The sequence below is a fragment of the Croceicoccus estronivorus genome, from assembly GCF_001625325.1.
Lineage (GTDB): Bacteria > Pseudomonadota > Alphaproteobacteria > Sphingomonadales > Sphingomonadaceae > Caenibius > Caenibius estronivorus.
Window position 1 is genome coordinate 1 of the sequence record NZ_JRQQ01000006.1, and the last position, 57,671, is coordinate 57,671.

The 57,671-nt window shown below is 60.6% G+C and carries 49 protein-coding genes (1 of these 49 running past the window's edge); 26 read left to right on the forward strand and 23 right to left on the reverse strand.

Going from position 1 to position 57,671, the window contains the following annotated elements; translation table 11 throughout:
- Positions 1-133 precede the first annotated feature (133 nt).
- Positions 134-1,039 (forward strand): LysR family transcriptional regulator, encoded by a 906-nt coding sequence (locus MB02_RS09890; protein WP_067537264.1) that lies wholly within the window; start codon positions 134-136, stop codon positions 1,037-1,039.
- Positions 1,040-1,061: 22 nt separating this feature from the next.
- Here MB02_RS09890 and MB02_RS09895 read toward each other — a convergent pair whose 3' ends face one another.
- From MB02_RS09895 to MB02_RS09905, 3 genes are all read right to left on the reverse strand, one after another.
- Positions 1,062-1,298, reverse strand: coding sequence for a ferredoxin (locus MB02_RS09895; RefSeq protein WP_067536472.1), 237 nt, complete (start codon positions 1,296-1,298; stop codon positions 1,062-1,064).
- On the reverse strand, positions 1,298-2,659 hold the full coding sequence (locus MB02_RS09900) for a cytochrome P450 (protein ID WP_067537267.1): 1,362 nt from the start codon (positions 2,657-2,659) through the stop codon (positions 1,298-1,300). Before MB02_RS09900 ends, MB02_RS09895 begins: the two co-directional genes overlap by 1 nt.
- Before the next feature lie 328 nt (positions 2,660-2,987).
- Positions 2,988-3,587 (reverse strand): TetR/AcrR family transcriptional regulator, encoded by a 600-nt coding sequence (locus tag MB02_RS09905; RefSeq protein ID WP_206598587.1) that lies wholly within the window; start codon positions 3,585-3,587, stop codon positions 2,988-2,990.
- Positions 3,588-3,877: 290 nt separating this feature from the next.
- Here MB02_RS09905 and MB02_RS09910 point away from each other — a divergent pair, with 290 nt between their 5' ends.
- Together MB02_RS09910 and sigJ are read left to right on the forward strand one after the other, a co-directional pair.
- Positions 3,878-4,330, forward strand: a complete 453-nt coding sequence (locus MB02_RS09910) for a carboxymuconolactone decarboxylase family protein (protein WP_067536478.1) — start codon at positions 3,878-3,880, stop codon at positions 4,328-4,330.
- Entirely contained in the window at positions 4,330-5,181 is an 852-nt protein-coding gene (gene sigJ, locus MB02_RS09915; RefSeq protein WP_067536482.1) for an RNA polymerase sigma factor SigJ, read from the forward strand. The genes MB02_RS09910 and sigJ overlap by 1 nt, the downstream gene beginning before the upstream one ends.
- A gap of 67 nt (positions 5,182-5,248) precedes the next feature.
- Here the strand turns inward: sigJ and MB02_RS09920 are convergent, their stop codons facing one another.
- Positions 5,249-6,226 (reverse strand): NAD(P)H-dependent flavin oxidoreductase, encoded by a 978-nt coding sequence (locus MB02_RS09920; RefSeq protein WP_206598588.1) that lies wholly within the window; start codon positions 6,224-6,226, stop codon positions 5,249-5,251.
- Between the two features lie 222 nt (positions 6,227-6,448).
- On the opposite strand from MB02_RS09920, the gene MB02_RS09925 reads away from it, so the two are divergent.
- The 7 genes from MB02_RS09925 to MB02_RS09955 all read left to right on the forward strand — a co-directional run bounded on the left by MB02_RS09925 (position 6,449) and on the right by MB02_RS09955 (position 14,975).
- On the forward strand, positions 6,449-7,465 hold the full coding sequence (locus MB02_RS09925) for an NADP-dependent oxidoreductase (RefSeq protein WP_067536489.1): 1,017 nt from the start codon (positions 6,449-6,451) through the stop codon (positions 7,463-7,465).
- 11 nt (positions 7,466-7,476) lie between these two features.
- Positions 7,477-8,685: a CoA transferase gene (locus MB02_RS09930; RefSeq protein WP_067536492.1), complete on the forward strand. Its 1,209-nt coding sequence runs from the start codon at positions 7,477-7,479 to the stop codon at positions 8,683-8,685.
- Positions 8,682-9,503 carry an FAS1-like dehydratase domain-containing protein gene (locus MB02_RS09935; protein WP_067536495.1) on the forward strand — a complete coding sequence of 274 codons (822 nt, stop codon included), beginning with the start codon at positions 8,682-8,684 and terminating at the stop codon, positions 9,501-9,503. The genes MB02_RS09930 and MB02_RS09935 overlap by 4 nt, the downstream gene beginning before the upstream one ends.
- 124 nt (positions 9,504-9,627) lie before the next feature.
- Positions 9,628-10,779, forward strand: coding sequence for an acyl-CoA dehydrogenase family protein (locus MB02_RS09940; RefSeq protein WP_067536499.1), 1,152 nt, complete (start codon positions 9,628-9,630; stop codon positions 10,777-10,779).
- A gap of 16 nt (positions 10,780-10,795) precedes the next feature.
- Entirely contained in the window at positions 10,796-12,007 is a 1,212-nt protein-coding gene (locus MB02_RS09945; RefSeq protein ID WP_067536502.1) for an acetyl-CoA C-acetyltransferase, read from the forward strand.
- Positions 12,008-12,028: 21 nt separating this feature from the next.
- Entirely contained in the window at positions 12,029-13,267 is a 1,239-nt protein-coding gene (locus MB02_RS09950) for a CaiB/BaiF CoA transferase family protein (RefSeq protein WP_067536505.1), read from the forward strand.
- Between the two features lie 34 nt (positions 13,268-13,301).
- A complete protein-coding gene (locus MB02_RS09955) occupies positions 13,302-14,975 on the forward strand; it encodes an acyl-CoA dehydrogenase family protein (RefSeq protein WP_067536509.1) in 1,674 nt (557 codons plus the stop codon).
- Between the two features lie 4 nt (positions 14,976-14,979).
- Here the strand turns inward: MB02_RS09955 and MB02_RS09960 are convergent, their stop codons facing one another.
- Positions 14,980-16,515 carry a carboxylesterase/lipase family protein gene (locus MB02_RS09960; RefSeq protein ID WP_082826103.1) on the reverse strand — a complete coding sequence of 512 codons (1,536 nt, stop codon included), beginning with the start codon at positions 16,513-16,515 and terminating at the stop codon, positions 14,980-14,982.
- Between the two features lie 137 nt (positions 16,516-16,652).
- Between MB02_RS09960 and MB02_RS09965 the strand changes: the two genes are divergently transcribed.
- The 5 genes from MB02_RS09965 (at position 16,653) to MB02_RS09985 (ending at position 20,458) form a co-directional block, all read left to right on the forward strand.
- Entirely contained in the window at positions 16,653-17,447 is a 795-nt protein-coding gene (locus MB02_RS09965) for an enoyl-CoA hydratase/isomerase family protein (protein ID WP_067536512.1), read from the forward strand.
- 13 nt (positions 17,448-17,460) lie between these two features.
- Positions 17,461-18,105: a flavin reductase family protein gene (locus tag MB02_RS09970; protein ID WP_067537273.1), complete on the forward strand. Its 645-nt coding sequence runs from the start codon at positions 17,461-17,463 to the stop codon at positions 18,103-18,105.
- Between the two features lie 6 nt (positions 18,106-18,111).
- Entirely contained in the window at positions 18,112-18,909 is a 798-nt protein-coding gene (locus tag MB02_RS09975) for an enoyl-CoA hydratase-related protein (protein ID WP_067536516.1), read from the forward strand.
- A gap of 119 nt (positions 18,910-19,028) precedes the next feature.
- On the forward strand, positions 19,029-20,270 hold the full coding sequence (locus tag MB02_RS09980) for a cytochrome P450 (protein WP_067536519.1): 1,242 nt from the start codon (positions 19,029-19,031) through the stop codon (positions 20,268-20,270).
- Positions 20,267-20,458, forward strand: a complete 192-nt coding sequence (locus MB02_RS09985) for a ferredoxin (protein ID WP_067536522.1) — start codon at positions 20,267-20,269, stop codon at positions 20,456-20,458. The genes MB02_RS09980 and MB02_RS09985 overlap by 4 nt, the downstream gene beginning before the upstream one ends.
- 37 nt (positions 20,459-20,495) lie before the next feature.
- On the opposite strand, the gene MB02_RS09990 is transcribed toward MB02_RS09985, so the two are convergent.
- The 4 genes from MB02_RS09990 to MB02_RS10005 all read right to left on the reverse strand — a co-directional run bounded on the left by MB02_RS09990 (position 20,496) and on the right by MB02_RS10005 (position 26,348).
- On the reverse strand, positions 20,496-21,470 hold the full coding sequence (locus MB02_RS09990) for an NADPH:quinone oxidoreductase family protein (protein WP_067536526.1): 975 nt from the start codon (positions 21,468-21,470) through the stop codon (positions 20,496-20,498).
- Between the two features lie 22 nt (positions 21,471-21,492).
- Entirely contained in the window at positions 21,493-22,494 is a 1,002-nt protein-coding gene (locus MB02_RS09995; RefSeq protein WP_067536529.1) for an LLM class flavin-dependent oxidoreductase, read from the reverse strand.
- A 25-nt stretch (positions 22,495-22,519) separates the two neighbouring features.
- The gene (locus MB02_RS10000) at positions 22,520-24,913 is read right to left on the reverse strand and encodes a CaiB/BaiF CoA-transferase family protein (RefSeq protein ID WP_067536533.1); all 2,394 of its coding nucleotides are present in this window, start codon (positions 24,911-24,913) and stop codon (positions 22,520-22,522) included.
- Positions 24,914-25,019: 106 nt separating this feature from the next.
- The gene (locus MB02_RS10005) at positions 25,020-26,348 is read right to left on the reverse strand and encodes an MFS transporter (RefSeq protein ID WP_067536536.1); all 1,329 of its coding nucleotides are present in this window, start codon (positions 26,346-26,348) and stop codon (positions 25,020-25,022) included.
- Between the two features lie 156 nt (positions 26,349-26,504).
- Here MB02_RS10005 and MB02_RS10010 point away from each other — a divergent pair, with 156 nt between their 5' ends.
- Positions 26,505-27,206, forward strand: a complete 702-nt coding sequence (locus tag MB02_RS10010) for a TetR/AcrR family transcriptional regulator (protein ID WP_082826129.1) — start codon at positions 26,505-26,507, stop codon at positions 27,204-27,206.
- Between the two features lie 31 nt (positions 27,207-27,237).
- On the opposite strand, the gene MB02_RS10015 is transcribed toward MB02_RS10010, so the two are convergent.
- Positions 27,238-28,104, reverse strand: a complete 867-nt coding sequence (locus tag MB02_RS10015; protein WP_067537276.1) for an enoyl-CoA hydratase — start codon at positions 28,102-28,104, stop codon at positions 27,238-27,240.
- Between the two features lie 193 nt (positions 28,105-28,297).
- On the opposite strand from MB02_RS10015, the gene MB02_RS10020 reads away from it, so the two are divergent.
- The 4 genes from MB02_RS10020 (at position 28,298) to MB02_RS10035 (ending at position 32,217) form a co-directional block, all read left to right on the forward strand.
- Positions 28,298-29,482, forward strand: coding sequence for an acyl-CoA dehydrogenase family protein (locus MB02_RS10020; protein WP_082826104.1), 1,185 nt, complete (start codon positions 28,298-28,300; stop codon positions 29,480-29,482).
- Between the two features lie 16 nt (positions 29,483-29,498).
- Positions 29,499-30,611, forward strand: coding sequence for an acyl-CoA dehydrogenase family protein (locus MB02_RS10025; RefSeq protein ID WP_067536545.1), 1,113 nt, complete (start codon positions 29,499-29,501; stop codon positions 30,609-30,611).
- 18 nt (positions 30,612-30,629) lie between these two features.
- Positions 30,630-31,412, forward strand: a complete 783-nt coding sequence (locus tag MB02_RS10030) for an SDR family NAD(P)-dependent oxidoreductase (RefSeq protein WP_067536548.1) — start codon at positions 30,630-30,632, stop codon at positions 31,410-31,412.
- A 94-nt stretch (positions 31,413-31,506) separates the two neighbouring features.
- A complete protein-coding gene (locus MB02_RS10035; RefSeq protein WP_067536552.1) occupies positions 31,507-32,217 on the forward strand; it encodes a TetR/AcrR family transcriptional regulator in 711 nt (236 codons plus the stop codon).
- Positions 32,218-32,240: 23 nt separating this feature from the next.
- Here the strand turns inward: MB02_RS10035 and MB02_RS10040 are convergent, their stop codons facing one another.
- From MB02_RS10040 to MB02_RS10050, 3 genes are read right to left on the reverse strand one after another with little or no spacing between them, the layout of a single operon-like run.
- Positions 32,241-33,722: an aldehyde dehydrogenase family protein gene (locus MB02_RS10040; protein WP_235829481.1), complete on the reverse strand. Its 1,482-nt coding sequence runs from the start codon at positions 33,720-33,722 to the stop codon at positions 32,241-32,243.
- A 25-nt stretch (positions 33,723-33,747) separates the two neighbouring features.
- Positions 33,748-35,091: a spinster family MFS transporter gene (locus MB02_RS10045; protein WP_235829482.1), complete on the reverse strand. Its 1,344-nt coding sequence runs from the start codon at positions 35,089-35,091 to the stop codon at positions 33,748-33,750.
- A complete protein-coding gene (locus tag MB02_RS10050) occupies positions 35,088-37,145 on the reverse strand; it encodes a PQQ-dependent dehydrogenase, methanol/ethanol family (protein ID WP_067536555.1) in 2,058 nt (685 codons plus the stop codon). Before MB02_RS10050 ends, MB02_RS10045 begins: the two co-directional genes overlap by 4 nt.
- A gap of 148 nt (positions 37,146-37,293) precedes the next feature.
- Here MB02_RS10050 and MB02_RS10055 point away from each other — a divergent pair, with 148 nt between their 5' ends.
- A complete protein-coding gene (locus MB02_RS10055) occupies positions 37,294-37,956 on the forward strand; it encodes a nuclear transport factor 2 family protein (RefSeq protein ID WP_235829483.1) in 663 nt (220 codons plus the stop codon).
- Here MB02_RS10055 and MB02_RS10060 read toward each other — a convergent pair.
- The 9 genes from MB02_RS10060 to MB02_RS10100 are packed head-to-tail and all read right to left on the reverse strand — an operon-like array spanning position 37,920 to position 49,376.
- Positions 37,920-39,008 (reverse strand): SMP-30/gluconolactonase/LRE family protein, encoded by a 1,089-nt coding sequence (locus MB02_RS10060; RefSeq protein WP_067536559.1) that lies wholly within the window; start codon positions 39,006-39,008, stop codon positions 37,920-37,922. The two genes, MB02_RS10055 and MB02_RS10060, sit on opposite strands and share 37 nt — an antisense overlap.
- Positions 39,009-39,014: 6 nt before the next feature.
- Complete coding sequence (locus MB02_RS10065; protein WP_067536562.1) at positions 39,015-39,428, reverse strand: Zn-ribbon domain-containing OB-fold protein; 414 nt, start codon at positions 39,426-39,428, stop codon at positions 39,015-39,017.
- An 11-nt stretch (positions 39,429-39,439) separates the two neighbouring features.
- The gene (locus MB02_RS10070; protein ID WP_067536565.1) at positions 39,440-40,585 is read right to left on the reverse strand and encodes a thiolase family protein; all 1,146 of its coding nucleotides are present in this window, start codon (positions 40,583-40,585) and stop codon (positions 39,440-39,442) included.
- Positions 40,585-42,660 carry a 3-hydroxyacyl-CoA dehydrogenase NAD-binding domain-containing protein gene (locus MB02_RS10075; protein WP_067536568.1) on the reverse strand — a complete coding sequence of 692 codons (2,076 nt, stop codon included), beginning with the start codon at positions 42,658-42,660 and terminating at the stop codon, positions 40,585-40,587. Before MB02_RS10075 ends, MB02_RS10070 begins: the two co-directional genes overlap by 1 nt.
- The gene (locus MB02_RS10080) at positions 42,647-44,752 is read right to left on the reverse strand and encodes a PQQ-dependent dehydrogenase, methanol/ethanol family (protein ID WP_235829484.1); all 2,106 of its coding nucleotides are present in this window, start codon (positions 44,750-44,752) and stop codon (positions 42,647-42,649) included. Before MB02_RS10080 ends, MB02_RS10075 begins: the two co-directional genes overlap by 14 nt.
- Positions 44,753-44,754: 2 nt before the next feature.
- Positions 44,755-46,290: an AMP-binding protein gene (locus MB02_RS10085; protein ID WP_067536572.1), complete on the reverse strand. Its 1,536-nt coding sequence runs from the start codon at positions 46,288-46,290 to the stop codon at positions 44,755-44,757.
- A gap of 25 nt (positions 46,291-46,315) precedes the next feature.
- Entirely contained in the window at positions 46,316-47,545 is a 1,230-nt protein-coding gene (locus MB02_RS10090) for an acyl-CoA dehydrogenase family protein (RefSeq protein ID WP_067536575.1), read from the reverse strand.
- A 21-nt stretch (positions 47,546-47,566) separates the two neighbouring features.
- Positions 47,567-48,304 carry an SDR family NAD(P)-dependent oxidoreductase gene (locus MB02_RS10095; RefSeq protein WP_067536578.1) on the reverse strand — a complete coding sequence of 246 codons (738 nt, stop codon included), beginning with the start codon at positions 48,302-48,304 and terminating at the stop codon, positions 47,567-47,569.
- Between the two features lies 1 nt (position 48,305).
- Positions 48,306-49,376, reverse strand: coding sequence for a phosphotransferase family protein (locus MB02_RS10100; protein ID WP_067536581.1), 1,071 nt, complete (start codon positions 49,374-49,376; stop codon positions 48,306-48,308).
- A 161-nt stretch (positions 49,377-49,537) separates the two neighbouring features.
- Here MB02_RS10100 and cofH point away from each other — a divergent pair, with 161 nt between their 5' ends.
- The 5 genes from cofH to MB02_RS10125 are packed head-to-tail and all read left to right on the forward strand — an operon-like array spanning position 49,538 to position 57,001.
- Entirely contained in the window at positions 49,538-51,910 is a 2,373-nt protein-coding gene (gene cofH / locus MB02_RS10105; protein WP_067537291.1) for a 5-amino-6-(D-ribitylamino)uracil--L-tyrosine 4-hydroxyphenyl transferase CofH, read from the forward strand.
- Between the two features lie 20 nt (positions 51,911-51,930).
- Positions 51,931-52,614 carry an NADPH-dependent F420 reductase gene (npdG, locus tag MB02_RS10110; protein ID WP_067536585.1) on the forward strand — a complete coding sequence of 228 codons (684 nt, stop codon included), beginning with the start codon at positions 51,931-51,933 and terminating at the stop codon, positions 52,612-52,614.
- Positions 52,615-52,616: 2 nt separating this feature from the next.
- Positions 52,617-53,789 carry an acetyl-CoA C-acetyltransferase gene (locus tag MB02_RS10115; protein WP_067536588.1) on the forward strand — a complete coding sequence of 391 codons (1,173 nt, stop codon included), beginning with the start codon at positions 52,617-52,619 and terminating at the stop codon, positions 53,787-53,789.
- Positions 53,790-53,805: 16 nt separating this feature from the next.
- Positions 53,806-54,645 (forward strand): HpcH/HpaI aldolase/citrate lyase family protein, encoded by an 840-nt coding sequence (locus tag MB02_RS10120; RefSeq protein ID WP_067537294.1) that lies wholly within the window; start codon positions 53,806-53,808, stop codon positions 54,643-54,645.
- Between the two features lie 37 nt (positions 54,646-54,682).
- On the forward strand, positions 54,683-57,001 hold the full coding sequence (locus MB02_RS10125) for an arylsulfatase (RefSeq protein WP_067536592.1): 2,319 nt from the start codon (positions 54,683-54,685) through the stop codon (positions 56,999-57,001).
- A 182-nt stretch (positions 57,002-57,183) separates the two neighbouring features.
- On the opposite strand, the gene MB02_RS10130 is transcribed toward MB02_RS10125, so the two are convergent.
- Positions 57,184-57,671, reverse strand: partial view of a TonB-dependent receptor domain-containing protein gene (locus MB02_RS10130; protein ID WP_067537296.1) — the 3' portion only. 2,437 nt of this gene lie beyond the right edge of the window; 488 of the gene's 2,925 nt are visible here — the last part of the coding sequence; its start codon lies beyond the right edge, outside the window; its stop codon occupies positions 57,184-57,186.

The following is a 57,671-nucleotide window of genomic DNA, read 5'->3' on the forward strand; positions in this document are numbered from 1 at the left end:
CCTCAAAAGCTACCGCTGCGCGCGTCTTCATTCAGGCAACTCCTTTTGTCTCTGACAAACCTATACGGATTGCACCTGATGGTGATAAATATGCGTATCTGAAATTTATTATGACTTGTGAGCAATAATCATGATCAGCGCCTGGGACGGGATCGAGGAATTCGTCATCGTGAGCCAAGCGGGCAGCTTTACAGCTGCCGCTGAGAAATTCGGCGCATCGGTGACGCATATGAGCCGGGCAATCGCCCGGCTGGAGGCCAGGCTTCAGGTCCAGTTGCTGCACCGTACGACCCGGTCGTTGCGGCTGACGGATACCGGACGCCTCTTCTTCGACCATTGCAGCCGCATCGTTGAGGAACGCGAGGAGGCAATCGCAGCGATCAGCGTGCAAGGCGAACCGCGCGGCCACCTGCGACTGACCTGTTCGTACGCTCTGGGTGAAAAGTTCGTCGCGCCGCTGGTCCGCGATTTTGCGCTTGCCTATCCTGCACTGTCAGTCACCGTCGACCTCGACAACGACGTCGTCGACATCATCAGGGGGGGATACGATCTTGCGATACGAACCGGCCACCTTGAGGATTCCCGCCTGATCGGCACGCGGATAGCCTTGCGCGCCCTTATCACCGCAGCCGCGCCTGCCTATCTGCATCGCCGGGGAAAACCCGCCGATCTGGCGGATCTGAGAGCCCATGACTGCCTGCTGGGCTCTTCCGGGCAATGGCAATTTGCCGATGGCGTGAAGTTCAGGCCGAAAGGCCGTTGGCAATGCAATAGCGGATCTGCCGTTCTGGATGCCGCAATCGCCGGGATGGGCATTTGCCAGTTGCCCGCCTTCTATCTTGGCAGGCAACTGGAAAAAGGGACGCTTGAAACCGTGCTGGATGACCTGAAACCGGCAGACGAACCGATCTGGGCAGTGTACCCGCAGCGACGCCACCTTTCCCCGAAGGTAAGCCTGCTGGTCGCACATCTGCGAACCCAATTGCAGCCCATGCTCGACAGGGATGACAGTCCACGCCGCTCGACCGCAACGGCATGACGAACGGCCAGCCCCACTCCCCTCACTCTTCGGCTTTCACGATACGGATGACCTTGTTGGGGCAATATTTCGCGGCCGCCAGCAGGTTGGCATGCAGTTCCGGGCCCGGTTGCGGGTCCAGCAGTTTTACCTTGGCATAGCCAAGCCTGTTTTCCGCCACCGCGAAGATTTCCGGGGCGTCCCCCGCGCACACGCCGTGCCCCTGGCACAAATCGAAGTCCAGCTCGATCCGGAATTTCCCTTCAATCTCCTGCCCCATCAGCGGCCCCTCCGCCGGAAGCGCAAGCGACAGGGGTCGCTGGGACGGAGGATCAGCGAAGGCATGATGTCACGGTAATATTCGGCCGGTTCGCTCAGTTCGAATTCGAACTTGCGCAGCAGGTAAGCAAAGATGGTTTTGACCTGCAGCAGCGCAAACGCATTGCCGACACACTTATGCCGCCCTCCCCCGAATGGCAGATAGGCAAAGGGGCCGTCCGGAAACGTGCGCTTCGGATTGAAACTCAGCGGATCGTCGAAGATTTCGGGCTGGCGATGCGCAACATAGGGGCTGACCATGACATTGTCCCCTGCCTCGATCACATAGTCCTTGTAGTGGAAGTCTTTCATGACACGGCGGCTAAGCGTGACCAGCGGCGCGTGCAGACGCAGCACCTCCTCCAGAAATGCATCGAGCAATGGCATCTCGCGCAAGGACTGAAAGCTGACCTGCTCGCTATCGCCAAGAAGCTGGTCCAGTTCCACCACGATCTCCGCCATCAGATCAGGATGGCGCGCAAGTTCCACCAGCATCCAGCTCGACGTATTGCCCGACGTATGGTGCCCGGCGAACATGAACCAGATGACCATGCCGGCAATTTCATGATCGGTGAGCCGGGTGCCATCGGAATATGTCGCATCGAGATAATGCTGGAACATGTCGTGGAATTCCTCTCCACGTGCGAGCGCGGCCTTGCGTTGAACCACGCGCTCCCCGATCAGCTCGCCCAGCCGCGCACGTGCAATATCCCGCCGCATCGCCATTTCGCTGTGCTGGTTCGGATCCGCCAGTCCCGCCGGATCGACTGACATTTCAAGATCGTGATAGAGACCGCGGAACTCATCGCTCATTGATGCACGAAAATCGGCCCCCATGAGACAGTGGGTGGAAGTCTTGAGAGTCAGTTCCGTGAACTTCTCATAGAAGTCGTCTTCCCCCTCGTCCGGCCAGTCTGCGATCCATTGCCGCACCTCTTGCGCAATAATCGGCGCATAATGGACCATCCGGTCATGCCTCAGGCCGACCGCCTGAATCTTGAGCTGCTGCCGCTCGATCGCAGGCGGGGCGCCATACTGGATGCCCTGCCCGAATACCGGGACCATGAACTGATAGGCCTGCGCCGCGCTGAGCTGCGAATCCGGCGCACGATAGACTGCTTCGTGCGCATCTTCCCCCACCAGCAGCGTGGTCTTGAGCCCGGCAAGATCGAATGAAGACACTTCGCCGCATTCTGCATGGCAGCGCATAAGGAAGGGCGCGGGATTGAGGCAGAATTCCTCGAAATGCCCGGTGTCGGGCTTCGCCCCGCTGACCATAGGCGGCGAAATCATGCCGGTCTCCCGAACCAGGCTATCTTCCATGTCATTCTCTCCCAAATCGTAGCCGGCAACGCAGCTCTCAGTTTCAGGCCTGCTGACCAGCCGCCCGTCAGAACGGGTCATTCCAGAAAAAGATTTCACTTGAAATGTTTTATCAGGAGCCTTCGATCCTGTCAAAGACGCACTGGTGCACGATGACGGTCGATCCCGGCGGCACGACAAAAGCAGGGAGGGTTGAGAGCATGGTCACAGCGCGAGCCGCCGCACGCGTATCAGGCACACACCGATTCTTTCGGGTAACCAGGACGAGGCCGGCTGACCGCGCATTTCATCCCTAGGGCGGGACGGACGTACGCAATGCGGGCCGATTTCAGCCGCGCTGGTCCAACATCGCCACCAGCGCCTGTTTACAATGATCGAGATGATGGCCGAGCCGCACCGCATCCCGCTCCAGCAGTTTGTTGATGGTCATCCCCGTCAGGAGGCAATGCGCGAAAATCAGGGCTTCCAGCAGACTTTCGCTAGGCACGCCGCTGTCGCCGAATATCCGCATCATCATGTCGATATGGTCGCCACTGGGCCACTGCAACACCGTCTGACCGACCTCGGTCGAATCCATATCCCGCCCCGCCATGATGATCTCCACCGTGGCGAGGTAGACATCCTCCTGATAATGGTCCCACATCCGGTCCACCAGCACCGAGGCACGATCGGCTATGCTGCCTTGCCCCTGATCCACATCTGCCAACCGCGCGAGAAATCGCTCGTGCGACAATACGACGACCGCATCGAGAACCTGATCTTTCGAACCGAAATGATGCTGCGCCGCGCCCCAGGTCACACCTGAAGCTGCGGCAATCCGCTTTGCACTGGCAGCAGCAAGTCCCCCCTCCCGGATCAACGAAACCGTAGCTGCAACGATACGTTCGCGTGTCCGGCGCGATTTGCTTGCCTGATGCCCTTCAGTCACGTTCACAGTCCGCCCGTTTCTCTTCCACCCTCATTCCCGGCACGCCTGGCCGGAAATGTGAAGGGTTGCATCGCCTATGTCATACCTCCGCACCGGCAGTCTAATCACAACGTGCCAGTGCCAGGCATAAACAGGCAGAGAAACGCTCGGTGTGAGCAGTCCGTGCGGTCTGACCAGAGCGCTCGACCGGGCAGCATGAACCACCTTTCACGGAAAAATTCACTGGGCATGTCACATTGTTCGGCGCTGTCTCGTCATGTCTGCGTCACCAAGATGAAAGGATAACCGCCATGACGCCCCGCGCCGATATTTACACCGTCGCCCCGGACATTTTCGGAGCCTGGTACGCATTTTCAAATAGTGTCGCGCAATGCGGCCTGGAAAAGCCGTTGCTCGAACTGATCAAGATCCACGCATCGCAGATCAATGGCTGCGCCAACTGTCTCAACATGCATACGGCCGAGGCGCGCAAGGAAGGTGAGACCGAGCAGCGGATTCATTTGCTGGCCGCATGGCATGAGGCGCCATGCTATACCGACCGGGAACGTGCCGCACTGGCGTGGACCGAACATCTGACCGAGATTGCCACCAGACGCGCGCCTGACACCGTTTACGAAGCTCTCGACGCCCAGTTCAGCAAGGAGGAACAGTTGAAGCTGACGCTGGCAATCAACGTCATCAACAGTTGGAACCGGCTCGCAGTGGGGTTCAACCTCTATGCGCCGGAACGGGGTTGGCATTGATGGACGGTGCAGCCGCCACGTTCGATGCACACCGCCCCGATCTGCTGCGCATTGCCTATCGCATGCTCGGCACGATGAGCGATGCTGAAGACGTGGTACAGGAAGCCTTCCTCCGTTGGGCGGAGAAAGACCGGGCGGTAGTACAGGTTCCTGCCGCCTTTCTCCGCCGGATTGTAACACGCCTGTGCCTCGATCACCTGAAGTCGGCCCGCGTACGACGAGAAGTCTATAGCGGCCCCTGGCTGCCGGAACCGGTAGTGGAAGAAGAGCCGACGGAAGACGTGACTCTGCCCCTGCTACTGGCGCTCGAACGCTTGTCGCCGCTCGAACGGGCGGCGTTTATCCTCCACGATGTCTTTGGGGAAAGCTTCGAGGACATCTCCGTTTCGCTTGGCCGCGACGTTGCGGCCTGCCGCCAGCTCGCCAGCCGGGCGCGATCGAACGTCCGCATGGACCGGCCTCGCTATCCCATCGACCGCCAGCACGGCATGCAGATCGCCGCAGCCTTCTTCGAAGCATCGCGCGGCGAAGGGGTCGCACATCTCGGGGCACTGCTGGCAGAGGACGTCCGTTTCCATTCCGATGGCGGGGGCAGACGGCCCGCCGCCGCCCGGGTGCTGGAAGGCGCCAGCGAGGTTCTACGCGCGCATGCGGCGATCGCGCGGCTGCGCCACGGGCCTTCCGAGCTGGTGCGATATGCCTTCATCAACGGACTGCCCGGCTTCGTCACCCGCGAAGCGGACGGAATGTTGCAGACGACGGCACTGTTGATCGAAGATGGCCTGATCCGCGCTGTTTATGTCATGCGCAATCCGGACAAGCTCGGCCACCTGAGCGCGTCGATCCACTAGGCAATCCGGAATTCTCGCTCCTTTTTTTGCCAGATGAGGCCATCGTGAGTGAGAGTTACCCGCTGCATTACACGACTATGCGTCCGATACGCTTTGCCGCCATTTCCGCTTCGGCCACGATACGCGCGACCAGATCCCGGCAAGTCGGTATGTCATGCACCAGGGCCTGACTTTGGCCAGCGGTCCAGATGCCGCCATCCATATTGCCTGCCGCCAGAACTTCGGACCGCCCTCTCGCGCCACTCATCAACTCGCGTACATCGTCGAAGGTCTTGTGCGGGTCCGTTTGAATCGCTGCCACCTGTTCAGAAACGGCATTTCGGGCGACACGCGCCGTGTTGTTGAGCGTGCGCCCGACCAGCACCGTATCGCGTTCCGTGTTTTCAACGATCTTGTGCTTTACGTTTTCATGAATGGCGGCTTCCTGCGTGGCGCAAAACCGGGTGCCCATGTTGACGCCATCTGCCCCCAGCGCCAATGCCGCGACCAGGCCTCGCCCATCCGCCATGCCGCCACTGGCAATCACCGGCACATCGACTGCATCGACCGTGGCTGGCAACAATACCACCAGCCCGACATCGTCTTCTCCCGGATGCCCAGCGCATTCGAAACCGTCGATGGATATCACATCGACACCCTTCCTGACGGCGGACACGGCATGTCGCACGCTGGTGCATTTGTGAATCACGCGAACCCCCGCTTCTTTCAAGCGCGGCAAATGATCGGTCGGAGCACGGCCTGCGGTTTCAACGATCGTAACCCCACCGGCTATGATGGCCTCGCGATATTCATCGTAGGGAATGGGGTTTATCGACGGCAACAGCGTGAGATTCACCCCGAATGGCCGGTCCGTCAGGGAACGGACCTTCTTGATCTCCGCCAGCAAAGCATCGCCATCGCTGAACATATGCGCAGTTATGAAACCGAGCGCACCGGCATTGGCGACGGCAGCAACCAGTTCGCCATAGCCCACCCCGGTCATGCCACCCATCAGGATCGGTGCATCGATTCCGAACATCTCGGTAATTCGCGTCTTCAACATCACTTTCCTTCCCGGCCCCGGTCGCTGCGATTTGACGTTTGGGCTTTGGCCAACACTTGTGGCGCGACACAAATGCCCAAGGCATTCCGCCCCAGTCATTCGCCGACCGCATAGCTTGCTGTTACAACTTCCTGCAATAATTTTGCTCTCGAATGCAGAATTAACTGGCCTCAGGGCCATGCTTGAATTAGGCATCCGGGCAACACCAAGCCTATCGGGAATGAGATGCGTTCGAAGGAAATCCAGCTTGCCTCGCGTCCGGTCGCCATGCCGGAGCCGGAACATTTTCGGATCGTGGAAACCGAAGTGCCTGCCCCCGCCGAAGGCGAAGTCATGGTGCGCAACCTGTTCATGGCCGTCGATCCGGCCATGCGCGGGCGCATGTATGATTCGAAAAGCTATGTGCCGCCATTCGAACTCGATGCACCGATGGAAGGCCCGGCAGTCGGAGAGGTCGTGGAATCACGCGACACGCGCTTTGCACCCGGCGATCTCGTCTTTCACCGGCTCGGCTGGCGCGAAGCGTTCACGGCTCCGGCCGAACGGCTCGAACAACGGGAAAAAGGGATTCTGCCCCCTCAGGCGCATCTGACCTTTGCAGGCGTGACAGGGCTAACCGCCTATGCGGGCATGCTACATGTCGGCGGCCTGAAGCCAGGCGATGTCGTGTTCGTTTCCGCGGCGTCGGGCGGGGTCGGTTCGCTTGCCGCACAGATCGCCAAGATCAAGGGGCACAAGGTCATCGGCGCAGCGGGTGGTCCGGAGAAGGCCGCCTTCCTGCTTGAGAAGCTCGGCCTCGACGCTGCCATCGACTACAAGGCGGAAGCCAATCTGACGAAGGCGCTGGCGCGCGAATTGAAAGGCATTGGAGAGAAGGGCATCGACCTCTATTTCGACAATGTCGGAGGCGAACACCTGCATGCTGCCCTGGCGGTGGCCAACGATTTCGCCCGGTTCCCCATTTGCGGCATGATCTCGCAATACAATCTGGGGGGCAATGCCCCGATGGCCCCGCGCAATCTCATGCTGATGATGGGCAAGCGGATCAGGATGCAAGGTTATATCGCCAACGACCACAAGGATCTGTGGCAACATTGCATGGCTGATATGGCGGCATGGCATCGCGCTGGCCTGCTCCATTCGGCAGAGACCATTCATGATGGCATCGACAATGCGCTCAAAGCGTTCTTCGGGCTGTTCACTGGCGAAAACCTGGGCCGCACACTGGTCAAGCTGGGCTGAGGAAACCTGCGATGTACCGTTTGCTGGAAGGCTATCGCGTGGTTGAAGGGGCCGCATTCATTGCGGGGCCGTCTTGCGGATTGCATCTGGCGCAGATGGGGGCCGAAGTCATCCGTTTCGACGCAATCGGCGGCGGCCCGGACAGCCGCCGCTGGCCGCTCGCCCCGAATGGGTCCAGCCTCTATTGGGAAGGGCTGAACAAGGGCAAGAAATCTGTTGCCATCGACTTGCGCAACCCGGAGGGGCGCGAACTGGCCGTTGCCCTGGCCACTGCACCGGGCGAACGTGCGGGCCTGTTTCTCACCAATTATCCGGTCCACGGCTTCCTCAGCCACGATGCGTTGGCTGCGAAACGGCCCGATATCATTACCACCCGGATCATGGGCTGGTCGGATGGTGCGCCTGCGGTCGATTACACCGTGAATGCCGCAGTCGGCATCCCCATGATGACTGGCCCTGCCGACGATGACAGGCCCGTCAATCATGTTTTGCCGGCCTGGGATCTGATGGGAGGCGCCTACGCCGCATTTGCCATGGCTGCCGCGCTGCTCAAACGCCAGCAGACGGGCGAAGGGGCCGATATTCGAATTCCGCTGTCCGATCTGGCTGCCACCAGCCTGTCGCACATCGGCAATGTCGCAGAAGTCCTGACGCAGGGTGACCGACCCCGCATGGGGAACGATCTTTATGGCGCGTTCGGCCGCGATTTTGTCTGTGCCGACGGGGTTCGATTGATTGTCGTGGCGATCACCGCAAACCAATGGCGCTCGCTGGTCAAGGTCCTGGATGTTGGCGAGGCGATTGCCGTGCTTGAAACGAAACTGGGCGTCGAATTCGCGAAGGACGAGGGGCTGCGCTTCGTTCATCGCGAACTATTGATACCCATTTTTTCGAATGCTTTTGCACGGCGGAATGCGGCAGAGTTACAAGCCTCATTCGACGCCGCCGGAGTAACCTGGGGGCGTTACCAGTCATTGCACGAAGCAGTGACCAGGGACCCCCGGCTATTCACGGAAAATCCGCAGATGCAGGCCATCCAGCATCCCAGCGGCCTCACATATCCTGCGGCAGGCCCTCCGGCCACGCTGGCCGGTGCGCTGCGCGACGACGTTCGCCCCGCACCCAGGCTGGGTCAGCACACCGATGAAGTTCTGGCCGATATCCTCAGGCTGGATGCAGGCCAGATCGGCGAATTGCACGACAGGGGGATCGTGGCATGACTCTTTCCCAATCCGACATCGATCACTGGCGCGAGTGGGTTGGAAACACCGAAACGGTTACCGAACGGATAGAGCCGGTCCTGCTGGATCGCTACGCCGCGGCACTGGGTGAAGACCGCACGGCAGCCCACCTCCCTTCTCTCGCCCACTGGGCATTCTTCATTCAGGCTGTGCCGCCATCGCAGATCGGACCCGATGGCCATCCCAGACGTGGCGGCTTCCTGCCGCCCGTCACACTGGAACGGCGAATGTTCGCGGCCAGCGATATCGTATTCCACCATGCCCTGCACGAAGGATCGGATGCGACACGCCATGCACAAGTCGCCTCCCTGACCCACAAGGCCGGTAAGAGCGGCGACCTGATTCTGGTGGAAGTCTCTCACCGCATCGAACAGGGCGGGCAAACCTGCATCGAAGAACGCCAGACCATCGTTTACCGCGATGGGGGCAAGACGGCGGCGGTCGAAGACACGGCGCTACCTGCGGCGGAAAACTGTGAAATCTGGCAACCGGGGGCGGTCGACCTGTTCCGCTTTTCTTCCGTGACGTTCAACAGTCACCGAATCCACTATGATCTGCCCTATGCAACAGGCGAAGAACACTATCCGGGACTGGTCGTCCACGGCCCCTTCACTGCGGCAAAACTGTTCGGGCTGGCACAGCGCCTCCACGGGCCAATTTCGCGGTTTTCATTTCGTGCGCTGGCGCCATTGTTCGCGGGTCAGCCAATCGTGATCGGCCCGGGCGACGAACCAGGGCAAGTCATCGCCCGACGCTGCGACGGCGTAGCTGCGATGGTTGCAAATCTCGAAACCTAAACGCCCAATTTTGCGTTAGAGTGCAATTTTCTTGACGGTGCCGTATCGGGACCGTATTCGATCGAACGCAATCGAAATCCGGCCACTGCGCCTTGCTGACATAACATTATGAGGGTGCCCACCGATGGATACCGAAACATTCGATCTCTTTCGCGATACCGTTCGCCGCCTGGTCGACGAACGGCTGATCCCGGCAGAAGATGAGGTCGAAGAAACCGATAACATTCCAGCCCGTATTGCCGATCAGATCCGTGAAATGGGGTTGTTCGGCTTGTCCGTGCCGGAAGAGTTCGGCGGGCTCGGCTGTACCATGAGCGAGGAAGCGGCGATCATCCGCGAGCTGTGCCGCGCCGCAATCGTTTACCGTTCGCTGATCGGAACCACCGTCGGCATCGGCAGCCAGGGTATCGTCATGGACGGCACCGATGAACAGAAAGCGGAATGGCTGCCGAAATTCGCAACCGGCGAAGCGATCGCCAGTTTCGCACTGACGGAGCCCGAGGCGGGATCAGATGCCGGATCGTTGCGCACGACGGCCATTCGCGAAGGCGATTCCTATCGGATCAACGGCACCAAGCGGTACATCACGAATGCGCCGCGTGCGTCGGTCTTCACGCTCATGGCGCGAACCGAGCCCGACGTGAAAGGGTCGGCTGGCATCTCGGCCTTCATTCTTCCCGCCGATACGCCGGGCATCACGCTCGGCAAACCTGACAAGAAAATGGGTCAGAAAGGCGCGGTGACCTGCGATGTCATCCTTGACGACGTCGTCCTGCCCGCTTCGGCGATCATCGGCGGTGTCCCCGGCCGGGGCTTCAAGACGGCGATGAAAGTGCTGGACCGCGGACGCATCCATATCGCAGCGGTAGCGCTGGGCATGGCCGATCGCCTGCTTGGCATGTCGCTGGAATACGCAATGGAGCGCAAGCAGTTCGGCCAGCGTATTGCCGATTTCCAGCTCGTCCAGGCCATGCTGGCGGACAGCAAGGTGGACCTGCTGACGATCGAAGCACTGATGCGTTCGGTCGCGGCACGTTTTGACGCGGGCGAGAAAGTCAGCTTGGAATGCTCGGCCCTGAAGTATCACGCCTCTGAAGCGGTCGGCCGTATCGCGGACCGGGCCGTACAGATTTTCGGCGGTGCGGGATACATGGCCGAATACAAGGTCGAACGTTTCTATCGCGATGTCCGCCTGCTGCGGATTTACGAAGGCACATCGCAGATCCAGCAAACCATTATCGCCAAGAACATGATCCGTGCGGCAGAGGCCGCCTGAAGGAGCACATCGAACAATGCGCCGCGCCGCTATCGTTTCCCCCCTTCGCACTGCCGTCGGCAAATACCTGGGCAGCCTTTCCAGCATCCCGGCCGGTGAACTGGGCGCCATCATCGTCCGCGCCCTGATGGAACGCACTGCCATCGATCCGGAGCGGATAGACGACGTCGTATTCAGCCAAGGCTACGGCAACGGCGAAGCCCCGGCTATCGGCCGGTGGGCTGCGATGGCGGCAGGCCTTCCCGTTTCAGTGCCCGGCTATCAGCTCGACCGACGTTGCGGTTCCGGCCTGCAAGCCGTTATCGATGCCGCGATGATGGTACAGACCGGCGCAGCGGACGTGGTGATCGCAGGCGGCTGCGAAAGCATGAGCCAGGTCGAACACTATACGATCAAGGGACGCACCGGCGTGCGCGGCGGGTCCATCGAACTGCATGACCGGCTGGCTCGCGGCCGTGTCATGTCGCAGCCGATCGAACGCTTTGGCGTTATCACCGGCATGATCGAAACCGCCAACAACGTCGCCAGTGATTACGGTATTACCCGCGAGGAATGCGACGCCTACGCCGCGCGCAGCCATCAACGGGCGGCTGCCGCATGGGCGGATGGCAAGTTCGCTGACGAACTGGTGCCGGTATCCATTCCGCAAAGGCGCGGCGATCCCGTAATCTTCGCGCGCGATGAAGGGATACGTGAAGACGCGACCCCGGAATCGCTGGCAACGCTCCGTGTTATCGAAAAGGATGGCGTGGTCACTGCCGGGAATGCCAGCCAGCAGAACGACGCCGCCGCCGCCTGCCTCGTGGTCGCGGAAGACAAGCTTGAAGAACTGGGCCTGACGCCTATCGGCTGGTTCCATTCCTGGGCAGCAGCGGGCTGCGAACCCTCTCGCATGGGTATCGGCCCCGTTCCGGCGGTCGAGCGGCTGTTTGCCCGCACTGGCATAGGCTGGGACGACATCGACCTTGTCGAACTGAACGAAGCCTTTGCCCCGCAGGTTCTGGGCGTATTGCGCGGCTGGGGATGGAGTGCGGATGATTCCCGCATGGACATGCTGAACGTAAACGGTTCCGGAATTTCGCTGGGGCACCCGATTGGCGCGACCGGCGGCCGGATTCTCGCGACCATGATGAACGAGCTCCAGCGCCGCGAAGGGCGCTATGCGCTGGAAACGATGTGCATCGGCGGGGGCCAGGGGCTCGCCGCTATCATCGAACGCGCCAACTGATCGCAGACAGGGGAAAGAACAATGAGCGCGAGCCCGCTGGACGGTATCAAGGTTCTGGACCTCTCGCGGGTTCTCGCCGGGCCTTGGTCGACGCAGATTCTCGCCGATCTCGGCGCGGACGTCATCAAGATCGAAGCTCCTGGAAAAGGCGACGATACACGTGCCTGGGGCCCACCGTTCCTGAAAGATTCCGATGGCGAGGAAGAACTGAGCGAAAGCGGGTATTATCTCTGCTGCAATCGCAACAAGCGGTCGATCGCGGTCGATCTGCGCCAGCCGGAAGGTGCGGAACTGATCCGCAAGCTGGCCGCTGAGGCGGACATCCTGGTCGAAAACTTCAAGGTTGGCGGCTTGGCGAAATTCGGCCTCGATTACGAAAGTCTCGCCCGCATCAATTCAAGGCTGATCTATTGTTCGATCACCGGCTTTGGGCAGACGGGCCCGTACACCGACCGTGGCGGCTACGACTTCGTGGCGCAGGGCATGGGCGGTTTCATGAGCATCACCGGGGAAGCCAGCGGGCAACCTCTGCGGGCCGGGGTCGCAATGGCCGATCTCTCCACCGGGATGTATGCGACTGTCTCCATCCTGGCGGCCTTGCGGCACGCGGAACGGACAGGCGAAGGCCAATGGATCGACGTGTCCTTGCTGGACACCCAGATCGCCATGCTGGCCAATCAGTCGATGAACTGGCTGGTTGGCGGCACTGTGCCCGGACGCCTGGGCAACCGGCATCCGACGGTTGTGCCATACAAGACGTTCGACGTTGCGGACGGGATCATGATCATCGCCGTCGGCAACGACGGTCAGTTTCGCCTGCTCTGCGCGGAATTGGAAATGAATGAACTGGCCGACGATCCGCGGTTCGCCACTTCTCGTGCCCGGATGGTCAATCGCGACGATCTCGAAGGCATCGTGCAGGACAAGGTCCGGAACCTGAAGCGCGACGAATTGATTGAACGTCTGGTCGCACGCGGCGTGCCATGCGGGCCGGTGAACAATCTTCAGGAAATCTTCGAGGATCCCTTCGTCGAAGCCCGCGGCGCAGTCCATTATTTCGAGCGGGAGGATGGCGTTCGGGTCCCGACCGTCGCCTTCCCGCCCAAGCTTTCAAAGACACCGGCAAAGTACACTTATCGCCCGCCTACGGTCGGCGAACATAGCCGCGAAGCGTTGGCCGACTGGCTCGCGCTGGATGACACACAACTCGACGCGCTCGAATCCGGCGGTGCGATTGCACAGCACCGCAAGCAGGATTGAAGCAACGGTACGCCAGATAAAGAGACAGGGAACCATGGCAGAACGGCCTCTCATCCTCGAAGACCTTACCGCGCTTCTCAATCAGGCGGCGCTGGAAGCGGATGGCTTCGTCCGCGCGGTAACTCCCAGAGTCAAAGCGCTCGTTGCTGGGGAAGATGGCCGCACCGATCGTGCGCTGGCGGATGAGCATCAGCATGAGGTCCACGGCCTTGGCTGGTACGCTACTTATGCCGCGACATTCCTGGAAGTGGCGCGATGGGCTTCGGCGCTGGAGAGCAGCGGCGAATTCCGCGATGTAGAGCGCCTGCTCGCCCAGCTGCTGTTCGGTGAATACGCCGCCCAGTTGCAAGGCGGCATACCCATGAACCAGGGCGAAGTGATCCGGCCCACCGACCTTTCCCCGGATGCAGGCGATCTCGCCTTGCTTAACGGCCCGGCGCTTTCCGTTCTGCGCCAGCATGGTGCCAGCCAGGCGGTGAAGACAGCCATAGCGGCGCACCTTACGGATCAGCGCGGCCAGGCCACGCTTGAAAATGCCGGGCTGGATGAAACATCGCAATTGATCCGCGATCAGTTCTTCGCTTTCGCGCGCGAGAAGATCGCTCCCCATGCCCATGAATGGCATCTCAAAGACGAGCTCATTCCCCTTCCCCTGGTTGAGGAGTTGGGCGAAATGGGCGTGTTCGGCCTGACGATACCGGAAGGTTTCGGCGGGCTCGGCATGGGCAAGACGGCAATGTGCGTCGTTTCGGAAGAACTGTCGCGCGGCTGGATCGGGGTCGGCTCACTCGCCACGCGCTCCGAAATCGCGGCCGAACTGATCCTGTGCGGCGGCACTGACGAACAAAAGGCGCACTGGTTGCCGCAGATTGCCAGCGCCGGGATACTGCCCACTGCGGTATTTACCGAACCGGATACCGGGTCCGACCTCGGCTCCTTGCGTACCCGCGCGACGCTCGACGGCGATCACTATCTGGTCAACGGCAACAAGACCTGGATCACTCATGCCGCGCGCGCCGATGTCATGACCCTGCTGGTCCGCACCGATCCGGCCAGCAAAAACTACAGTGGCCTGTCGATGCTGCTGGCGCCAAAGCTGCGAGGCACTGTCGACGCCCCCTTCCCGACACCGGGGATGAGCGGCGGCGAGATCGAAGTGATCGGCTATCGCGGAATGAAGGAATACGAAATCGGCTTCGACGATTTCCGCGTGGAGAAAGACAACCTGCTCGGCGGCGTCGAAGGGCGCGGTTTCAAGCAGTTGATGGCCACTTTCGAAAGTGCCCGCATCCAGACAGCCGCACGCGCCATCGGTGTGGCGCAGGCCGCATTGGACGTCGGGCTCGGCTATGCTTTGGATCGCAAGCAATTCGGACGCGCTATCATTGCCTTCCCCCGCGTCGCCAACAAGCTGGCAATGATGGCAGCGGAAATCATGGCCGCACGGCAACTGACCTATTACGCGGCGCGGCAGAAGGACGAGGACAAACGCTGCGATCTGGAGGCTGGCATGGCCAAGTTGCTTGGCGCGCGTGTGGCGTGGGCAGCGGCGGACAATGCCCTGCAAATTCATGGCGGCAATGGCTTTGCCATGGAATACGAGGTCAGCCGCCTGCTGGCCGATGCCCGTATTCTCAACATTTTCGAAGGCGCCGGAGAAATTCAGGCTCAGGTAATTGGCCGCCGCCTGCTTGATGAGCCCAATTGATCGCTCAAGGCAGAATTGGGGCTCCGCTCTCTCTCAGCCACTTCGCATGCCACAGCCGCATCCGTTCGATCTGGTAATCAGGCGCAATCCGCAACGGGTCGCCAATCACCAACGGTGACCAAACCCCCGGTTTCGCCTGTGGCCAGATGGGCAATGCAGGTCCGTTGGGATTGCCGGTGGCAATGAAATTGTACCAGTAACCGCGCATGATTTCGCCTACCATGCGGTCATTCGCATCGGCCGGTTCCGTCAGGCTGTAGAGATAGCTCATGTCCGCACAGTGCGGAGCGCCGGGCATCTCCCCCCGCGACGCAGCGGGCAGATAGTCGAAATGATAAGCCCATGCCGGGGCCAGACGCGATGCCAAAGAGGGGATGCCGAGCGCAGCCGATGTGAAGATGAAATCGGTCTGCACACGACGAAGAAACTCCTGATCGGAAAGTTCGCCGTCGCGCTCATAAGCAGGGCGCAATGTCTCCAGGTCTATGTCGAAACGACTTTTCAGCACCGACGCGTCAAAGCCCATCAAGCCGAAGACGCTGGCCTCATTGCTTGTGGAGCCGGCGATGAGCGGCACCGGCGCCTGAGCGCCAGTGGCGTAGGCGAGGCCAATCCCGGAAGGGAGGTAATATTCATCGATGATCGCGCCGAAATTGGGCGCTCCTGAATCTCCGGCGAGGACCTGCCCGGCCGTCAGGGCTCGCAACGCGGCCAGTGCTGCGGCACCTTCACCCTCCACGCCCACACGTCCCGCAAACGCCACGCCTTCGCGTTCTGCGCGAGCGAGTGGACGCGTGGCGTTGAACAGGCCGCCGCCGGAATGGACCGCCGCGCGGGCGAACAATCCGCGGGCGCGTGGCGACACCATCAGGGAATTGACGCTGGAGCCGCCTGCCGAGCAACCCTGAATGGTAATCCGGTCCGGGTCGCCGCCAAATGCCGCAATGTTACGCTTCACCCATTGCAAGGCCGCGATCTGATCAGTGAGCCAGAAATTGCCGGTCCCGCGTCCGGCCTCTGCCGTCAGTGCAGGATGCGCGAAGAAGCCCATCCTGCCGAGCCGATAATTCGGAGCAACCAGTATCACTCCGCGTTGCAGCAGCGAAGTGATGTCCTTGTGCGCGACATATCGATTCGATCCGACGAAAAATGCCCCGCCATGAATCGAAAACAGCACGGGCAGGCCCTTGGCCTTCCGGTCCGGCGTGACGATGTTGAGGGTCAGGCAATCTTCATTCTGATTCTGCGGCGAATGGGCATCGACGATGGGCTGAATACATGCCGGCCCAAAGTCCGTGGCATCCCGCACCCCTTGCCATGGTGTGGCCGGCTGCGCGTCTTTCCAGCGCAGGGCACCCACCGGAGGCGCGGCATAGGGAATGCCTCGAAAAGCAGCACCATCGCCGATTGCCTCGCCGCGCAATGCACCGAGATCGCTCTTCACTACGAGATCGGTGGCAAAGCCCGGGCTCACGATGCCCAACACGCCCAGACAGGCCAACACGCCTTTACGCACAGTTCGCCTGCCCACTTTGCCCATTTCCCTCTCCCCATCTTTTCGAGTAGCCGATAACCTGTCTGGCAAGACCCTATCCAAAATTGATCTCGAATGCAAAATTACTTGCCTTTCTCATCAACGCATCCCTATGGATGCAAGGCAAGCGAGGGAGAGCGTGGGTGAGTAACGACAGCGAAGCCGAACTGCTGATGGAATGGATGGAAGGGGACGTTGTCCTCCTGACCATGAATTGCCCGCGCGCACGCAACACCGTGTCCTTCGAGATGTGGGAACAATTTTCCGCCGCACTCGACACGATAGAGAATGGCACACCGCCGCGTGCAGTGGTCCTGTGCGGGGCCGAAGGTCATTTCAGCAACGGTGGCGATGTGAAGAAGGGCCCTGCCCGCGGTGAAGGCGCACTCGCATTGGCGAAACGGCTGGAAATGGGGCAACGGATCATCGCCCGCCTGCGTGCCCTGCCCTGCCCCACCATTGCGGCCATCGAAGGGGGAGCCCATGGCATCGCATGGAGCCTGGCACTCGCGTGCGATATGGTTCTGTGCGCCCGCGAAGTGAAGTTTTCCGCGCCGTTCATTTCCTTCGGCCTCGTACCCGATGGGGGATCGTCATGGTTCCTCGGCCAGCACCTCGGACGTCAACGCGCGGCGGAGTTGTTCTTTTCAGGCAGGACGATGGACGCTTCCGAAGCATTCGATCTCGGCCTTGTCAGCAGGCTGGTCGATCCGGGGAACGCCATCGCGGAAGCCATCGCATTCGGCCGATCAATCGAAAATCGCCACGCTGCGGAACTGACCAAGCGCCTCCTGCACTTATCCGAAAGCGCCGACCTTGCCGCCTGCCACGCGCTCGAACTCGTCTATTGCCACAGTGCGCAAGGGGGTGACGAAGTGAAGCGCGCCCGTGAAGCCGTATTCGCCCGCGCCGCGGCCAAGAAAGCCGCGAAGAGCTAGAAGGAGCGGAATGATGCAGTTCGACATGCGCAAACTGCCGTTGGCGGGCCGCTACAAGCTCCTCAATTCGACAGTCACCCCGCGGCCCATAGCGTGGATCACGACCGTGTCGTCAGATGGCGTCGTCAATGCCGCGCCTTACAGTTTCTTCAATGTTGCCGGGGTGGAGCCCCCGCTTGTAATGCTGGGCCTGCTCAAGGACATGCGCACGCGCGAGCTCAAGAATACCGCATCCAATATCATCGCCACGGGCGAATTCGTAGTCAATCTGGTGAGCGAGAACGATGCGGAGAAAATGAACCTGTGCAGTGTCGAGGCTCCTGCCGACGTGAGCGAGGTCGACTATGCCGGCCTCGATACCGCCCCTTCCGAAATCGTCGTACCTCCACGGATCGCCTCCAGCCCGGTCAGTTTTGAATGCCGGAAAGTTGCCGCACTCGATATCGGTAGCCTGCAGACCGTGATGATCGGCGAAATTCTGATGACGCACATTGCGGACGAGTTCATCACCAACCCTGAAAAATTCTATCTCGACACTCCGGCCATGCAATTGATCGGGCGGACCCATGGTGCCGGCTGGTACGCACGCGGATCCGACCAGTTCCAGTTGGACCGGCCTCTCTACGACCCGGACTGGCAGACAAAAGGCGAGGGCTGACGCAAAATGGCTGGCGACTGCACTACAATCGTCGTGACCTGTGCCAGCGGTGTCATGGAAATCGTGCTGGATCGGCCCGATCTGCTGAATTCCATCAACACGGCCATGCGGGCGGAACTGTCCCGCGCATTCGCGCAGGCCGAAACGGATCGCACCATCCGCTGCGTCTTACTGACCGGAAACGGCCGGGCCTTCTGCGCCGGGCAGGACCTCGGTGAGCGCAAGCCCCTGCCTGACGGGCAGAAATATGATCTCAGCCTGGCTCTGGAAGGCGAATACAACCCGCTTCTTCGCCAGATCACGAACCTGCCCAAACCGGTTGTCTGTGCCGTCAACGGAGTAGCGGCGGGTGCAGGTGTCAGCCTGGCGTTGGCGGCCGATATAACTTTCGCGGCCCGGTCCGCCCGCTTCGTCCTGTCGTTCGCCAATATCGGCCTTGGGCCCGATTGCGGGGCCAGTTGGTTGCTACCCCGGCTGATCGGTCCACAACGGGCGGCGGGTTTCGCCATGAGTGGCGATCCCGTTTCCGCTACTCAGGCAGAAGCATGGGGCATGATCTGGCGCTGTATCCCGGATGAAGAGCTGATCCCATCCGCCCGCAGCTTCGCCCGGCAACTTGCCGTCAAGGGTCCGTTGGCGCTGGCCGCCACCAAGCGAGCCCTGGCCGCCAGCTGGCACAACACTTTTTCCGCCCAGCTCGACCTCGAACGCGATAGCCAGCAGGCACTCGGCTACAGTGATGATTATACTGAGGGTGTCGCAGCCTTTCGCGACAAGCGCATGGCCCGTTTTGGCGGTCGCTGACCGCATTAATCCGCCGGACTAGTCGCCAATTGCGGCTGCAGAGAAAACCGTTTGACCCCGAGCCACAGTCTCGTCATATCTGCACTCAAATGCATAATTGAGAGAGGATAAACGCAACTATGCGCGCAGCTGTTCAACCGGTGCCAGACCACGTTCCGCAAGAGCTGGTCAGTTCGTTCAACCTGTTCACCGGACCGGGGATGGAGCCTGCCCCGATGGGTGATCCCCATGCGGCGATCGAAACGCTTCTGGCCGGCCCTCCAGTCTTCTTCGCGCCGGGCAATACCCGCAACGGCGAGGGCACCTGGGTCGTCGTGCGGGCCGAAGATCAACGCCGTGTGTTGCAGGACGGCGAGACCTTTTCCAGCAATCGAAATATCTTCGCTTCGGCGCTGGGCGAAAGCTGGCCGATGATCCCGCTGGAAATCGACCCGCCAGAACACAGCAAATGGCGGTCATTGCTCAACCCCCTGCTCTCTCCCCGCAGAGTAATCGGTCTGGAACCGATTGTGCGCGAACGCGCGATCTCGCTGATCGAGGCGATGAAGAGCCGCGGAACCGACGCCGATGTCATGAAGGACTTCTGCCTGCCGTTCGCCGTTTCGATCTTCCTCCAGTTCCTCGGTATCGGATCTGAACGACTGGAAGAATTCGTGGGCTGGGCCACCGATCTGCTTCATGGCACGCCCGCCCAGCGCACGGAAGCCGCGCGAACCGTCGTATCGTTCCTTGATGAATTGCGCGATCTGCGCCGGCAGGAGCCGACTGATGATTTCATGAGCTTCGTCACTCAGGCCAGGATCGAAGGTGAAAGCCTGAGCGACATGGAAGTGCGGGGCATGAGCGTCCTGCTGTTCATTGCCGGGCTGGATACCGTGGCCGCGGCACTCGGGTTCGATTTCTATTATCTGGCCCAGCATGCCGACCAACAGGAACTGCTGCGTACCGACCCCAAACGCATCCAGCTGGCGGCGGAAGAAATGCTGCGCGCATTTCCCTCCGTCACGCCCGTGCGGCGCGCCACACGCGATGTTGAGCTGCAGGGGATAACCATCCGCAAGGGCGATCTGGTGGCTTGCCCGTCCATGACAGCTAACCGCGACCCGGCCGAATTTCCCGATGCAGGCAAGATCGTGCTGAATCGCGAAGACAACAGGCATGTGGCATTCGCTTATGGCCCTCACCGCTGTCTCGGCTCCCATCTTGCGCGGCGAGAGATCGTCATCGGGCTGGAGGAATTTCTGGCAAGGATTCCGACGTTCCGGATCAAACCCGGCACTGCCCCAATCACGCACGGCGGCTTCGTCTTCGGCGTCGACAATCTGCAACTCGATTGGTCCGAACAGGAGAAGGCACAATGAAGGTAAAAGTCGATGCCGCGAAATGTCAGGGCAATGCCCGGTGCTGGACCTGGGCCCCGAACCTGTTCGAACTCAATGATGAAGGCTATCTCGATCCAGGCGACGTCAACGTACCTGAAGGGGAAGAGGAAAATGCCCGCCGGGCGGTCAAATCATGCCCGGAACGCGCATTGACGCTGGAGGAATGATCCGCTGCGGACGTCCACCGCAACGCCGGGACGCCTGCTAAATCTCGACGATCACTTTACCGTGCGCCTTGCGATCCATCAGATGACGGATTGCAAGGCCACCCTCAGCCAAGGTGAAACGCCTGTCGATCAAGGGGGTCAGCTTTCCCTCCTCATGCCATTGGAACAACTGCTCCATATTCGCGCGATGGCGATCCGGCTCCCGTCGGGTGAAAGCCCCCCAGAAAACGCCGACGAGAGAAGCGCTCTTCACCAGCGCAAGATTGAATGGCAGCGACGGAATCTCTCCAGCGGCGAAGCCGATCACAAGATGGCGCCCATTCGGAGCAAGCGAACGGAACGCCGGCTCCGCCAAGGGGCCGCCAACCGGATCGAAAATCACATCCACACCCTGCCCGGATGTGCAACGGGCAATGCCGGCCCTTAGCTCTTCCTGCCGATAATCAATGGCCGCATCGGCACTGTGCGCGGCCGCAAGGCGGCATTTCTCTGGCGAAGAGGCGGCAGCAATGACCCGCGCGCCCATCGCCTTGCCAACTTCCACTGCCGCAAGGCCGCTTCCCCCGGCAGCACCCAGCACCAGCAGGGTTTCACTAGGCTGCATTCGTCCACGCTGATCCAGTGCATGGATCGCTGTGCCGTAGGCGACGCCAAAGCCCGCCGCAGTTGCCAGATCCATACTCTCCGGCACTTTCGCCGCGCGGGATGCCTCGACCAGCACATATTCGGCCAGACCGCCATAAGTCGTCATGGCAGCGACCCTGTCTCCGACCGACCAGCCATCAACGTCGTCGGCAACGGCGTCGACGATGCCCCCCACTTCACTGCCGGGGCTGAACGGAATATCCGGCTGAACCTGATAGCGTCCGGCAATAATCAGGCTGTCGAGAAAGTTGATCCCGACAGCCCCAACCTTCACCCGCATGGTCCCCGGTTTCAACTGGGGCAGCGCAACATCGCGCAAAACCAGCGCTTCAGGCAGGCCATGCGCTTCACAGACCAGCGCCTTCACAGCCAACGTCTCCGACTACGGTTCAGCAGGACAGTTCCAGCCTGCCGTCGTCGACCAGACGGGGCAGGACTTCCTTTTCGAACAGCAACAGGCTTTTCCACGAAAGTTCCGGATCGAGCCCGCCCAGCAAAGCGTGGAAGTTGATCGCGGTATCGTCCGGCAGGCCGCTCAAATAATCATAGCACTCGCCGGGCGTCACGACCTTGATGTTCGGCATCGCCTTCAGCGCCTCAACTGTCTCGGCCGCCGCATAAAGTGTCTGGCCCGTGCCCCGTTCCGTTGCCCATTGGGCATAGGTGTTGGTCGCATAGGCCACATGGGGCGCGACGAGCGGCCAATCCCGCTCCGGGTCGTCAGTAACGTAAAGAAAGCTGGCTGCTGTCTTCTTGTACTGTTCGGGCGGCGGGAAACCGGCTTTTTCGCGTTCTTCCTTGTAGAGCTCGAACAGATCCGGATGGCCGGGAAAATACTGGTAGCCCCGCTTCGCAGCACGAATGGCCGATTTGTCGGTCGAGCCGCCCATGTAGATTTTAGGGCCACCTTCCTGCACCGGTTTCGGCGTGACCCGGACTGTGCGGCCTTCGAATTCGAATGGCTCGCCCGTCCATGCCTTGGCCAGTGTGTCCAGGGCGTGATTCATGATGGCCAGGCGTTTCTTGATATCGAGCCCGAACATCTCGAATTCATGCGGACGATAACCCATTCCCGCGGTCAGCCAGACACGCCCATTCGAAATGTTGTCCAGTACGGCCAGATCTTCCGCCAGCCGCAACGGATGGTGCATGGTGACGACCAGGGCAGAAAGATGGGCCACGATATTCTTCGTCGACCCGAGAATCGATGCGGCCTGGATCATCGAAGACGGGCAATAGCCATGCTCCGCCCCGTGGTGTTCGGCCAGAAACACCTGGCGAAACCCCAGTTTGTCAGCCCATTGCGATTGTTCGATGGCGGTACGGTAGAGTTCGGGAAACGGCGCCCCGAACTCCGGGCTGTTCATATCATATCGCAGGTTGAGCTCCACGGCTCTCTCTCCAGTTGCAAAGTTGTCAGGCGTTGACCTTGGATGCGATCCGTCCGGTCACATCGTCGGGCTGAACGGCCACGCGCCGCTCTATCAGGCCATCGATAGCGGCATCGTCGTAGCCGGCTTCCTTCAGGATCGCGCGTGTATGTTCGCCAAGGCGCGGCGCCGATCCAGCTGCGCGACCAGGCGTCTTGGACAGCCAGTTGAACAGCCCCACCTGCCGCACATGGCCGTACATTGAATCGAAATTCTCGAGGACGCGCCCGGTCTTCAATGCCCAGTCTTCCCAGAGGGCTTCGTCGATCCAGGCCGTTTCGCATACGATTTCAGCCGGTGCGCCTGCCGCATCCAATGCCGCGAAGGCGTCCGCACTGCTGCGTGCGGCGAACCAGTCGTCCAGCATGGCTTTCAGTTCACCATCCCTGCCACTGCGCGCGCGGGCATCGGCGAAGGCGGGATCTTCCGCCAGGCTGGGCTGACCGATCGCATGACAGAGTGCGGCGAACCGGCGATCGCTGCGGCAACAGATGCATATCCAGCCATCGCTCGTCCGGTAGATACGATCGAGAGCGTTGAAGCCCTGCTGCTGTTTGTCCAGCCGCATCCCGTAAACCGGCTTCATCTCGCTATCCAGAAAATGCTCGGAAGTGGTCCAGAGACTCGAATGGAGTTGAGGACATTCGAGATATTCCGCCCCGCCGCCTCTGCGCGAGCGATTTTCCAGCGCCATCAAAACTGCTGCCGCGCCAAGGAAGCCATTGTTGTAGTCTTCGTTTCCGAACACGGAGCGGTTGGGCGTATTCCCTTCGCCACCACCTTCATACAGGAGGCCGGTCCAGCCACTGACGAGTGGCGCGAAGCTCTTGTTCAGAGCTTTCGGTCCTGCAGAACCGTATCCCGGCAGATAGAGGTACAGCAGGTCGGGATTGAGCGCCTTGAGCCTCTCATACCCGATTCCGAGCTTGTCCGCCTTGCCTGGGCGCAGGTTATGCAGAACGACATCGGCAGTGGCGACCAGCTTGTGTGCGGCCTCCAATGCTTCGGGCACTTTCAAATTCAGCGCGAGGTCGCGCTTGCCCCGCTGAGCCGCGTCGAACACGTCTGGCAGAGGACGCATCTGGTCGCCCGACAGTGTCTCGACCTTGATGACGTCCGCGCCGAGATCGTTGAGGATACGACCACCATATCCCACCGCGAAGAACGACGAAAAGTCGACGATCCGCACGCCCTCCAATGGACGCTGCAATGTGCCCTTCGCTTGCGGAGCCTGCCGCTCGGGCCGGGCGATGAGATCTGTCAGTGCGACATTATCGGCGCCTATCGCCGGGGCCGGGCGCGGATTGTCGATCGGGGTCTGTGCGAACCGGACTGCAGGCGCCGCCTGATAGATCGTGCCGAAATCCGCATCCGGCACGGCAATGCGCATCTTTGCAAATTCAACCTGTTCATCGAGAAGGACTTCCGCCGGCTCGAGAACCGGCAACGCAGCCACGTCGGCAGCAATGAAATCCGCAATCCATTCATCGCGCGGGCGTGTCCTGAACGCATCGATGATTTCGACGCGTGCGCAACGATATTCGTCTTCATCCAGCGGCACAGCCATTTCAGGCCCGTCGATCTTGCGTATACGATCGCCGAAACCGAGAATGTCCATTGCCGGCTTGAACCCGCCCGAGCCGGTGTGGATCTGCAGGAACAGGCCGTCGGCACACTCGAACATTCCGGTAACCAGGCGGACATTGCCGAAGCGGTCCAACGCCCCGCTGTCGCCCTTCTTGATGTACGAAAGCCCGTCTTCCTGCCACCAGTGGTTCATGCAGGACTGGGCGAACATGGCATCCAGCAGGGACGCGTCGACCTGTTGCCCGGCCCCGATCACCCGGCGTGCACGCAACGCAGCCAACGTGCTGATGGCGCCAAGGAAGGCCTGTCCATAATGCAGGGCCGGATGGCCGAGATACATCGGGCCGCTGCGGTGAGAGCTCCCCTTGTCGACCATCGTACCCATCAATGCCGCGGCCAGCGATTCCCCATATGGCCTTCCGGAAAACGGTGTGTCGCTGCCATAGGCCGACAAGGAACAGGAAACGAGCGCCGGGAACTGCGCGTCGAGAGCTGGTGCATCCAGCCCCAATGCCTTGGTTTCTTCAGGCTGCAGGGCATGGATGAATATGTCGGCCCGTTTCAACAACGCATGCAACGTGGCCCTGTTCGTCGGATCGATAATATCCAGTTCGATGCTGCGCTTGCCGCGATCCCACCCCTTGCGCGAGAGATCATGAGCGAAACAGGCCCCGCCTGCGGGTTCAAGCTTGATAACTTCGGCACCATGGTCGGCAAGCAGCATGCCCATGATGGAACCGGGCATCACGTCAGCGGCTTCGATCACCACCAGATGGTCCAGCGGACCTGCCATATTCACTCTCCCGTTCTCAAGGACAGATGCATTTCGATTGCCTGGGGCATATGCCACTGCCGCCGCATGTCGATCAACAATTTTATACCATAGGTCAATTTTTATCTTATGCAGACTGGGCTGCTTCCATGCCTTCGATACTCTTGCGAAGGCGCGGCAAAGCCAATCGCATCGTAACGAACGCGATAGCCGATCCGGTCACGACGACAGTCGCCAGCGAGTAGCCGATCAGTGCCTCGTCCCCGAATACGAAGTCCGTCAATGCGCCGACAATTGCCGGTCCGGCGCCGAAGCCGACAATGTTCGTGATGAGCAGGAAGATACCGAGCAACCTGCCTCTCAACTCGCTTGAGGCGAGCATCGCGACCAGGGCCGAACAATAGACGATGTAGGGAACGGTAATCAGCTGGATCAGCGCATAGAGGCCAAGGAAGAGATAGACGTTCGACACGAAGAACGCGCAAACTATCGCGGGGGAAAGAGCAAGAATCAGCCAGCTGTAAAAGCGCAAATGGGCATCCTTCATGCCTCTGGCGAACAGAAAGTCGACTGCCCGGCCCAAGGCCACCAGCGATATCGCACCGAACACGTTCATCAGGCTCAGCGCGGGCCCGTACTGTTGCGGTTCCCAGTGGAAATGGCGGTCGATATAAGTCGGCACCCAGGAAGTCATCGAGTACCCGACGACAGCAAGCGACGTGAACGCCACGGCCATCATCACGAGCAGGCCGGTATGCTCGCGCAGGAATTCAGGCAACGTCACAGCACTCGTTCCGGCGGCATTGCTCCTCACACCATGGCGTCCGGGCTCCGGAAACGTATATGCCAGCAGCGCGAAGACGAACCCCGGAACGCCGATCATGGCGAAGGTGATCTGCCACCCTTCCGCCCGCCCCAGTATCGGCCAGTCGATATGGGCGAATGTGGTCGCAAATCCGATCAGGATGCCACCGATCCCGAACGCAACCGCCGAACCAAACTTGCCCGCTGTCTGAAACAGCGACGTCGCAAATGTCACGCGATCACGGGGAAATGCATCGGCGATCAACGAATATGCCGCCGGCAGCAGGGCTGCTTCTCCTATGCCCACGCCGATACGGCAGGCGATAAGCATCGGGAACGATTGCGCGAAAGCGCAGGCCAGCGTCGCAAGGCTCCAGATGGATACGCCAATGTAGATGACCAGCCGGCGAGACATGCGATCAGTCGCCCAGCCCAGCGGGATGGCGAAAATGGCATAAGAGATGGCAAAGGCCGGACCAAGAACCAGACTCATTTCGAAGTCGCCCAGTTCCAGCGTTTCCTTGATCGGTTCGACCATCATCGAGATGATCAGACGATCCAGCCACGCCAGAACATAAATGGCGAACAGGGCACCGACCATGAAATATGCCGTCCCGATCGATGGGCGTTTGTGCCCTGTCTGCGGCTGCATAGGCCGATCCCTCTCCCAAAAGCCCGGTTTCGGGCTATCGCAACGGCAGCAACCATCTGGCGCAACCGCAATTTCGATTCTGGCTAAATCAATTGGATAATATGGGTGGATGAATTCAGTTGCAATCGAAAAACCGCTTGTGGCAAAAACCGCGCCATGACGTCGACCCCCCAACGCCTAGATTCTCCGACCCACATCAAGCGGACCGCCATGCGCCTCTATGCGGAGCGCGGTGTCGACGGTGTGACCGTGCGCGAGATTGCCAAAGCAGCCGGTCAGAAGAACCATGGCGCGGTCGGATACCACTTCGGCAGCAAGGAAGCGCTGGTAAAGGAAATCATCGCAGACGGTGCGCGAATCATCGACGAACGCCGCTGCCGATTGCTCGATGAAGCGGAGGCCAATAACGGCCCTCGATCGATCGACGAAGTCATGGATATTCTCATCTACCCGGCACTGGATCCGTTCGAAGACGGCACCGACGACTGCTACATGCGCTTCACCGCGATTCTCAACATGACGCATCGCAAGCTGTTCATCAGCGCAATCGGCAACCAGTGGAACAAGGGCTATCAGCGCTGCCTTGCGCACTTGAGGCGGCTGATGCCGAACATGCCCGCATCGATCAAGAATCAGCGACTGATGTTCGTCGGCGGCTACCTGTCGATGATGCTCGCGCTGCGGCAGACCGCCCTGTCGGACACCACGCGGGAGCATTCAACCTGGCCTTCACCGGAAACGCTACGTCACATCGCCTATACCGCAGCAGCTATCCTGAAAGCGCCGCACGATGAAGAGGCGCTGGCAAGACTGCCCGCCGGTGTGCCGGAGGAAAGCAGCCTGTTTGCCACAGGCTAACCCTTCCCCGAATAAGATGCGGTAATCGCACCTAGCCCTTGTTGGCCTTTGCCATTTCCTTAGCCCCCATGTCGGCAATCAGACTTCCCGTCATCAGCTGATTGTGGGCATGGGCGAGGTGATGCATGTTGAATTGCGCGTCCATTGCCTGGCGTTTTCCACGCAGGTCTTCGACATTGTTGATCGCCTGCTTGGTCAGCATCACGCCAAAGGGCGGACGGCTCGCCAGTTCCTGCGCGATCTGCGCGACTTCGTCACGCAGCACTTCGAGCGGCACGATCATGTTGACCATGCCCAGCGCATATGCCCGCTCCACCGGCATCCGCCGCCCCAGCAGCAGCAATTCGCGAGCGACACGGGGCGGCAGCTCGAATGCATGCGCAAAATATTCTACGCCCGGAATGCCCATACGAACGACAGGGTCCTGGAAGAACGCATTGTCCGCAGCAATAATCAGGTCGCACACCCATGCCAGCATCAAGCCGCCGGCAATGCATCCACCCTGCACCATCGCCACCATGGGTTTGGGGATTTCCTGCCACCGGCGGCACAGCCCCAGATAGGCATCCTGCTCGAGCACGTACTGCAGTTCCGCCCCCGGAAGGTCGAGGTGGCTGGGCCACAGCAGCTTGCGGTCGCGTGGAAGATGCTTGTCCTTCTCGGGCGAGCCAAGGTCGTGCCCGGCTGAAAAATGTTTCCCTTCGCCCCCCAGTACGATGCACTTGACCTCGACATCGTCGACCGCACGGCGGAACAGGTCATCCAACTCGTTAAGCAGCCGATAATTCTGGGAATTCATGACCTCCGGACGGTTCAGCATGATCCACGCGACGCCATCGTCCACCCGATAACTCACAAATTGCGGACTCTCCGAATTTGCCGCGCTGCCAACCGTCATCATGCATTCCTTCGTCCGCCGGGCGATGATTTCGCACCCCTAAAAAACTGCACTCGCGACTACATGATTTTACCCCCTAGTGCAATTTTTATTTGACAGAAGCGGTACGCTTCCTATTCCACAAGATAGCCGGTCACGGCGTCGCGGCTGCCGCGGCAAGGATATGAAATTTGGGGAATCCCGGAGTAAACACATGGCGCTGGACGAGCAGCAATTCAGGCAGCAGGCACAGGACTGGCTGACAGAGAATTTCCCGCCTTCACTGCGTGGCGGCAGGTTCATCATGCCACACACCCAGGAGGAAGGATCATCCCCATCCGCAGATTATCTGCTGTGGAAACAACGTATGGCCGCCAAGGGCTGGTCGGTGCCGACATGGCCGAGCGAGTACGGCGGCGGCGGGTTGTCGATTCGCCAGGCGGAAATCCTGGCAGAAGAAATGACACGCGCCGGGGCATTCAATCCGATTGGCGGACTGGGGATCATGATGCTCGGCCCGACGCTGCTCGAATACGGCAACGACGAACAAAAGGCACGCCATATTCCGCCGATTGTGCGGGGAGAAGTCGAATGGTGCCAGGGCTTCTCCGAACCCGGAGCGGGATCGGATCTGGCTGCCCTGCGGACACGCTGCGAAGACAAGGGCGATCACTTCCTGATCAATGGGCAGAAGATCTGGACATCGTTTGCCCATGTCTCGGACTGGTGTTTCTGCCTCGTGCGGACGGATACGAGCGTAAAGCAGGCCGGCATTTCATTTCTGCTGATCGACATGAAAACGCCCGGCGTCGAAGCGCGGCCCATCGAACTGATCAATGGCGTGTCGCACTTTTGCGAGACATTTTTCACCGACGTGAAAGTTCCGAAGGAAAACCTCGTCGGCAGAGTCAATCAGGGTTGGGAAATCGCGAAGCGGCTCTTGCAACATGAACGCAGCGGTCTTTCGTCGCAGCGCAATGTCGCCAATGTCGAGCAGGGCCTGCCCCATCTCGCGCGTGAATATGTCGGAACCGATGATGCTGGCCGCATCGCCGATGCTGACCTGCGGACGCGAATTGTGCAGCACATGATGCGGCAGGAAGCCTACGGCCTGGCGCTCAAACACCGCAACGCCGAAATCGAAGCGGGACAGGACGGTACTGCGCCCATGTCTTCGCTGAAGAACCTTGGTGCCGGCGTCGCTCAGGAACTGAATGAGCTCGCAGTGGAAATTCTCGGTCACGCAGGGACCGGGAACAGGGGGCCCGGTTTCAGCAATACCGAATTGGAGCTGACCAGCGGCTGGCTCTATTCGAAATGCTTCTCGATCTACGGGGGCAGCCACGAAATCCAGAACAATATCCTGGCGAAGCGCGAACTAGGCCTGCCGGGCGCATGAAGATCGGAACCCCCAGATGATCGTCCTGTCTGAAGAAGACGTCATGTTGAAAGACATGGCGAATGGTTGGACCGCCGACCGGGCGCCAGTGCCAGCCCTGCGCGCGTTGCGGGGCCAGCTTGCCGATACCGGCTTCGACCCTGCCCTGTACGCGGAAATGGCTGAGATGGGCTGGCCAGCGATTCTGATACCCGAAGAATTCGGCGGGGTCGGCATGAATCGCGTCAGCCTGGGGCTCATCGCGGAAGAACTGGGCCGCAATCTGGTCGGTTCTCCGCTGGTGTGGTCTGCCGCCGGCGCCGTCAGCGCGCTTACTCTGGGCACCAATCAGGCTGCCAAGGAGGCCTTGCTACCGCAGATTGCGAATGGTTCTTTGGCCGCCGCACTGGCAATCGACGACGAGAATCATCACCGTCCGCACACCATTTCCACCACCGCGCAAAAATATGAGAGCGGTTGGGTTCTCTCGGGCGCCAAGCGAGCCGTTCCCGATGCCACGGGCGTTGGATTGCTCGTAATCGCCGCCCAGCTGGAAGACACATCGCCTGCGCTGTTCAGTTGTCCTGTGGATACAGCGGGTGTCACTCTGACATCGCTGGACCGGATCGATTCACGCGGGGCGGCCGATATCGTTCTCGACAACGTTTCACTCGGGCCGGATGCATTGCTCGGCCAAGGTCAGGATTACCTCGACACCGTGCTGGATTCCGTCCGTGCCATTCTGGCCGCGGAAATGCTGGGCGGCACTGCCCAGGCCTTCGAAACGACCGTCGAATACATGAAAACGCGCATTCAGTTCGACCAGCCGATCGGATCGTTTCAGGCATTGCAACATCGAGCCGCCGACATGCTTGGCGAAATCGTACTGGCGCGGGCTGCGGTTTACGGCGCGTTGCAGGCGATCGATGCAGGCGATGCCGATGCGTCGCGCCAGGTTTCTCTGGCCAAGGCGATCGCGGGGGACTGCTTCCGGACGATGGCACGGGAAATGATCCAGATTCACGGCGGCATCGGGATGACTGACGAACACGACGCGGGCCTTTATCTCAAGCGCGCGCATGTATTGGATCACACGTTAGGCAATGCCGCGTTCCATCGTGAACGCTATGCTCGCATGCTCGATATTTGAAAAAGACGGAGAATAGGAATGCAGCTGGACGATTCGATCGCTGCGGTGATTACCGGCGGAGCCTCGGGACTGGGGGAGGCGACAGCCCGCGCCCTGGCCACAGAGGGCGTAAAAGTCGCCCTGTTCGATATGAACGCCGAGCGCGGCGAAGCCGTAGCGAGGGAACTGGGCGGCGTGTTTTGCGAAGCCAATGTGACATCCGATGACCAGATCGACGCCGCATTTGCCAAAGCCCGCGCAGCCCATGGTCAGGAACGCATTCTCGTTAATTGCGCAGGCACCGGACGTTCTGTCAAAACCGCGAGCCGCAATCGCGAAACCGGGGAGATCGCTCATTTCCCGCTCGAATTGTTCGAACAACTGGTCCAGATAAATCTCATCGGGACCTTCCGTTGCATTGCCAAGAGTGCAGCCGGAATGCTCACTCTCGATCCCATGGAAGATGGCGAACGCGGGTGCATCGTCAATACCGCCAGCGCGGCGGCAGAAGATGGCCAGGTAGGCCAAGCCGCCTATTCCGCCTCAAAAGCCGGTATCGTCGGCATGACATTGCCGATTGCACGCGACCTGATGAACGACGGCATTCGCGTCAACACGATCCTGCCCGGCATTTTCGATACGCCTTTGATGAGCCGGGCGCCTGACAAGGTGAAGGAAGCCCTGGCCGCATCGGTGCCCTTTCCCAAGCGCTTCGGCAAGGCGCAGGAATACGCAGGCCTCGCCATGGAACTCATCCGCAACAGCTACATGAACGGCGAGGATATCCGCCTCGACGGTGCAATCAGGATGCCCCCCCGTTGATCCCATAGCCCGGCCATCGCGAGGGACCTTCCAATTTTGCACCAGGTTGTGGCAATGAGGATAACTTTCCCAATCTAAGGAGCGTTCCAACCCGATGTCGCAATCACCAGCCTCCCGCGCCGACACTGCCAAGGGCAAGGAACGAAGCGGCTACGCCAGTCCCTCGATCAAGGCCCGCAGGCTTCGCATCCTGTCCGAAACCCGCAAGATCATCAGCGAGCAAGGAATAGCCGGCGTAGCGATGGAGGATGTGGCGCAACGTGCGGGTGTCGCCAAGCGTACAATCTACAACGCTTTCCAGAGCAAGGAACGGATGATCGCGGCAGCGATCCAGCAATACTTCGACGAATATGCGGAACATCTGACCTACCACACCGAAGAGGCTACCGTCGATTGGATGATCGAACGTCTCGCGGTGGTGGCGCGGCGAAATCTCAAGATCCGCAACTACAGCCGCGCGTTGATGAACATCTACTTCACGCATGAGGTCGATCCGGAAATCCAGCAGGCAATTTATGCCATCGCTGCCGATTCGCACGAGCCTTGGGTCCGCAATCTGCACAGCAAACGGCAATTGCAGCCCTGGATCGACCCCGACGAGCTTATCATGGCGCTGGTGGCGTTGCGGTATTCGATCGCCTTTTCCTGGGTGGAAGGGCAGATTCCCGACGATCAGTTCATCATCGTCCTGACCCGCTCCTTCCTCGTGCATATGGCTGGGGCAACCCGCGGGATGGCGCGAAAGGCAATCGACCAGCGTCTCTCAAACCTTGAGGAAAACCCTTACATCCTAGGCACGCAATAGCGCGCCGCCTGAACGGCCCCCTCTCAGTCTATGCGCGTCCAGATGCCTTTGGTCTGAAGATAGCCGTCAATCATTTCGAAGCTGCCTTCGCGGCCGAAGCCGGATTGTTTGTAGCCGCCGAAGGGCACCGCTGGATCCATCGCCTGGTAATGATTGATCCAGACAGAACCGACACGCAATCGCTTGGCGGCCCGGTTCGCGCGCGTGATGTCCTGCGTCCACACCCCGGCCGCCAGGCCAAAGGTGCTGTCGTTGGCCAGCCGCATCACTTCATCGAAATCGTCGAAGGGAATTGCGCAGACGACCGGGCCAAAAATTTCCTCCCGTGCGATGCGCATGTCGTTGGTGACATCGGCGAATACAGTTGGCGGTACAAACCAGCCATTGCCCAATTCGCCGTCGGTCAAACGCGTCCCGCCCGAAACCAGTCGCGCACCTTCTTCCTGCCCGATCCGGATATAATCCAGCACGCGGTTCATCTGTCTTTCGGAAACCAACGGTCCGATCTGTGTGCCAGGATCGCATGACGGGCCGATCTTCATGTTGCGCCCGAATTCGGCAACACGTTCGACAAACTCTTCGTATATCGGCCGCTCGACGAATAGCCGGGTGCCTGCGCTGCACACCTGCCCACTGTTATTGAATACGCCCATGGCGGAAAATTGCACGGCGCGATCCATATTCGCATCCGCAAAGACGATGTTGGGCGATTTACCGCCCAGCTCCATCGTCACCTTTTTCGTCGTGGCCGCGGAAGCACGAATGATGCTCTGGCCCGTCGCGCACGACCCGGTGAACGTGATCTTGTCGACGCCGGGGTGTGCAGCAATCGCAGCGCCTACATCCCCAAATCCGCTGACGACATTGACCACTCCTTTTGGAATACCTGCCTCCAGACACAGCTCAGCAAACCGCAAGGGCGTGATAGTGCCAAGCTCCGACGGCTTGAGCACGACAGTGCAGCCGACCGCCAGGGCCGGAGCGCATTTCCATGCGGCTGTGAAAATCGGGCCGTTCCAGGGCACGATCACGCCAACCACCCCCACGGGTTCGCGCACGCTGTAAGCCTGCATCGGGATTGGAAAGCTGTCAGCGAAGCTCTGGCCGGTGACTGCGGTGGCCGCTCCGGCAAAATAACGCAGCAGCCGCACGACCATGCTGCGAATGGCCAACGAGGAGGTAATCGGCCGCCCCATTTCCATGGTGTCGATCCGGGCGAGTTCGTCCCATTCCGCATCGATCAGGTCTGCGAGCTTCAACAGCGCCGCCTGACGCTCCGCAGGCGTGAAGTGGCTCCATTCACCTTCGAAAGCTGCCCGGGCCGCGGCAACTGCACGATCGACATCCTCAGTCCCGGCCATGGCGACTTCCGCCAGGACTTCGCCGGTCGAAGGATCATGAGTCAGAAACGTCTCGCCGGAGGCAGCCGGAACATGCTCCCCGTCGATCAGCAGTTGCTTGACCGTTCCATCAAGGAAAGCGGGGCGGGAGGGCTTGGTCATCATCGAACTCCGTGGGAAATATCAAAGCTCAGGCCGCGTTTTCACTCGCCTGCATCAAATGCCGCATTTGTGCGCGGCCCAAAGCGAACAGGGCAATGACTACAGCCAGCATTACGGTGATGAGCACCATCAGCGACAGGCCGAGCTTCATCGGATCACCGAACACGCTGTCAGTCAGCCAGCCGACCAGCGCAGGGCCTATCGCCATTCCGATCAGGCCAGTTACCAGCACGTAAACCGCAGAAGCACGGCCACGCAGCGCCTGCGGCGTCACGACCTGCACTGAAGCCGGCCCCATGGATGCGGTTGAGAGAATGAACGCCATATAAAAGCCGAACATTACCGCCGCCAGCACCGGACTAGGCACCAGCAGTGTCGCAATCCCGCAAGGTATCGCCAATGCAGCCGTAAAAATGCACCATACGAGATGGGCATCGTGCCGCCCGCGCTTGTAGAGCGTATCGACAATCCAGCCATGAAGCGGAAGTGTCGCCGCGCCCAGGATCTGCGCCACGCCGAGCGCAAATCCGATCTCCTTCGGGCTCCATCCGTGAACTCTGGTGAAAAAAGCCGGAAGCCAGAGCTGCAACGCAATGGTCGAGGTGTACGCCAGACCGAAGCCCAGCAGGATCGCGGTATAAATCTTCCAATGCGCACGCATGAACCGCAAGGCCGCCCCATAGCCATTGCCGCCCTGGCTGGCAGGAGCATGCCGTCGTGGCGGTTCACGGAACAGGAATACCAGAAAAGCCATGAGCACGCCGGGCAGTCCCGTGGCGATAAAGGCCTGCTGCCATGGCGCGAACAGGCTCATGCCGGGCCAATGCGCAACCGCGCCGTTCAGCACGGCTTCGACCAGCGGTCCTCCCAACAGGAAGACGATTCCGGCCCCCATCACGCCCCCCATGACGAAAATCGACATGGCAAAAGACACCCGCTGGGGCGGGAAACTGTCCCCTACGATCGAATAGGCACCGGTGGAAAAACCCGCTTCTCCCGCGCCGACCATCGAACGCATGACAGCCAGCCCGGCAAATGTCGCCACCAGTCCGCACCCTGCCGCGCCAAGGCTCCAGATCGCCACGCAGCCGAACAGGACCCAGCGGCGGCTGTACCGGTCGAGCAACAAGCCGACCGGAATAGCGCAAATGCAATACAGCACGGCAAAGGCCGCACCTTGCAGCAAGCTGATTTCAAAATCACCCAGCCCGGTATCGGCCTTGATCGGTTCCACCAGCAAGGCGATCAGGTAACGGTCCGCCAGCGAACGGATATAGAGAATGAAAAGAATGCCTACCGTCAGCCATTGCATGAATGGCGACGGATAGGACTGTTCAATCCGCGGCTGCGCCGCCGTGGCAGCGTCGCTCACTTCGCATCCTTCGTTGCCCGAGCACGCTGGCGAATGTAATGGCGCAACCCTTCGAGCTGCTCATCCGACAAGTTGCCGAACGCCCCCATCCCGCGCGACATCAGCATGCCGTCATGAACCACCTGGCGGAATACGTCTGCGTCCAGCGGCACCGACGAGGCGCGTAGATCCGGCGCAGCGCCACCAGCGACAATTCCGGGGCCGTGACAGATAATGCAGCTCTGGTTGTAAACGCCCGCCCCGATTTCCGCTTTGGCGGCGTCGATCACGAACGCGGGATCGTCAACAACTTCGACCGGAACCTTCGTGAACGGCGGCAATGAGGCCTTGCCATCCAGTGTGAAAGTCAGCACCCGCCGCTGTTGCTGGCGATAGGGCCAGATCGGATTGCTGGGATAGCTGGAACGGAAGCTGGCAATCACAGTGACATACTGCTTGCCATTGACGCTGTAGGAGATGGGTGAACCGAGAACGCCATTCTGTGCGTCGAAGGCCCAGACCTTCTCCCCCTTGTCGGCAGTATAGGCCACGACTTCGCCCGACACCTGCCCCTGGAACACCAGATTGCCCGCCGTGCTGAGCACGCCGCCGCCGAACATGTCCGGCTCCGGCTGCGACCAGACTTCCTTGCCTGCCACAGGGTCCCAGGCAACCAGTTTGCCAATGCCTGGCGGCGGGGGCGGAAGATCGGCCGGAATCGCACCCAGGCCGGTGTTCACCATCATGCCGTGTTTGACCTTGAAATCCTTGATGTTCGGCGGGTCGATATGCCAGCGTCCGCCCTCCATGACCGGAATGTAAGTCAAACCCGTCTTCGGGCTGTGCGACATCGCCTGAACACCGTGAGCACCATAGGGGAACGGATAGAGCAGGAACGGCTTCCCGTCGGGATAACGCGCGGCAGGGTTCTCGACCGGGCGCCCCGTATCCATGTCGATCTTGTCGGCCCAGTTCACCGGGCCGAATTTCTCGGCGGAGAGAAGCTTCCCGTCCTTGCGGTCGATCACATAGTAGAAGCCGTTCTTCGGCGCGTGCAGCAATACGTCATGCTGCTTCCCGTCGATGGTGAGCTGCGTCAGCTCGATGTCCATCGCATCGTTGAAATCCCACGTGACACCGGGATTGGTCTGGTAATGCCAGATATATTCGCCTGTCTTCGCGTCCAGAGCGACAATGGAAGCGAGAAACAGGTTGTCGCCGCCTTCCGGGCTCCGAATCTTGTGGTTCCAGGGGAAGCCATTACCGGTGCCCAGATAGACGCGATCATATTTCGGATCGTAGGCCATGGCGTGCCAGACGGTGCCGCCGCCGCCATATTTCCACCATTCGCCGGTCCAGGTCTTGGCGGCCATTTCCATAGCCTTGTCTTCAAAACCATCCGCCGGATTGCCGGGCACTGTAAAGAAGCGCCAGGCCTTCTTGCCCGTGTCTATGTTGTAGGCGGTAACGTAACCGCGCGTCGTATCGTAGTCGGCGCCGCCGAAGCCGATGATGACATTGTCACCGGCAACATAGGGGACACCCGTGATATATCCGTTGGGTGCCTGATCGAGCGTCTGGACCGACCAGACCTGCTTGCCCGTCTTGGCATCGACTGCGATCAGGCGTCCCTCACGCGTGGCGACGAAGACCTTGCCGCGCGCATAACCGATACCGCGCACAGCCCAGCCTGCGCGAACCGCGACCTTGGCTTCGGGTTGAGACGCCACATCGGGATCGAAGGTCCACAATTCCTTGCCCGTGGTCGCATCCAGCGCGGTGAGCACGCTCATCCCGGCGGCATAGTAAAGCACGCCACCGATCTCGAGCGGAGTGGTGTAGGCATCATGCGCGTCGATGTCGTGGTACCAGGCCAGGCTCAGCTTCCCGACGTTGCCAGCATTGATCTGGTCGAGCGGGCTGTAATGCAGCTGGTTATCGTCACCACCATAGGTGAACCAGTCACGGCCGAATTCCACGTCATCGTGCGTTCCTTGCCCTGCACAACTGACAGTCAATGAAACCAGCGCAAACGCACCCACGATTTGCGCGAAACGGTTCTTTATCACGGCCATGACTCTCCCACCCACTCAGCTTTAGCCTTGTGCGATATCGCACATTGACATATTTGCACGGTGGTGCAGATTTCATATGGTGTCAAGCAGTCAAAGATGCTTCAACGCATTTGCCGCGGGGCAAACCGCCAACCGGAAAAGGGACAGGATGATGAAACACAACTCCACGAAGCCTTCTGCAGAGAGCACAGGCGATCGCCGCACAGCCCTGGGCGCGCTCCTCGCAGTCGGAGTCGCTGCGGGCAGCTATGGCACCGCACAGGCGAAAACTGCGCCAGCCCCCGTCGACACGCGCGTGGATCAATTGATGTCGCGTTGGCAAATCGAGGAAGTGCTGTTCGCATATGCGCGGGGCAACGATCGCAACGATCCCGATATGGTCCGCAACTGTTTCTGGCCTGAATCGACGCACAAGCATGGCCGCTTCGAAGGCCTCAGTTATGACTTCGTCGGCTATGCCGCCAAGATCATCGCCACGCTGAAGCACGCCGCCCATTTCATCACCAACGTGTCGATACAGGTCGATGGCGATCGTGCGTTCAGCGAATGCTATTATCTCGCGCATCACCGGCGTGACGCGAAGGATGGCTCGGGTGAAGAAGACGCGTTCATGGAAGGCCGCTATCTCGACCTTTTCGAACGGCGCGACGGAGTGTGGAAAATCATCCGCCGGCGCGGGCTTTCGGATCTTACCGCGGCTCCGATTCCTGCGCCCAGTCCCTATGCTGACTGGCCTGCCGGCATGCACAGCGGCCGCGACAAGGATGACGATTACTACAAGATGCTGGAAGCGTTCCGCGCGGGCAAATAAGGGCCCGCCGCAAGCGAAATGCCAGCGGTTGCCGTGCGTGCCACGGCAACCATTCCGGTTCCCCTGTTCACGACATGCAGAGTCCGCCCGTCAGGACCACCCCAGGCCATGTTCGTCGGCATGGAAATGGTATCTCCCGCCGGATCGTGAGCGATATGCACGAGGCGCCGATCCGGTGTGATCGCCACCAGCCGGTTGGCAAAGGGCAACGTGACCCAGAGATTGCCTGAACGATCGAATGCCAGCCCATCGCAATATCCTAGCTCGGCGCGCTCATCAGCCGGCATCGCGCGAATGGCGTCAATCATGTGGTCAGGCACCACAGCACCCAGTGCGGGGCCATAGTCTTCGGGATCGGTCAGCCGACCATCCGCAGTTCGTTTCCACCTGCGCACCCGGCCTTCGGCGGTCAGTGCGCAATAAAGATGGGCTTCATCGGCATCCAGGCACAGGCCGTTGGCGCCGCGCAGCCCATCGGCCACGACCTCCACAGTCGCGTCCTGATAACGGTAGATGAAACCATTGCCGACACTGCGCCCGATATTCTGGGCCGGTCCCCAACTCGAATGGCTGCAATAGATAGCACCCCCGCGCGCAACGACCGGGAAATTGGATGCGACCAATTGCCTTGCCCCGATCTGATCGACCAGCACATGCGTCTGTCCGCTGGACAGGTCCATTCGCTGTAACGGCCCGGCCTCATGGTGCAGGAGCCCCATGCCAGCAATAATCAGCCCCCCTTGCCGATCCAGTGCGATACCGGCCGGCGATTGCGCAGAGCCCACTGCTGCCAGTCCGCCTTCTTTAGTCCAGCGCGCAATTCCGTTATGCTGCGACAGATAGACATTGCCGGTGCGGTCAATGGCAATGCCTTCGGCCTTGTCCAACCCCTCTATCGCAATGGTGAAATCAGCGATCAGCAGGGGATCGGGATCATTTGCGATCAGCCCATCCTCCTTCCCAACCCATCGCCTTGCGGCACATGCTGCAGTCGATGACAGGGCCAGCCCGGCTATCGCTTTCAGAAACAGTCGCCGACTGGACGGGAGCATCACGGATCAAACCGGCGCAAAACCGGCAATCACATGATCGCCCACGGGGACTGGCCTGAAACGCAAGCGCATCCCGCACGCGGGCTCCACCCCGTCATCATCCACCAATACCCCCGGAACGCGGCACCCCGGTGCATCGTCGCTTTCGAACAGAACCACTGTAAACGGTACTTCCGTCGCATGATCCCCCGGCAGGAGACATCGAACCACCGTAGTGAAGGTGTAGCACGTACCCTGCGCCGAAACCGGGCGCCATTCGAGAACCGTGTCCGGTTTGCCGGGAACGACCTCCGGCGGATACCATACCCACTCGCCTGTATCCGGATCGGCGGTCAGTCGCAGTTCCCCCATGGCAAGGCCATCATAGAACCCTTGCAGTTGCGGGTCGTCGAGGTGGATCGGATAATTGGGAATGCCCATTGTACGCCTCCTCAATCGCGCGCGAGAATGGTGGTGGAATGACTGTTCCCGCCAAGGCCCGCCACAGCGCACAGCCGCGCATCGGGCACTTGCCGTTCACCCTGGCCGCCGCGTAGTTGCCTCACACCCTCGATCAGCAGATTGATTCCCGGGACATAACCGCCCGACATATGGCCGCCACTGGTGTTCACCGGCATTCTGCCGCCCGGCAGCGCGTGGCCAGCGGCATAAAACTTCGCCCCTTCCCCGCGTCCACACAGACCGAGCATCTCCGTCTGCACGATGGCGGAAATGGAAAAGCCGTCGTACACTTGCGCCAGATCGAGATCCGCCGGGACGACACCGGCCATCGTATAGGCCTTCTTTGCGGAGGCTTCGCCCGGATATTCGTATGTGCAGGGATTCTGGGTGAACAACACCCCATGCGGGAAGTTGTTCGTTCCAACCCCGACACCTTGCACCTGCACCACGGGATGCGGCAGATCCTTCGCCCGCTCCACCGCGCTGACGATGTAGGCACAGGCCGCGTCAGTCGTCAGGCAGCAATCGACCGCCCGCAATGGCGTAGAAATCATCCGGCTCTGGCGATATTCCTCGATCCCCATCGGTTCCCGCCGCTGGGCCCAGGGCGTGATTTCCGCCCATTTGCGATAGGTGATCGGCACGCTGGCCAATTCCTCTTCGCTCAACCCGTGATCATAGGCATACCGGTTGGCCATCGACGCGAAGTACGTTGGCTGTCCGAAGAACCCGACCGGCATTTCCAGCGCCGCCTTCAGCGGTTCTTTCGCATGGAAACCATATACCCCGCCGGGCTTGGTCGACTGGATACCATAAGGAATGATTACATGCCGGGCCAGGCCAGCCTCTATTGCCAGTTGCGCGAGGATCAGCGCCTGTCCCGCTGGCGCCGTGCCTCCTGCCACGTCAGTGACAGCGGTAAAGGCGCGATCGGTCATGCCGATCAGGGGGCCGAGATCGTCCGATCCCGGCGTCATGCGATTACCGATATAGCCGTCAATGTCGGAGGGTTTCAGTCCCGCATCGGCAATCGCAGCGAGGCACGCGCGAACCATCATCTGCATCAACGGCTCTTCCGAGCGGCGCAGAAACGGTGTTTCGCCCACCCCTGTTATCGCAACCATTCCACCTTTCATCACGCCTCTCCGAAGCTCTTGCCTTCGGCCGCCAGCCGTTCGATCAGCGGCGAAGGCGTGAACGCATCACCGTGCGCCTGTTCCAATGTCTTCAGCTTTTGCAGGACCTGGGGCACACCCTGAAGATCGGCCCAGAACATCGGCCCGCCCCGGTATTTCGGAAAACCATATCCGGTGACCCATACGATATCGATGTCCGAAGCCCTGGCTGCGATCCCTTCTTCAAGGATCTTCGCCCCTTCATTGACCATGGCATAGAGGATGCGGTCGAGTATCTCCTGCTCACCGATTTCGCGCCGGGCGATCCCTTGCTTCGCCGCGAAATCCTCGATCACTTTCAGCGCAACCGGGGACGGCGTGTGGCGACGCTTTTCATCATAATCGTAATAGCCCCCGCCGGTTTTCTGGCCGTGGCGCCCCATTTCGTTCAGTATTTCACGTACGTTTGCAGACGATGTCGTTTCGCGGTTCCATCCGACATCGAGACCGACCAGATCACGCATCTGGAAATGGCCCATCGGGAACCCGAAGTCATAAAGCGCCTTGTCCACCTGTTCAGGCGTGGCCCCTTCCAGCACAAGCTGGTCGGACTGCGCATTGCGCGCCGCAAGGATGCGGTTGCCGACGAAGCCGAAACCGTTACCCACCGTCACCCCGATCTTGCCGATGGTCTTTGCAAGCTTGCCCGCCGTTGCGACAATCGGCTTCGCAGTATCTTTTGTGCGGACAATCTCCAGCAGCTTCATGACATTGGCTGGCGAGAAGAAATGCAGCCCGATGACGCTTTCCGGGCATGCGGTTGCGGCGGCGATGTCGTCAATATCCAGATAGGAGGTATTGGTCGCGAGTATCGCACCGGGCTTCGCAACCGCGTCGAGCTTTGCGAACACTTCGCGCTTCACATCGAGGTTTTCAAATACGGCTTCGATCACGAGGTCGGCGTCTGCGACGTCCGCCATGGTCAGCGACGGTTGGAGCAACGCCATTCGCCGCTCTACATCCTCCAGCTTCATCTTGCCCTTGGATGCGGTAGTTTCGTAATTTTTCCGAATGACCTTGAGGCCCCGTTCCAGCGCCTCCTGCGTCGTCTCCACCAGCACTACCGGAATACCGGCATTGGCGAAATTCATCGCAATACCGCCGCCCATGGTCCCGGCGCCGATCACCGCGACCTTTTCGATCGGCAGAATATCAACATCCTTGCCGATATCGGGCACCTTCGCAGCCGTACGTTCCGCGAAAAACACGTGACGAAGCGCGGCCGACTGGCTGTCGGCCATCAATTCGTTGAACAGGGCCCGTTCCTGCACCATGCCTTCATCGAATGGCAGGCTCAGCGTATTCTCGACCGAGCGGATAATGTTTTCCGGTGCCTTGAAACCTCGGAACTTGCGCGCGTTAGCCTTGCGGAAATCCGCGAAGACAGAGGAGTTCGCTCTCGCTTCATCAAGCTTTTCGCTGCGATCCCGGACTTTCACCAGTGGCTTGCCTTCGGCAGCGATGCGTTGCGCGAACGCGACCGCGTCCTTGCGCAAGGCCCCTTCGTCCGCCAGTTCATCCAGAAGACCTGTGGCCAATCCTTCCTTGGCATTGATCTGGCGGCCACTCGTCATGAGTTCGAGCGCTTTTTCAACACCGACAACACGCGGCAATCGCTGTGTCCCACCAGCACCCGGCAGAAGGCCCAGATTGACTTCAGGCAGGCCAAGCCGGGCAGAAGGCACGGCCATGCGGTAATGGCACACCAGCGCGGTTTCGAGCCCCCCGCCCAGCGCCGTACCGTGAATTGCCGCCACGACCGGCTTCGATGCCGCTTCGATCATTGCCTGCATGTCACGCAGGCTGGGTTCGATCACCGGTTTGCCGAATTCGCTGATGTCAGCTCCGGCGAAGAAGGTACGTCCCTCGCATATCAGGACGATCGCCTTCACCGCTTCGTTGGCGAGCGCCTGTTCGAGAGCAGAAGCGACGCCCTGTCGCACCGGAGCCGAAAAGGCGTTCACCGGCGGCGAATTCACGGTGATGACTCCGATCCCACCTTCGATTTCAAGCTTGGTTACGTCATTGACCTGCATCGGACATTCCATTTTGCGGTTTTTCAGCACGCGCGGATTCGCGTGCGCGTTGGAGAAGGTATTCGCGGATCTCTGCTGTCTCTGCCGGGGAAAGATCGTCGAATTTCGGCATTGCGCGGCTGAGCAGCAGGCCTTCGCGCACAACCTGGGCGAAAATCGCCCCGTCATGCGGGATCATCGAACGGCGTAAATCAGGCGCCGCTCCGCCGGACACCGCATTGCCGCCATGGCACAGCGCGCACTTCTGCCCGAAAAGCACAGCTCCTGCCTTTGCCTTGTCCGCATCAATCGTGATTGCAGGGTCGTCGGCAAAGGGCAGCACCTCGGTATCGGCGGGGGGCAGCGCTGCATCGCCATCCAATGCGAAGGTCAGCAGCCGCCAATGCTGGGTCCGGTAATCCCACTCACGCTCGAGGCCGAGCCCGGTCGGAAAACGCGCGCCGACAATCACGCTGACATATTGTTTCCCATCGATCCGATAAGTGATCGGGTTGGTCATCACTGCGGTTTGGGCATCGAACGACCACAGTTCCTTGCCGGTCCGCGCATCCAGCGCCTTGAACTCGCCTGTTGCCCGGCCCTGGAACAGCAACCCGCCCGCCGTCGACAGAGTGCCGCCGCCGCCACGGATCGTGGGATAGGGCACACGCCACGCCTCTTTCTGCGTCGCCGGATTCCAGGCCAGCAGAAAACTGCTCGGCGTTTTTGGGGTCAGATCCGGCGGAGGTGTGCCAATGCCGTTGTTACGGATGATCGGTTCGGGATTGTAATGGAAGTCATCCAGGTTGGGCGGATCGACATAGACCCGGCCCTGATCCATCGCCGGGATGTAAACCAGACCGGTCCGGGGGTTGATCGACATCGCCTCGACATTGTGTGCGCCGTAGGGGGAGGGATAGACAATGGCCGCCTTGCCATCGGGAAAGCGTGCCTGCGGATTTTCAACGGGCCGACCAGTCTTCTGGTCGATCCGCTCGGCCCAGTTGACCGGTACGATCGGTTCCGCTGAAATCAGCTTCCCGTCCCGGCGATCGAGCACATAGAAAAAGCCATTTTTCGGCGCGTGCAGGATAACGGGCCGCATCTCGCCATCGATTTTCATCGTGGCAAGCTCGATGTCCATCGCCGAATTGTAGTCCCAGGTTTCACCGGGATTGGTCTGATAGTGCCAGATATATTCGCCTGTGTCGGGATTGAGCGCGACAATCGAACAGACGAACAGGTTGTCGCCGCCGCCGGGGCTGCGAATCTTGCGGTTCCACGGCGACCCGTTCCCGGTGCCGATATAGAGCCGGTCGAGTTCGGGATCGTAGGCCATGGCATTCCATACGGTCGCCCCGCCGCCGTACTGCCACCATTCACCCGTCCACGTCTTCGCGGCCATTTCCATGGCCTTGCTTTCAAACCCGTCCTCCGGATTACCGGGCACGGTGTAGAATCGCCATGCCTGCTTCCCGGTCTTCTGGTCGTAGGCCGTGACATAGCCGCGCGTCGGCGCGAAATCCGCGCCGCCATGGCCGATAACGACCTTGTCCTTGAACACCCAGGGCGCCCCGGTGATGTAGCGCTTATCGTCAGCTTCGGTGGTCTGCGCGGTCCACGCGACGTTACCGGTCGCAGCGTCGAGCGCGATCAGGCGGCCATCCAGCGTTCCGACGAAAATCTGCCCATTGGCATAGGCAAGCCCGCGACTGCCCCAGGCAGTTTTCATCTTGTCGCCCGCGACCGCCGCAACGTCGGGATCGTATTGCCATTTCATCTCGCCGGTCACAGCATCGACGGCATGCACGACACTAAGCCCAGCTGCGAAGTATATCGTCCCGCCGACTTCGATAGGGTTTGTGAAACTGTTGCCCGGCGTTTCGATGTCAGTGAAGGAAACGAGGCCCAGCTTTGCGATATTGCCGGTGTCGATCTGGTCGAGCGGGCTGTAATGCGCCGTCCCTGGCCCGTCATAATCCGGCCAGTCATCACCCGAAGCTTCCGTCGCGTCCACACCGGGAAAGACATCTATGGAATTCGATGGCTCACCAGAACAGGCCGCCATCGCCATGGCGGCCGCGCATACGAAAAAGATGCGGATCAAGGACATGGTCAACCTCCGATCGTCCGGTCTGACGGCCAGTATTTCTGGCGAAGCGCCTTCTTGTTGACCTTGCCCATCACCGTCCGGCCGATGTCATCGACAAAGTCATAGGAACGGGGGCACTTGAGGCCGGCAAGTTCGACCCGGCAGAATGCATCCAGCTCTTCAGCTGAAGGCGGGCTCGCCGGATCGGCAGGAATCACCAGCGCTTTGGCCTCTTCCCCCATTTCCGCATTGGGAACGCCCAGAACAGCGACATCCGCAACCTCGGGGTGACGCAGCAGGACATGCTCTGCTTCAGCCGGGTAAATGTTCACGCCGCCACTGACGATCATGTCCGAAGCACGATCCGTGATGAACAGATAGCCTTCGCGATCGACGTAGCCGATCTCGCCAAGAGTGAAGGTGCCGGGTTCAATGTGTGCCGCAGCCGTCTTGTCCGGATCGCCTTCGTAGATGATCCCGCGCCCCGTAGTGTCGCGGAAATAGACTTGGCCCTCTTCCTCCGGGCCAAGAGGTTTTCCATCATCGCCGACAATTACGATTTCGAACGGCGGTAATGCCCGGCCGACCGAGCCGGGACGTTCCAGCCATTCCGGGGAGGTAATGAAGGTGGTGGATCCCGCTTCGGTGCCACCATAGGCTTCGACCAGCACGGGACCGAACCACTCGATCATCGATCGCTTCACATCGCGCGGACAGGCAGCACCCGTATGGGCAAGGCGCTGCATGGACGAGATATCGTACTTCGCCCGAATTTCGGCAGGCAAAGACAGCATCCGCTGGAAATGCGTCGGTACCATCACCGCACCGGCAATGCGATAACGCTCGATCTTGGCCAGCGTATCTTCCGCATCGAAATGCTCGCTGACGATCACTGCCGATCCGGCGAAGAGGTTGCGGGCCGTACCCAGCGGGCCAGTGTGATAAAGCGGCCCCACGATCAGGCCAGGAGAGGGTGTGCGCCGCTCCTTCAAAACCGCGGCCAGTTCCTGCACGGTGTTCACGCGCGGAAAGTACTGTGGCGGGGTTTCAGTCGCTTTCGGCGTCCCGGTCGTACCGGACGTATAATGCAAATGCGGCATTGGCTGCGCCTCTGCGGGAGGAGCCACATCAGGGGCGGCGGCCAGCCATTCCTCCCAATCGGCAACACCTTCGGTGGTTGGGCACCGCCAGCCGATCACCGTGCCGATCCCCGCTTCACGCGCGGCTTCCAGACCAACGGACAGCGTTTTCGGTCCGACGAACAGCACAGATGCACGGGAATCGCGCAGGATATAGGCCAGTTCACCGGCAGTAAGATGATAGCTGACCGGAACAGTCGAGACGGCGCCTTCCAGACCAGCCGTGTAGACGATCACCGCCTCGGCGCAGTTGGACGAAAACACGGCCGCCCGCCGTTCTCCATCCACAGCCATGGACAGGGCATTCGCTGCCCGGTTCAGGATCGGATCGAGTTCGCTCCAGGTGAGAGCGATACGCTCATCCACCAGAGCCGGTTCGGCCCTGCGTTCTTCCTCGACATTTTCTAGCGTAAGCGACACAGCGCTTCTCTCCCGTTGCCGTCCGTCAGCGGACGGGCATTTCCTTCATCTGGGCGATTTTCAGTTTGCCGAGCTGCGACATGTGGGCTTCATCCGGCCCGTCAGCCATGCGCAGGTAACGCGCGTTCAGCCACGCGTCGGCAATCGGCGTGTCGCCTGTGAAACCCATGGCGCCAAAAGCCTGCATCGCACGGTCGGCGACCCGCTGAGACATGGCCGGCGCCACGATCTTGATCGCGGCGATCATGTCCTTGGCCACCTTGTTGCCATAACGGTCCATGGCATCTGCCGCTTTCAGGGTTAGCAGCCGCGCCTGCTCAATTTCGCAGAAGCTCTTCGCAATATCCTGACGGATGCTCGACTGGGCAGAGAGCGGTTTGCCGAATGCCACCCGCTCGTCCACGCGGCGCGCCATATATTCGAGCGCCCTTTGCGCCTGCCCGATCAGGCGCATGCAGTGATGGATACGACCCGGCCCAAGCCGCCCTTGAGCGATCTCGAAACCCCGGCCTTCACCGAGCAGGAGATTTTCAGCCGGGACGCGGACATTGTCGAACACGATTTCGCAGTGACCGCCAGGGGAATGGACCGAATGGAATACCGGCAACGGGCGCACGATTTCGATTCCCGGTGCATCTGCCGGGATCAGAATCTGGCTGTGTTGCTGATGGCGCGGCTTGCTGTCGTCCTGTGTGCGACCCAACAGGATGAAAAGTTTGCACCGCGGGTCCTTCGCACCAGAGATCCACCACTTGCGCCCATTGATGACATATTCGTCGCCGTCGCGTTCGATCGTCGTCGCAATGTTGGTGGCGTCCGAGGAAGCCACGCCGGGCTCGGTCATGACATAGGCTGACCGGATATCTCCATTGAGCAGCGGGCGCAGCCAACGCTCCTGCTGTTCTTCGCTGGCATAGCGAGCCAGAATCTCCATGTTCCCCGTATCCGGGGCGGAACAGTTGAAATATTCAGACGCGCCAATCACTCTGCCCATCAATTCGGCCAGCGGCGCATATTCGAGATTGCTCAACCCCGGCGACCACGGTGCATATTCATGCGGCAAGAAGAGATTCCACAACCCCTGCTCCCGGGCCTTCGCCTTGATCTCCTCCGTCCCCGGCCAGACCTGCCAAAGATTGGCCGGGTCATTATGGAAATGGTCCCGTTCCTGCTCGATGGGATAAACATGGTCATCCATGAAAGCGTTGATCCGTTCGCGCAGATCCTCGACTTTCTCGCTGTATTGGAAATCCATGACGCCGGTCCTTTCAACTGGTCAGAGGGTCAGCCCGCCATCGACAACGATGGTCTGGCCGCAAACGTAGGAAGCGAGAGGGGAAGCGAGGAAAAGGGCAACGCCCGCCATTTCCTCGACCGTCCCGAAACGACCCATCGGAATCTTCGTCAACGCACGGTCACGCCGATCCGGGTGTTCCATCGTGACTTTGGTCATCTTGGTATCGACAAGACTTGGAGCGATCCCGTTGACGCGAATGTTTCGTGGCGCCCAGGCCTGCCCCAGCGTCCTGACCAGATGGATGACCCCGGCTTTCGACGCAGCATAGGCCGGGTTGCCCATGACCGAGCGCAGCCCCCCGATCGAACTGACGGCAATCACGCTGCCGCCGCCGTCCGCCTCAAGCATGTCGCCAAAGCGTTGCGAGATATGCATCACACTGTCGAGATTGATGCGCATGACCTCATCCCACCCCTCGGGCTGGAATTCGGCCCGCCGGTAGCGCACCGCCCCCTGGGAATGGACCAGGATGTCAAGGCCGTCAAAAGGTGCAGGCGCAGCAGCAATCGCGGCGGTATTGCCGACATCCACTTGCGTATAGCCAAGGCCGGCCAGGTCCGACCCTTCATCTTCAGCATAATCGGATGCGTCAGACCGGGTTCCCCACACGTGAACCCGCGCGCCCTGTGCATGGAAGGCACGCGCGATCCCGTTGCCAATCCCGCTGGAGCCACCGACCACGAGCACCCTGCGCCCAGAAAAATCCAGTGCATTCATTTCAGCCAAGCCCCCCCGCCCCACGTTCGAACGGCATTCCATCTGCAATCCAGCGCGATGCCCTCCCGATCAGCCATTTCGCCCGGGCATGCAGCTTGTCACCGATCTCGGGCGACGCCTTGCCCGCACAGGCTCGCGCAAATGTTCCTTCAAGAAGGATAGCCAGTTTGTAGCAGCCGAACACGGCATACCATCCTGCATCGAAATCGGCATGATCGGCACATTCGCGATAATGCCGCACCAGTTCCGATTGCGTGGGGAATCCATCCCAGGGCCGGATGTTCATCACCGGCTCTTCCCCATCCTCGGGCCAGGTGGCCAGAATCCAGCCGAGATCAACCAGCGGATCTCCGACAGTGGCCAGCTCCCAATCGACGATCGCCGCGACTTCCCCCGAATCCGGGCAAAACATCACGTTCGCAAGATGGTAGTCGCCATGGAGTATTCCCGGCTTGAAGCTGGCCGGGCGGTTACGCTCCAGCCAATCGGCAACTTCGGCCAGACCGCCGAGCGCCTGAGCACCCGGCCAACCCGCAAGCTGCGCGTAACCCGCAAGCTGCTTTTTCCAGCGGCCGACCTGGCGTTCCAGGAAAGCCTCCGGCTTGCCGAAGCCTTCCAGCCCGACGGCGCGATAGTCTACCTTTGCCAGCGCAACGAGCGCCTCGATCATCGACAGGCCCATACGGTGACGGATCGCGGCCGATCCGGCGTGCAAGTCCGGCAGTCCGGCAGCCGGATTGAAACCTTCGACCGGCTCCATCAGGTAGAATACCGCCCCCAGCACAGTCTCGTCATCGCAGGCGGCGATCAAGGCCGGATGCGGCACCCCGGTTCCGGCAAGAGCGGAGAGGGCACGCGCTTCCCGACGCATCGTTTCATTGCTTTCGGGGCGAGGATGAGCGGGAGGATGCCTCAGAACATAATCGCGACCGGAACGACGAAAGCGAATCAGGATGTTTTGAGAGCCCCCTGCCAGAAGCTGGACATCCTGCACCGGGCCGGAGCCCAGATCACAGGTATCCATCCACGCCGCAAGCGCATGAAAATCAATTTGTTCTATGGCTCCGGACATCCTCATCCCATTAGACGCACGATTAATTCGTTTGGATAATTCGCTTGACGAATGCCTGATCCGATGTGATTCAGCAAGTGAAAATTGGAATCACATTGAATGCAGCACCGCATGGCGAGTGCATCCAATGGAACAATGCCGCCAGAGCAGGATGGGCAGGGATGATCACGACAGGCTGGAAATCGGAACAGGACTTCGCGGCGCTGCTCGCCATGCCTCTGCACCGCCTGATGGAACAGGCCGCAGCCGCCCGCGACACAGCGCACGGGGCACTGCAGAGCTGGTCCTCCAAAGTGTTCATTCCGCTGACGCAACTGTGCCGAAACTACTGCCACTACTGCACGTTCAGCCAACCGCCGCAGCGGGGGGAGAACCCCTACCTGAGCCGCGAACAAGTGATCGAGATCGCGCGGGCAGGGGCAAAAGCAGGGTGCAACGAAGCCCTGTTTACATTGGGCGACAAACCCGAGCTGCGGTTTCCTGCGGCAAGGACTGCGCTCGATGCGCTCGGTCATTCCTCCACTTTGTCATACCTTGCCGAGATGTGCGCAGCCGTGCGGGACGAGACCGGCCTGCTGCCCCATGTCAACGCAGGCGTGATGGGCCGCGAGGACATGGCCGCGCTTCGCGAAGTTTCCGCATCGCAGGGGCTGATGCTGGAGGCCGTTTCCGACCGGCTTTGCCAGAAAGGCGGGCCCCATTATCGCTCGCCGGACAAGATGCCCGCTGCTCGTCTGGAAACGATACGTATTGCAGGGGAGCTGTCCGTCCCCTTCAGCACCGGCATTCTGATCGGCATTGGAGAGACCCGCGCGGAAAGGCTCGATGCACTTCAGGCCATTGCGGATCTGCATGCCCGATATGGCCATGTGCAGGAAGTCATTGTCCAGAACTTCAGGGCCAAGCCTCGCACCGCCATGGCGGATATGCCCGAACCTTCGCGTGATGAACTGTTGTGGACTATTGCTTGTGCGCGCCTGATCCTCGGCCCGGGAATGAACATTCAGGCCCCGCCCAATCTTCAGGATGACGATTTCGGCGAACTGATCGGCGCCGGGATAAACGACTGGGGCGGCGTGTCGCCTGTTACGCCCGATCATGTCAATCCGGAACGCCCCTGGCCCAATGTGAAGCGGCTGGCCGATGCAACGGCCCGGCACGGGCGGACGCTGGTGCAACGCCTGCCGATCTATCCGCGTTTCCTGCATGATGCGGAACACTGGCTTTCCCCTGCAATGCACGCGTCGGTACGTGCTTCTGCGGATGCTCAGGGAATGGCCCGATCCGACCGCTGGTCGCCGGGACTGGCTCTGCCTGACGAACGACGTGCCGCCTCTTCCGCAGCAGGGGTCCACGATCCCGCAGTGGCGCGTATCGTAGACAAGGCCTGTGCCGGAGAACTGCTGGACCAGGCCGAAATCACCGCGCTGTTCCAGGCACGAGGCCCTGACGAGGAACTCGTCGCGAACATGGCTGACCAGTTGCGCCGCACCGTCAACGGCGACACGATCACCTACGTCGTCAATCGTAACATCAACTATACCAATATCTGCAATTACCGCTGCGGCTTCTGCGCCTTTTCCAAGGGTAGCACCGACGAAGCCTTGCGCGGGCGCCCATACGATCTCGATCACGACGAAGTGGGCCGACGCGTAAGGGAGGCGTGGGACCGTGGGGCGACGGAAGTCTGCCTGCAGGGCGGCATCCATCCGCGTTATACCGGTGAAACCTATCTTGCCCTGGCCCGGACAGTAAAATCCGCCGTGCCGGACATCCATCTCCATGCCTTTTCTCCACTGGAGATCATGCATGGGGCTGCCACGCTCAATCTCCCGCTCGAAGATTATCTCGTCCGTCTGAAAGAAGCAGGGCTCGGGACCCTGCCCGGCACGGCGGCAGAGATTCTGGACGATGAAGTGCGCGCGCTTCTCTGCCCGGACAAGCTGAACACGGCCGAATGGCTGGAAGTTGTCCGTACCGCGCACAGCGTCGGGCTGAAGACGACGGCCACGATCATGTTCGGCCATCTCGACCGACCGCATCACTGGGCGCGGCACCTGATCGCCGTTCGTGACCTGCAACGGGAAACGGGCGGCTTCACGGAATTCGTCCCGCTTCCATTCGTGCATATGGAGGCTCCGATCTCTCTGCGCGGGCAGACCCGTCTCGGCCCGACCTTGCGCGAAGTGCGGTTGATGCACGCTGTCGCGCGACTGGTGCTGCACCCCCACATCACATCGATCCAGACGAGCTGGGTGAAGCTAGGCCCGCAGGGCGCGGCGCTCTGTCTGCAATCGGGTACCAACGACATTGGCGGAACCCTGATGAACGAGAGCATCTCACGCGCGGCCGGAACGACCCACGGGCAGGAAATGCCGCCTGAAGCCATGGATCAATTGATCGCATCGCTAGGCCGTACCCCGCGCCAGCGCACCACACTCTATGGCCCGGTGGACGAAGTGCTTCGCCACAAGGGCTACGCCTGTGCGCCACTGGCGCCGCTCAACCAGACTCGACCGCGCCGCAAGGCCTGAATGCCCCCGGAAGGAACCACATGACTTCGCAAAGTGACAGGAAAACGATCGCCGTACTGGGCGGTACCGGGAAGGAAGGCGGCGGGCTGGCCTTCCGCTGGGCGGCCAAGGGGCGCCCCGTCATTATCGGCAGCAGGGACGTCACCAAGGCACAGGAAGCCGCAGACGCACTGAATGCACAACTCGATAGCGGGAATCTTCGCGGGGCAACCAATCGCGAGGCGGCGATGGCAGCCGACATCGTCTGCCTCGCCGTGCCCTATGCGGCACAACAACCGACCGTTGGCGATGTCGCAGATGCGCTGAAAGGCAAGATTCTGATCGACGTGACCGTACCGCTCGTGCCGCCAAAAGTGAGCCGCGTGCAGTTACCGGAAGGTGGCTCCGCAGTCGAAGCCGTACAAAAAATTCTCGGCGACGAGGTCCGGGTGGTGTCCGCGTTCCAGAACATATCGGCCCATCACCTGATGCACCTCGACGAAGACGTCGATTGCGAGGTTCTGGTCTGCGCAGACGATCCTGCCGCCGCGGATGAGGTCGTGGCACTGGCGGAGGAAATCGGCCTGACCGCGTGGAATGCCGGGCCACTCTGCAATTCCGTTGTCGCAGAAGGCCTGACCAGCGTGCTGATCGCGCTCAACCGGCGATACAAGGTCCCCGGCAGCGGCATCCGCATTACCGGCGTCCAGCAGAAGGAGGCATAGTCATGAGTGAAGCCTATATCGTTGCCGCCAATCGCACTGCCGGAGGCAAACGGGACGGACGCCTGGCCGGAGTCCATCCTGTCGATCTTGCCGCCCACGTGCTGAAAGACGTGATCGTCCGGACTGGTGCCGATCCGGAATCAATCGACGATGTCATCATGGGCTGTGCATGCCCTGGCGGACAGCAGGGGGCGAACATCGCCCGTTACGCTGCTCTCGTCGCAGGTCTTCCCGACACCGTCCCTGGCACGACAGTCGATCGGCAATGCGGATCTTCCCAGCAAGCGCTTCATTTCGCTGCCGCCACTGTCATGAGCGGCATTCAGGACATCGTGATTGCCGCAGGCATCGAAAGCATGACCCGCGTTCCGATGGGCCTTCCCTGGACGCTGGCCGCCAAGCATGGCTTCGGCACCTGGCGCAGTCCGGGCTTCGATGCACGCTACGGCGATGGGGTCATCACCCAGTTTGCCGGTGCCGAGATGATGGCCCGGAAATATGGCTTCTCGCGGCGGGAACTGGACGAGTACGCGCTGCTCAGCCACCAACGCGCCGCCGCTGCGACGCAGACAGGCGCATTCGAAGCCGAAATCGTACCGATCACGGTTACGACACCGGACGGCGAGGAAGTCGTTCACAAGCATGACGAAGGCATTCGCCCCGACGCCAGCCTGGAAAAGATGGGCACGATGAAGACGCTGTCGGAAGGCGGAGTCATTACCGCAGCCAATGCCAGCCAGATCTGCGATGGTGCGGCCGCTCTGATGGTCGTCAACGAAGCTGGTCTCAAGCGCTTGAACGTCAAGCCGATGGCCCGCATCCGCCACATGTCGGTGCTGGGAGGCGATCCGGTCATCATGCTCGAGGCCCCCCTGCCCGCGACACAGAGAGCGCTCGACAAGTCGGGTATCTCAATCGGTGAAATCGATCTTTACGAAGTCAACGAAGCCTTCGCGCCAGTGCCGCTCGCCTGGGCAAAAGTGGTGGGGGCCGATCCCGAGCGCATGAACGTCAATGGCGGCGGTATTGCGCTGGGCCATCCGCTCGGCGCGTCGGGCGCAAAACTGATGACCACTCTGATCCATGCGCTGCGTGCCCGTGGCATGCGCTATGGCCTGCAAACCATGTGCGAGGCCGGCGGCATGGCCAACGTCACCATTGTCGAACGGCTCTGACGCCATGCGTGAGACTCTGCGTTTGCGCTCCCTGCTGTTCGTACCGGGTGACCGGCCCGATCGAATGGAGAAAGCGCTGAAACTCGGTGCCGATGCGCTGATCCTCGATCTCGAAGATGCCGTTGCCCCGGCGGCCAAGGACGAAGCGAGAGCAGCCGTCGCGGCGCAACTGGCGCAAGCGCGCGATCATGGCGCTACGTTGATCGTGCGCGTCAACCCGGTGGATAGTTCATTCATTGCAGATGATCTTGCCGCGATCCTTCCTGCCTCCCCCGACGCGATCATGCTGCCGAAAGCGGAAGGCAAAGACTCGATCGAAACATTGCAGGATCTGGCTGGCCAATCGCTGCCCCCGCTCCTGCCGCTGACTTGCGAGACTCCTGGCAGCGTGTTCGAGCTGGGCTCGTTCCGTGATCATGCCACTACCCTGTGCGGCCTGACCTGGGGTGCAGAAGATCTGGCGTCCGGCATCGGTGCGGAATCCAACCGCGACAGCGCCGGTGCGCTGACGCCACCTTTCGCACATGCCCGCACGATGACGCTGTTCGCAGCGAAAGCCTGTGGCGTCCCGGCAATCGAAACCGTTCATCCCGATATTCGCGATGAAGCCGGGCTGGTGCGCCGCGCCGCGCGCGCGGCACAAGACGGATTCACCGGCATGATGGCCATTCATCCATCACAAGTGCCCATCATCAATCGGGCATTTACACCAGATGCCAACGCAATCGCTCGCGCGCAGGCAATCGTCGATGCATTCGCCAACGATCCGGGCATGGGCGTGCTGACAATCAACGGCAAGATGGTTGATGCCGCTCACCTCAAACAGGCCCAGGCGCTGCTGTTGCGAAGAGACTGACGAAAGGCGGGAGTAAATGGCAGGGAGTTTTCGTAGGATGAGCCGCTTGGCCCTGTTGATCACAGGAAGCCTGTCCACCATCGCCGGGCCCGGCATCACGGTCGCCCAGCCGGACGGCTACACCGCCAAGCGCGAGATCATCAACGGCCATGATCCCGCCAGTTCGCCCCCGCCTTCATTTCCTGAACCGACGCACGCACCCGCAGGAGCCCCCAATGTCCTGGTCATCATGACGGATGATGTGGGCTTCGCATCTTCGAGCACTTTCGGCGGTCCGATCCCCACACCGACGTTCGACGCATTGGCTAGTCAGGGGCTGCGCTACAACCGGTTCCATACAACTGCAATTTGCTCGCCCACCCGCGCAGCGCTGCTGACAGGACGCAATCCGCAGGCTGTCGGCATGGGGTATACCGCCAATTGGCCGACCGGTTACGAAGGGTATAACAGCATCATACCCAAGAGTGCGGCGACCCTGCCGCAAATCCTTGCCACCCATGGATATGCGACGGCCATGATCGGCAAGGGGCATATCACACCGGAATGGGAAATGGGGCCCAACGGGCCATTCGATCGCTGGCCCACCGGTCTCGGCTTTCATTATTTCTATGGGTTTCTGGGCGCGGACACGAGCGCATTCGAGCCAGCGCTGATCGAAAACACGCGCCCCATCGCACTGCCTGCCGATCCGGCATATCATCTGGATCGCGATCTTGCCGATCATGCCATCGCCTGGATTTCCGAGGAACGGGCCAGCGAACCCGAGAAACCTTTCTTCATGTACTATGCGCCGGGCACTGCCCATGCGCCCAATCATGCGCCCAAAGAGTGGCTGGACCGCTTTCGCGGGAAGTTCGACGCAGGCTGGGATGTCATGCGGGAGGAAACGGTCCGACGACAGCTCGCCATGGGGATCATCCCTTCAGGCACCCGTGATGCCCCAAGACCGGAGAACCTGCCGCTATGGAGCAGCTTGTCTCCTGAAAAACGCAGGCTCTATGCACGGTTCATGGAGGCATATGCCGCGTCGCTCGCCTACGCTGATTACCAGATCGGTAGAGTGCTCGACGAACTAAGCCAGAGCGGCCAACTGGAAAACACTGTCGTCATCTACATTCAGGGCGACAATGGGGCCAGCGCGGAAGGCCGTTTCGACGGCAAGCTGTTCGAACAATCCGCACTTTACGGGCTTGCGGAAGACCCCGACTACGTGGCCGAGCACGCTGACGAAATCGGGACGCGGCTTGCCTACAACCTGAACCCGGGCGGTTGGGGCTGGGCGATGAATGCACCATTCCCCTGGGCCAAGCGCTACGGTTCCCACCTTGGCGGCATCCGGAATGGAATGGTGCTGTCATGGCCGGGGCATGTCCCTGATCCGGGCGGGATGCGTAGCCAGTTTCTCCATGTCAGCGACATCATGCCCACTGTGCTCGATATCGCGGGCATCAAGGCACCGGATACATTTGCAGGGGTGCCCCAACAGCCCGTCACCGGCATAAGTGCCGCCGCAACCATCGCCCATTCGGACTTGCCCTCACCGCGTACCGGGCAGATCTTCGCAATGAGTGAGAATCTGGGCATCTACCACGATGGCTGGTTTGCGGCGACGACGCCCATTGCCTCGCCATGGGAACGCAGCGCCCCCAAGCCAACCCCAGTCGATGACCGGAAGTGGGAACTCTATGATCTCGACAGGGATTTTTCCCAGTCGAAGGATCTGGCCGCCCTTCATCCGAAAAGGCTCGCGGCCCTGAAACGGCTTTTCTGGCAGGAAGCGCAGGCTGAAAACATACTGCCCATACATGCCAGCGCCGGCGGACAGGGGGGGATGCCCTCCCCCAACAAGACACGCGCGATCTTGAGCTACGATCGCGGACAGACGCAACTGGCCGAAGCCGTCGCACCCGATGTGATCGGTCATTCGTTCGACATTGAGGCGGACGTAGCACTGGCCGAAGCGGAAAACGGCGTGCTGGTAGCCCAGGGCGGACGCTTTGGCGGTTATGCACTGTTTCTCGACAACGGGCGGCCCGTGTTCACGTATAATCTGACACCCGCGCAGGTAACCCGCGTGGCCGCACCCATGCCCATAGCTGCCGGTCGCCACAAGATCGGCCTGCGTCTCGAACTGGATCACGAAAAGCCCGGAAGTGCGGCGACAGCCATTCTGGAAGCAGATGGGGTCGAACTGGCACGCGGACGGGTTCCGCGAACCTTCCCGCTAGTGATTTCGCACAGCGAAAACTTCGATGTCGGGCAGGATCTCGTCAGTCCGGTCGATCCGTCATACGAGAGCGCCGACAGCCGCTTCGGCGGAACCTTGTTTCGCCTGACCTTCACTATCAAGCGCTAAGCAGAAGCCAGTTCCGTACGCGCCATGCCATGCGCGCGCGCCACGGAGAAACGCGTCCGCCAAGCCAGCGGATCGTGCAGCATCCGTATGTTCCCACTCAAAGAAAAAGGGCGGATTTCCATTTGGAAATCCGCCCCGAGGGGGCAGGCGCGTCACACTCGCCCGCCCTGCTCCACGCGCACTTAGAATTCGAAGCGAACGCCCGCCGTGAACGAACGGCCAATCACATCGTAAACCGAGATATTGGTCGGCAGGTTCACGCCCGGCACCGTGCCCGGCACCAACGGTGCGTCCTTGTCGAACAGGTTGTTGATGGTGCCGAAGAGCTCGACCGTGCCGCTCTTGACCGGCAAGGTGTAGCGCAACGACAAGTCGGTGTACCAGACAGCCGGAACCTTCGCGTCGACGAAGTTTTCGGTCTGACCCGGACGGCCACGCCGCATGCTGTGAATGTACTGTTCCGACACTGTAATGCCGAACGGTCCATTGCTGTAATCGACCATCAACGAACCACGCCAGCGTGGATAGCCGACCGGGTTCGAACCGACGAAGCTGACACCTTCGAAGTGCAGCACAGGCTGATCCGCCGTGAGCTGGGTGGTGAACTTGTCGAGATAGTTCATGTACAGGCGGAAAGTGAGAGCGCCGGTATCGCCAACCATCGTGCGAT

Bases quoted from the DNA above. Each gene is read 5' to 3' on its own strand.
- MB02_RS09925 (WP_067536489.1), top strand. From the start codon at position 6,449: ATGCGTTCGAAGGAAATCCAGCTTGCCTCGCGTCCGGTCGCCATGCCG.
- MB02_RS10005 (WP_067536536.1), bottom strand. From the start codon at position 26,348: ATGCAGCCGCAGACAGGGCACAAACGCCCATCGATCGGGACGGCATAT.
- MB02_RS10095 (WP_067536578.1), bottom strand. From the start codon at position 48,304: ATGAATGCACTGGATTTTTCTGGGCGCAGGGTGCTCGTGGTCGGTGGC.
- MB02_RS10030 (WP_067536548.1), top strand. From the start codon at position 30,630: ATGCAGCTGGACGATTCGATCGCTGCGGTGATTACCGGCGGAGCCTCG.
- MB02_RS09910 (WP_067536478.1), top strand. From the start codon at position 3,878: ATGACGCCCCGCGCCGATATTTACACCGTCGCCCCGGACATTTTCGGA.
- MB02_RS10060 (WP_067536559.1), bottom strand. From the start codon at position 39,008: ATGCTCCCGTCCAGTCGGCGACTGTTTCTGAAAGCGATAGCCGGGCTG.
- MB02_RS10020 (WP_082826104.1), top strand. From the start codon at position 28,298: ATGGCGCTGGACGAGCAGCAATTCAGGCAGCAGGCACAGGACTGGCTG.
- MB02_RS09960 (WP_082826103.1), bottom strand. From the start codon at position 16,515: ATGGGCAAAGTGGGCAGGCGAACTGTGCGTAAAGGCGTGTTGGCCTGT.
- MB02_RS09970 (WP_067537273.1), top strand. From the start codon at position 17,461: ATGCAGTTCGACATGCGCAAACTGCCGTTGGCGGGCCGCTACAAGCTC.
- MB02_RS10055 (WP_235829483.1), top strand. From the start codon at position 37,294: ATGATGAAACACAACTCCACGAAGCCTTCTGCAGAGAGCACAGGCGAT.
- MB02_RS09980 (WP_067536519.1), top strand. From the start codon at position 19,029: ATGCGCGCAGCTGTTCAACCGGTGCCAGACCACGTTCCGCAAGAGCTG.
- MB02_RS09895 (WP_067536472.1), bottom strand. From the start codon at position 1,298: ATGGGGCAGGAGATTGAAGGGAAATTCCGGATCGAGCTGGACTTCGAT.
- MB02_RS09935 (WP_067536495.1), top strand. From the start codon at position 8,682: ATGACTCTTTCCCAATCCGACATCGATCACTGGCGCGAGTGGGTTGGA.
- MB02_RS10075 (WP_067536568.1), bottom strand. From the start codon at position 42,660: ATGCAGGTCAATGACGTAACCAAGCTTGAAATCGAAGGTGGGATCGGA.
- sigJ (WP_067536482.1), top strand. From the start codon at position 4,330: ATGGACGGTGCAGCCGCCACGTTCGATGCACACCGCCCCGATCTGCTG.
- MB02_RS09985 (WP_067536522.1), top strand. From the start codon at position 20,267: ATGAAGGTAAAAGTCGATGCCGCGAAATGTCAGGGCAATGCCCGGTGC.
- MB02_RS10040 (WP_235829481.1), bottom strand. From the start codon at position 33,722: ATGATGACCAAGCCCTCCCGCCCCGCTTTCCTTGATGGAACGGTCAAG.
- MB02_RS10035 (WP_067536552.1), top strand. From the start codon at position 31,507: ATGTCGCAATCACCAGCCTCCCGCGCCGACACTGCCAAGGGCAAGGAA.
- MB02_RS10065 (WP_067536562.1), bottom strand. From the start codon at position 39,428: ATGGGCATTCCCAATTATCCGATCCACCTCGACGACCCGCAACTGCAA.
- MB02_RS09955 (WP_067536509.1), top strand. From the start codon at position 13,302: ATGGCAGAACGGCCTCTCATCCTCGAAGACCTTACCGCGCTTCTCAAT.
- MB02_RS09945 (WP_067536502.1), top strand. From the start codon at position 10,796: ATGCGCCGCGCCGCTATCGTTTCCCCCCTTCGCACTGCCGTCGGCAAA.
- MB02_RS10080 (WP_235829484.1), bottom strand. From the start codon at position 44,752: ATGTCCTTGATCCGCATCTTTTTCGTATGCGCGGCCGCCATGGCGATG.
- MB02_RS10015 (WP_067537276.1), bottom strand. From the start codon at position 28,104: ATGACGGTTGGCAGCGCGGCAAATTCGGAGAGTCCGCAATTTGTGAGT.
- MB02_RS10010 (WP_082826129.1), top strand. From the start codon at position 26,505: ATGACGTCGACCCCCCAACGCCTAGATTCTCCGACCCACATCAAGCGG.
- MB02_RS09900 (WP_067537267.1), bottom strand. From the start codon at position 2,659: ATGGAAGATAGCCTGGTTCGGGAGACCGGCATGATTTCGCCGCCTATG.
- MB02_RS10115 (WP_067536588.1), top strand. From the start codon at position 52,617: ATGAGTGAAGCCTATATCGTTGCCGCCAATCGCACTGCCGGAGGCAAA.
- MB02_RS10025 (WP_067536545.1), top strand. From the start codon at position 29,499: ATGATCGTCCTGTCTGAAGAAGACGTCATGTTGAAAGACATGGCGAAT.
- MB02_RS10070 (WP_067536565.1), bottom strand. From the start codon at position 40,585: ATGAAAGGTGGAATGGTTGCGATAACAGGGGTGGGCGAAACACCGTTT.
- MB02_RS10090 (WP_067536575.1), bottom strand. From the start codon at position 47,545: ATGGATTTCCAATACAGCGAGAAAGTCGAGGATCTGCGCGAACGGATC.
- MB02_RS10000 (WP_067536533.1), bottom strand. From the start codon at position 24,913: ATGGCAGGTCCGCTGGACCATCTGGTGGTGATCGAAGCCGCTGACGTG.
- MB02_RS10100 (WP_067536581.1), bottom strand. From the start codon at position 49,376: ATGTCCGGAGCCATAGAACAAATTGATTTTCATGCGCTTGCGGCGTGG.
- MB02_RS09940 (WP_067536499.1), top strand. From the start codon at position 9,628: ATGGATACCGAAACATTCGATCTCTTTCGCGATACCGTTCGCCGCCTG.
- MB02_RS09975 (WP_067536516.1), top strand. From the start codon at position 18,112: ATGGCTGGCGACTGCACTACAATCGTCGTGACCTGTGCCAGCGGTGTC.
- MB02_RS10050 (WP_067536555.1), bottom strand. From the start codon at position 37,145: ATGGCCGTGATAAAGAACCGTTTCGCGCAAATCGTGGGTGCGTTTGCG.
- cofH (WP_067537291.1), top strand. From the start codon at position 49,538: ATGATCACGACAGGCTGGAAATCGGAACAGGACTTCGCGGCGCTGCTC.
- MB02_RS09950 (WP_067536505.1), top strand. From the start codon at position 12,029: ATGAGCGCGAGCCCGCTGGACGGTATCAAGGTTCTGGACCTCTCGCGG.
- npdG (WP_067536585.1), top strand. From the start codon at position 51,931: ATGACTTCGCAAAGTGACAGGAAAACGATCGCCGTACTGGGCGGTACC.
- MB02_RS09930 (WP_067536492.1), top strand. From the start codon at position 7,477: ATGTACCGTTTGCTGGAAGGCTATCGCGTGGTTGAAGGGGCCGCATTC.
- MB02_RS10125 (WP_067536592.1), top strand. From the start codon at position 54,683: ATGAGCCGCTTGGCCCTGTTGATCACAGGAAGCCTGTCCACCATCGCC.